The sequence below is a fragment of the Geodermatophilus sp. SYSU D00766 genome (assembly GCF_054049915.1).
On record NZ_JBJGYI010000016.1, the window covers coordinates 1 to 57,671 of the forward strand.

Genomic DNA, 57,671 nt, shown 5'->3' on the forward strand with positions numbered 1-57,671 from the left:
AGCGGCCCCGGTGAGGACCAGAGTGCGGCGATGCTGTCGGCGTCCGTCGCCGAGTACGACGTCGCGGACGTGCGCCCGCTGACCTGACCGCCGCCGCCCGCGTGCATCCCACGGAGGGCCCCACCACGTCCGCGGAGGCGCGTCGAGGCCCGTGAGGCTCGGGCGGGGCGTACCCGCGGGAACGCCTCCCGCCCCAGACGCCGCGTGCCCCGCCCGGGGATCCGGACGGGGCACGCGGCGAGGGAGCCGGTCGGGTCAGCGGGTGAAGACCCCCACGCCGACGAGGACGGCCCAGAAGAGACCGAGGACGAGCAGCACCTTGTCGCCGAGGACGATCTCCTCGGGGGCGCCGGCGGCACCCTTGTCGACGTCGACGGCGTACCGCAGGATCCCGAGGACGAACGGCGCGATCGAGACCGTGGACCAGGGGATGCCCTCCTGGGTCTCCCCCATCTCGAAGGCCCACAGGCTGTAGGCGGTGCAGGCCACGCCGGCCGAGAGGCTCCAGACGAAGCGCAAGTAGCTGGCGGAGTAGGCCTTGAGCGTGCGGCGGGTGGCCGCGGCGTCGCCCATGACCACCAGCTCCGAGTAGCGCTTGCCCGCGACCATGAACAGCGAGCCGAAGGCCGCCACCAGCAGGAACCACTGCGACAGCTCGATGCCCGCGGCCACACCGCCGGCCACGCCGCGCAGCAGGAAGCCCGAGGCGACGACGGCGAGGTCGATGACCGGCTGGTTCTTGAGGAAGAACGAGTAGCAGATCGAGATGACCACGTAGCTGCCCACGACGCCGGCCAGCTGCCAGCGGGTCAGCAGCACCGCGCCGCCGAGTGAGACGACGAGCAGCACCGCGGCCATGACGATCGCCAGCGGGATGGGCACGACGCCGGCGGGGATCGGCCGGAACCGCTTGCGCGGGTGGCGGCGGTCCTCCTCGATGTCGCGGAGGTCGTTGATGATGTAGATGCCCGACGAGGCCAGGCAGAACACCACGAAGGCGATGACCGTGGGGCCGAGGACCTCGGGCTCGAAGATGCGGCCGGCCGCCAGGGGCGAGGCGAGCACGAGCCCGTTCTTGACCCACTGGCGCGGGCGCAGCGCGCGCACCATGCCCCACGGGAGGCCGCCGCGGAAGCCGGGCAGCCGGGGCGCCAGCTCGACGGTCTCCTCCCGCCCGGCCGGCGGGTGCGCCGCGGGAGGCCCGGGGACCTTCTGCTCGGCGCGGGCCGAGTCGGTGCTGGAGGGTGTGCTCACGCCCGTGTCTCCTCTGTCAGGCGGCGTACCAGGGTCCGGGTGACCCGAGCCGCGAGGCTGCCCAGGAGGGCGCCCGCGGTGACGTCGCTCGGGTAGTGCACGCCCAGGAGGACGCGCGAGACGAGCATGCTGCCGAGCAGCGTGCCCATGACCGGACGACCCACCAACGGCGCGTACCCGACGGCCGCCGCGGCGGTCGAGCAGCTGTGCGCCGACGGGAACGACAGCGTGCTGGGCGTGCCGACCAGGGCGGGGATGTCGGCGAACGCCGGCCGCTCCCGCCGCACGACGCGCTTGACGACGACGCCGGCCGCGTGCGCGGCGAGGACGCCGGCGGCACCGGCGGCCCACTCGTCGCGGCGCCGGCCGGAGAGCCAGCCGAGGCCGCCGAGGGCCAGCCAGCCGAGGGCGTGCTCACCGAAGTGGGACAGGGTCTGGGCGACGGGCACGGCCGGGGTGTGGCCCAGCCGCCGCCGCGTCGCGCGCAGCAGCCAGGCGTCCAGCCGGGCGAGGCTGTCGATGGGGATCGCGGTCATCGGGATCCGACTGTAGGCGGCGGGCAGCACCCCGCCCCACGACGCGCGGGGCGGACTGTCTCGTCACAGTGCCACTCTCGTCCCGTGCCCACCACGCGACCCTCCACCCCGTCGGACCTCCTGGACCTCGCTCTACGGCGCGACGCCTCCGCTCCCCTGGTCACCTCCTACGACGACGCGACCGGCGAGCGGGTCGAGCTGTCGGCCACGACGCTGGCCAACTGGGTGGCCAAGACCGCCGACCTGCTGCAGGACGAGTTCGACGTCGGCCCGGGCAGCACCGTCGCGGTCGTGCTGCCGGTGCACTGGCAGACCGCCGCGGTGCTGCTCGGCGTCTGGAGCTGCGGCGCCGCGGTGCTCGACACCGCCGCCGAGGACGACGGCCGCCTCGACGCCGCCGACGTCGTCCTCGCCGCCCAGGACCGGCTCGCGCCGCTGGAGGAGCAGGACCTGCCCGAGCTGCTCGGCCTCTCGCTGCACCCGCTGGGCCTGGGCATGACCGGCTACGCCGGGCCGGCCCGCGACTTCGCCGTCGAGGTGCGGGCGCGCAGCGACGTCTTCACCCCGTACGTGCCGCCGGACCCGGCCTCCCCCGGCCTCACCGCCGGCGGGCTGGAGCTGACCCTCGGCGGGCTGGCCGACGCCGCCGGGCAGCTCGCCGGGCGGCTGGGCATCGCCGCCGGGGACCGGCTGCTGGTCGACGAGCCGACCGCCGCGGAGGCCGGCCCGGTCGTCTGGCTGCTGGCGCCGCTGGCCGCCGGCGCGTCGCTGGTGCTGTGCCGACACACCGACCCCGCGGCCCTGCGCGCGCGGGCGGAGGCCGAGCGGGTCACCGCTACGCTCGGCGTCCGGATCGAGGGCATCCGCGAGCTGGGCCGGCCCGCCTGAGGGAGCCGGCCGGCCGCGCCGGAGGAGACGGTGGTCAGCTGATGGGTGGGGTCGCCTGATGGACAAGGTCGTCGCGAGCACACGCGAGGCGGTGGCCGACGTCCCCGACGGCGCCGTCCTCGCCGTCGGGGGGTTCGGCCTGTGCGGCGTGCCGATCCGGCTGATCGACGCGCTGCTGGAGCAGGGCACCCACGACCTGACGACGATCTCGAACAACTGCGGCGTCGACGACCAGGCGCTGGGCGTGCTGCTCTACGCCGGCCGCATCCGCCGCACGATCAGCTCGTTCGTCGGCGGCAACAAGGAGCTGGCCCGGCTCTACCTCTCCGGTGAGCTGGAGGTCGAGCTGACCCCGCAGGGCACGCTGGCCGAGCGGCTGCGCGCCGGCGGCGCGGGCATCCCCGCCTTCTACACCCCCACCGGCGTGGGCACGATGGTCGCCGACGGCGGCATCCCGGTGCGCTACGACGCCGACGGGAACGTCGTCGAGACCAGCGCGCCGAAGGAGACGCGGGTCTTCGACGGCGTCGAGTACGTGCTCGAGACCGCGCTGACCGCCGACTTCGCCCTGGTGCGGGCCGCCGTCGGCGACCGGCACGGCAACCTCGTCTTCCACGAGTCGGCGATGAACTTCAACCCGCTGGCCGGCACGGCCGGGCGGATCACGATCGCCGAGGTCGAGGAGCTCGTCGAGCCCGGGGAGATCCGCCCCGAGCACGTCCACCTGCCCGGCGTCTTCGTCGACCGGGTCGTCCTGGTCGGCCCGGAGGGCAAGAGGATCGAGCGGCGCACCACCCGCCCGCGGCAGTCCGCCGCCCCGCTGGCCGCCGGTGGCGAAGAGGCGACGGAGGAGACCCGATGACCCTGACCCGCGACCAGCTCGCCGCCCGCGTCGCCCTGGAGCTCGAGGACGGCGCCTACGTCAACCTCGGCATCGGCATGCCCACGCTGGTGCCCAACTTCGTCCCGGACGGCGTGCACGTGGTGCTGCACTCGGAGAACGGCGTCCTCGGCGTCGGCCCCTACCCGGTGGAGGGCGAGGAGGACCCCGACCTCATCAACGCCGGCAAGGAGACGGTGACGATCCTGCCCGGCGCGAGCTTCTTCGACTCCGCCACCAGCTTCGCCATGATCCGCGGCAAGCACCTGGACCTGGCCATCCTCGGCGCCATGCAGGTCAACCCCCGCGGCGACCTCGCCAACTGGCTCATCCCCGGGAAGATGGTCAACGGCATGGGCGGCGCGATGGACCTCGTCCACGGCGCCAAGCGGGTCGTGATCATGATGGAGCACGTCGCCCGCGACGGGTCGCCGAAGCTGGTCGAGGAGTGCTCGCTGCCGCTGACCGGCAAGGCGTGCGTCGACCGGGTGGTCACCGAACTCGCCGTCGTCGACGTCACCGGCGACGGGTTCGTGCTGCGCGAGGTCGCCCCCGGCGTCACACCCGACGAGGTGGTCGCCAGGACCGGCGCCCCGCTGACCGTCCCCGGCGACGTCCCGACGATGACCCTGCCGGCGACCGTCTGAGCCCTGGCCCCCGGTGACGTTCTCGGTCGTCGCCCGCGACCCGGACACCGGGGAGATGGGCATCGCGGTCTCCTCCTGCATCCTCGCCGTCGGGCGGGCGGTGCCCACCGCCCGGCCCGGCGTCGGCGTCGTGGCGGTGCAGGCCCGCAGCCCGCGCGGGCTGGGGTCGGTGCTGCTCGGCGGGCTGGCCGAGGGCACGGCGCCGGAGGTCCTGGTGCGCCGGGCCGCGCACGCCGCCGAGGACGTCGACCGGCAGATCGCCGTCCTCGCGCCCGACGGCGCCGTCGCCGCCGACACCGGGCCCGGCTCCTTCCCGGTGAGCGGCCACCTGCTCGGCGAGGGGTGGAGCGTGCAGGGCAACATGCTCGTCTCGCCGGAGGTGCTGCCGGCGATGGCCGGGGCCTACCGGGCCGGCGGCGGCGTCCTGGCCGACCGGCTGCTCGCCGCGCTGAGCGCCGGCCAGGACGCCGGCGGGGACCTGCGCGGCCGGCAGTCGGCGGCGCTGCTGGTGGTGAGCGGCGAGCCGGCGTCGGAGGAGGACGACGGCGTGCGGATGGACCTGCGGGTCGACGACTCCGGCGACCCGGTGGCCCAGCTTCGGATGCTGCGCAACCTGCAGCGCGCCTACGACGAGCGCGACTACGAGACCCTCGCGCTGTTCGCCCCCGAGGGCGCGCGCGACCTCTACGCCGCGCTGGCCGCCTCCCGACGCGGTGACCGGGCCGCCGCCCGCGCCGCGCTGGCGGCGGTGCGCGAGCGGCCGGGCTGGTCGGCGTGGCTGGCGTCGATGGCCGGCGACTCCCGCCTCGCGGCGGTCACCCGCCTGCTGGACTGAGGCCCGCCCGCGCGGTCAGGGCGCCTGCCAGCCCCACACCACGGTGCGGCCGCGCTCGAGGTCGTAGGCGGCGTCGGCGTAGGGGTTGCGCACCTGGTAGGCGGTGAAGGTCCGCAGGTCCGGCTGGCCGGGGACGTCGGTGGCCAGCTGGGTGAGCGTCGAGGAGCGGACGGTGGGGTGCCACAGCCCGGCCCGCTCCCGGGTGAAGGCAGCGTCGCCGAGCCCGCCGAGCGGGCCCTCGCCCCAGGCGAACACCCAGTCGACGGGCTCGGTGATCCCGTGCACCGTGACCGGGAGCTCGGCGGCGGGGAACTGGAAGGCCAGCTGCCAGGCCACCGCGGTGACGTCGCCGTCGCCGACCACCTCGGTCAGCGGCCGCATCTGCGCCTCCACCGGCGCGGTGAGCGCCAGCCAGCCGCCCGGGCCGTCGGTGCGGTCGGCGGCGACCAGCCGGACGACCTCGGCGCCGGGGCTGGGCACGAGGGTCAGCTGCCGCCAGAACGGGGAGTCGGCGCCGTCGTCGAGGACCTGCGAGCCCAGCGCGGCGACGCCGCCGTCGCCGGTGAGCTCGCCGTACTCGGCGACGAGCGAGTTGCCCCCGCCCGGCCGGCCGGAGGCCTCGACCAGCAGCCGCAGGTCGGGCGCGGCGTCGGGCAGCGCGTACCAGCCGGTGGTCAGCTCCCCGGTGTTCGCCTCCGCCCCCGGCCCGGGGTAGCTCCCCCACACCGTCGGCTCGTCGTCGGCGGTGTCGGTGGGCGGCGCGGACGGCAGGTACCCGCCCTGCTCGCTGAACCCGGCGACGGTGGCCGCGGAACCCTCCTGCAGCGGCAGCACGGTCGCCGTGCGCGGGTCGGCGGCGCGGATGGCGTGCTGGGCGCCGCCCTCGCGGGCCAGCGGGTCCTGCAGCGCGTCGGCCTGCGGCGAGTAGGTGTCCCAGGTCCGCACGGTCGCCAGCGAGAAGCTGCCGACCAGGTAGGCCAGCGTGACGGCGAGGAAGACCAGCACCGCCGCGGGGAAGGCCAGCGCCGTCACCCGGCCCCAGCTGCGCCGCCGCCGCGGCAGCCGCCACCACACGAGGACGCCGACGGCGGCGACGACGACGAGCCAGACGGCCGGACGGTCGAAGGCCACCGGCCCGGCGAAGGGCGGCACCAGCCGGTGCGGCATGCCCAGCAGCCACGAGTACGCCCAGCTGTTGGGCCCGTGCATGGCCAGCGCGAACACCAGCACCAGCGAGAGCGCGGCGAGCACGGTGGCCGGGGCGAGGCTGCGCCGGCCCCGCTGCGCGGCCACGACCGTGCGCGCGCCCTGCAGGAGCGCGCAGGCCACGAACACGGTGGTCATTCCGGCCAGCGCGCCGAAGTGGTGGGTCCACTTGCTCGGGGTCAGCCACAGCAGCAGCAGCGAGAGGCCGAACGACCAGCCGGTCAGCGCCACCAGCGGCGGGAAGGCGCGCCGGGCGCGGCCGCCGGCGGCGAGCTGCAGGACCGCGAACCAGAGGAAGGCGACCATCGCGACGAGGACGGTGGCCCGCTTCGCGTAGGAGCCCATCGGCCCGTCGCCGAGGAGGAACGACCAGCGCAGCCACTCGCGGTACCAGCTCTCCTGGGGCCACAGCCGCGCGTAGATCTCCTGCGAGTAGGTGAAGTCGCGCAGCGAGCCGTCGAGGAAGCCCGGCACCGCGGCGAGGGCGGCCGGGGCCACCACGCCGGCGGCGACGGCGAGGGTCCGCCACGGGCCGGTGGAGCGCACCAGCGGCCACATCGCCGGGATGCTCAGCAGCCACGGGGCCAGCGCGACGATGCCGGTCGGGTGGCAGGTCACCCCGATGCCGGCGACGAGCAGCGCGGCGGCGTACCAGGCCAGGCTCCCCCGCCGCCGGGCCACCACGACCGCGCCGAGCGTCAGGACGGCGAACACCGCCGAGATCGACTCCGGCCGCACGCCCATGCTGTAGGGCAGCCAGGCGGTGAGGAAGACCAGGGCGACGACGCCGTGGCGGACCAGCCGGCCCGCCGTGGTCCGCGCCGGCGCGATGCCGACCGACTCCACGATCGCGCGGGCGGCGCCGTAGGTGACCAGCCCGGCCACCAGCGACGGGATCCGCAGCACCACCGGCGAGGAGCCGAGCAGGTCCCAGTAGCCGAGCAGCTGGTAGAACCAGCTGAAGGGCGGATACCCCTGGTTGAGCAGCTGGAAGTAGTTGCCGACGTACCCGTTCTCGACGGCGTTGCGCGCCATCGCGGAGTAGTAGCCGTCGTCGTCGGTGTGCGGGGCGATGAACAGCCACAGCAGCAGCACGGCGGCCACGGCGAGGTCGACCACCGACACCGCCCGCCACCAGCGGGACCGCGCGCGGGCGGTGCTCCCGGCGGTGGCCCGGGCACGGCGCTCCCGCAGCGCGAGCAGGGCCAGGCAGGCCAGCGACGCGAGCAGCAGGACGGCGGCGATCGCCCACTTGAGCGGGGTCGGGCTGGTGGAGAACTGGTCGTCGACGTCCACGGTGACCCCGAGGTCGTCGGCGGTGCCGCCGGGCAGCGCGGTGACGGAGGTGGCCAGCAGGTCGACGTCGGGCAGCGCGCCGCCGGTCTCGGCCAGCGGCCGCCCGTCGACCATCAGCCGGGTCGCGTCGGGGTCCATCTGCAGCCGGTAGGCGCAGTCCCCGCCCGCGAGGCCGCCGCGGTACACCTCGGTGCCGTTGCTGACGACCGAGACCGTGTCGTCGGCGGCGAGGCGGACCTGCAGGCCCTCGACCTCGGCGAGCCGGCCGGGGACGACGGTGCTGAGCAGCACGCCGTCGCCGGCGTCGCGCGCGGCGGTCAGCGCAGCGCAGCTGAACCGGACGTCGAGGGCGGCCGGCCGCTGGGCGGTGAGCTGCAGCTCCGTGGAGACCGGAGCGGCCGGGTCCTGCGGCCAGGAGACCGTCGGGGTGCTGACCGACACCGGCGCCAGCGGCACCAGGGCGGCGCAGACGAAGGCGATCAGGGCCGTGACCAGCAGCCCGAGCTCCAGCCGTGGGAGCCGTCCCCGGCCGGCCGACGGCCGGCCCCCGGGATGAGCTCCCCGCCCGGTCCGCTCGGCCACTGCGCTCGGTGCACCCACGGCTCCCAGTCAACACGCTGCGCGCCAGCGGAGGACCGTGGGCGGCGACACCGCGCACCGGACGTCACACCGGCCACGCGCCCGGCGTGTCGCGGCGGGCACGAGGTGCCGAGCGGGACCGGACCCCTCCGTCACACCTCGCCGGGAGGTGCGGGGCTCACCCGCGCAGCAGGCTGCGCGCGATCACCATCCGCTGGATCTGGTTGGTGCCCTCGTAGATCTGGGTGATCTTGGCGTCGCGCATCATGCGCTCGACCGGGAAGTCCTGCGTGTAGCCGGCGCCGCCGAACAGCTGCACGGCGTCGGTGGTGACCTTCATGGCGACGTCGGAGGCGAACGCCTTGGCCGCGGCGCACAGCCGGCCGAGGTCGGGGTCCACCTTGCCGCCGGAGTGGCCGGTCTCCCCGCGGGCGGCGGCGACGTAGACCAGGTGCCGGGCGGCCTCGATCTGCATGGCCATGTCGGCGAGCATGAACTGCACGCCCTGGAAGTCGCTGACCGCCCGCCCGAACTGCTGGCGCTCGCGGGTGTACTCGACGGCGGCGTCGAGGGCGCCCTGGGCGATGCCGACGGCCTGCGCGCCGATGGTCGGGCGGGTGAAGTCCAGCGTCCGCAGCGCGGTCTTGAAGCCGGTGCCGGGCTCGCCGATCACCCGGTCGGCCGGGATGGTGCAGTCGGTGAAGTAGAGCTCGCAGGTGGGCGAGCCCTTGATGCCCATCTTCCGCTCCTTCGGGCCCACGGCGAAGCCCGGGTCGTCGCGGTGGACGGCGAAGGCGGAGATGCCGTTGGCCCGCTTCTCCGGGTCGGTGACGGCCATGACCGTGTACCACTCGGAGACGCCGGCGTTGGTGATCCACGCCTTGGTGCCGTTGAGCACCCAGGTGTCACCGTCGCGGCGGGCGCGGGTCTTCATCGAGGCGGCGTCGGAGCCGGCCTCCCGCTCGGACAGCCCGTAGCTGATCATCGCCTCGCCGGCGGCGATCGGGGCGAGCACCTGCTGCTTGAGGTCCTCCGACGCCGAGAGGATCACCGGCATCGAGCCGAGCTTGTTGACCGCCGGGATGAGCGACGCCGAGACGTCGACCCGGGCGACCTCCTCGATGACGATGCAGGTGGCGATCGCGTCGGCGCCCTCGCCGCCGTAGGACTCCGGGATGTGGGTGGCGTGGAAGCCGGCCGCCGTCAGCGCCTTCTGCGCCTCGATGGGGTAGCGCGACTCGGCGTCCACCTCCGCCGCGTACGGCTTGATCTCCCGCTCGGCGATGTCCCGGACGGCGGCCCGGATCGCGTCGTGCTCCTCGGTCAGCTGGTACAGCCCGCTCGTGCTCACGGGTAGATGCTAGGACGTCCCAGCAGTCTCCCGGCCCGTCTCACCCGGCCCGGTGAGACGGGCCCGCAGCGCGGCGTCGCGGGCGACCACCGTGTCGGCGAGCTCGGCCTGGAACCGCTCGACCGCCGCCCGCAGCTGCGGGTCGGCGGCGGCGAGGACCCGGACGGCGAGCAGGCCGGCGTTGCGGCCCCCGCCGATCGACACCGTCGCCACCGGCACGCCGGCCGGCATCTGCACGATCGACAGCAGGCTGTCGAGGCCGTCGAGGCGGTCCAGCGGGCGCGGCACGCCGATGACCGGCAGCGGGGTGGCCGCGGCGAGCATGCCGGGCAGGTGCGCCGCTCCCCCGGCCCCGGCGACCAGGACGCGCAGGCCGCGGCCGACGGCGCTGGTGGCGTAGTCGAGCATCCGCTGCGGCGTGCGGTGCGCGGACAGCACGTGCACCTCGTAGGGGACGCCGAACTCGGCGAGCGCCTGCGCGGCGGGCTCCATGGTCGGCCAGTCGGAGTCGCTGCCCATGACGACGCCCACCCGGGGCGCGGGGGCGACGGGCTCGCCCACTCAGTGCTCCCCGGGGAAGGCGAAGGCGGGGTCGACGACGCCGTCGGCGAGGTAGCGGGCCGCGGCGAGCGCACGGGCGCGGACCTCCGCGAGGTCGTCGCCCAGCGCGGTGACGTGGCCGAGCTTGCGGCCGGGACGCTGGCCCTTGCCGTACCAGTGCAGCTTGACGTCGGGCCAGTGCGCCATGAGGTGGTGTACCCGCTCGTCGACGCCGGGGCCGTCCCAGCCCTCGGCCGACGCCGCCCCGCCGAGCACGTTGGCCGTGACCACGACCGGCGCGGTCATCGCCGTCGAGCCCAGGGGGTAGTCGAGGACGGCGCGCAGGTGCTGCTCGAACTGGCTGGTGCGCGCGCCCTCGATCGTCCAGTGCCCGGAGTTGTGCGGGCGCATCGCCAGCTCGTTGACCAGCACCCCGTCGGCGGTCCGGAACAGCTCGACGGCCATGACCCCGACGACGCCCACCCGGTCGGCGACGCGGACGGCGAGCTCCTGCGCGGCCAGCACGGTCTCCTCCTCGAGCCCGGGTGCGGGCGCCAGCACCTCGGTGTTGATGCCGTCGCGCTGCACGGTCTCGACCACCGGCCAGACGGCGACCTGGCCGAACGGGGACCGGGCCACCAGCACCGCCAGCTCCCCCACCAGCGGCACCTGCTCCTCGACCAGCAGGGTCCCGTGCCGCTCGAGCAGGTCGGCGACCTGGTCGGGGCCGTGGACGACGAAGACGCCGCGGCCGTCGTAGCCCCCGCGCGGGGTCTTGACGACGACCGGCCAGCCGACCTCCTCGGCGAACGCGGCCACCGCGTGCACCGTGGGCGCCTCGGCCCAGGCCGGCTGCGGCTCCCCCGCCCCGGCCAGCGCCCGGCGCAGGACCAGCTTGTCCTGGGCGTGCCGCAGCGCGTCGGGGCCGGGGGCGACCCGCACGCCGTCGGCGGCCAGGGCGCGCAGGTGCTCGTTGGGCACGTGCTCGTGGTCGAACGTGAGCACGGTGGCGCCCTCGGCCACCGCGCGCAGCGCGCCGAGGTCGCGGTGGTCGCCCAGCCGGACGTCGGCGGCGACCAGCGCCGCGGACTCGTCGGGGCCGGTGGCCAGCACCCGCAGCGACTGGCCGAGGGCGATGGCGGCCTGGTGGGTCATCCGGGCCAGCTGGCCCCCGCCGACCATCGCCACGACCGGCAGCCCGGTGCGGGGGTCGGTCGCGGCGGGTGCGGTCGGCTGCGGGGTCTCGGCCATGGCAGGGGGAGGCTAGCCCGGGAACCGGCCCGGGGTCAGTCCCCGGCCGGGTCCAGCAGCGCCGTGCGGACCCGCGTCCCGACGAGGTCGGCGACCGGCTGGGTCGGGTGCACGCCGTCCGCCGAGGCGCCGGCGGTGAAGGTGCCGCGGTCGGTGGCGACGTCGGTCCACGGGTCGACCGACGTCCACCCCCGCTCCCCGGCGAGCGCGGCCAGGTGGGCGTTGAGGTCCTCGCGGGCCCGCGGGGCGACGTCGATCGGCGGGACGGCCAGCAGGACCACCCGTGTCACCCCGGTGGCCGCCACCGCGGCCAGCAGGTCCTCCCGGGTCCGCTCCCAGGGCACCCCGCCCAGGACGTCGTTGGTGCCGGCGAGCACGACCAGCACGTCGGCCTCGACCGGCCGCACGCCCGCGCGCATGTCGGCGGTGCGGGCGCCGGGCACGGCCCAGCCGCCGCGGAACTCCAGCGGCGCCACGTCGGCGGCCGGCACCCACGACCCGGTCCCGCGCACCCGCGTGCCCTCGACCGGCGCGTCCAGGCCGGCGGTGATCGAGTCCCCGACGACGGCGAAGCCGACGGGTTCCGGAGGCCCGGCCGCCGCGGGCACGTCGAGGTCGCCGCACCCGACGACGCCGGCGAGGACCACCGCGGCCAGGCAGGCGGCCCACCACGCTCGGCGGCGCGGGACGGGCCTCGACCGCCGGCTGGTGCGCACGGCGACCGAGTATCCCGCCCCCCGCGCCGATCGCCGGGCAGCACGCCCGGGCCCGTACGATCGTCGCCGTGCCGGCGGCGGGGGCAGGACCTGGGCGGGGTGCGCTCGCCGACCGGGTGCGCGGCTCCTGGCGGGTCCTGGTGCGCGAGCTGTCGGCGTTCGGCGTCGTGGGCGCGGTCTCCTTCGTGGTCGACCTCGCGGTGTTCCAGGCGGTGTACGCCGGTGCCGGCGCCGACGCGGTGGTCGCCAAGCTGGTCTCGACCGTGGTGTCCACGTCGACGGCGTTCGCCGGTCACCGCTGGTGGTCGTTCTCCGCGCGGGCCCGGACGGGGCTGCGCCGCGAGTACCTGGCCTTCGCGGCGGTCAACGCGGTGACCCTCCTGATCGGCCTGGGGATCGTCGCGCTGGTGCACCACGGCCTCGGCCAGGACAGCTCGGTGGTGCTGCTGGCCACCAACGTCCTCTCGATCGTGGTCGGCACGGTGATCCGCTTCGTCGCCTACCGCGCGTGGGTGTTCCCGGCGGCGCCGTCGCCGGTGGCCGACGACGCGGGCGTCGGGGTGCTCACCCGCTGACCGGCGGCGGCACCCCGGCCCGGCAGACTGGCGGCGTGCGCGCACCGCTCCCCACACGTCCGCACCGGCGGCTCCCCCGGACGGCGGGAGCCGCGGCGTGACGGCGGTGCAGGCACCCCCGTGGGACGCCACCGTCGGCCGGCTGGTCGCGGCGGCGGCGACGGCGGAGCGGGCGGTCTCCCGGCTCGCCCTGGCACTGTCGGGCACCGACGGGGTCAGCGCGCCCTACCTGCTGCCGCTGGAGCTCGACGCGCTGGTGCGCCTCATCCGCAACCTCATGCCGCTGCGGGTGCGCGACCGGCGGCTCAACGACGACGTCCTGGAGTGGACCCACCAGGTGCGGAAGCTCTACGCGGTGCGCACCGCCGTGGTGCACACCGTGTGGGAGGACGCCCTCGACGGACCCGGCGGCATGCGGCCGGTCTGGTCGAACGCCGGGGTGGCCGAGCACCCGCTCGACGTCGCCGACCTGACGCGGACGATCGACCGGATCACCGCGCTGTGCGGCGAACCGCTCGACCGCCTGCTGCAGCGCATCGGCGAGCTGGCACCGGGCCTGCGCCCCGACGCCACGGGGAGCTGACTCCCCGGCGGGGCTCACCGCCCGGCGGCGTCGCCCGCGGAGGTCAGCAGCCGGTCGAACACCAGGTCGGTCATCTGGGCCACGCGCAGCGACAGCCGGCGCGACTCGTCCAGACCCGCCTCGGCCTCGCCCCGCCACCGCTGCAGGTCCTCGACCTGCTGGGAGCGCACCGCGAGCTGCTCGCGGAGCTCGGCGAGCGCGGCCTCGCTCTCACCGAGCCGCCGCTCGAGGACGGGCACCGCCTCGAGGGCGCGCACCGTGCGGGGAGCGACCCGGCGCAGCACCGCGCCGGCGAGCCTGCGGGCCGGCATCACACCGCTCCCAGGCGCAGCCGGGCGACCCACGGGTCCTCGTCGCCGTACACGGCCAGACCCCGGCCCTCGACCGCGTCGAGCACCTGCAGGTCGCGCTCCTTGGCCTCGATGACCACCTGCGCGGGGTCGAGATAGCGCCGGAAGTGCTCGCCGAACACGTGCTCGGCCTGCTCGTCGCGGTTCGTGCGGAACTCGAACCAGCACTCACCGCCGCGGCGGGCGACGGCCGAGGCGAGGAACCACAGGTTGGCGCGCGCCTCGTCGTCGATGGCGTGCACGAGGAAGCGGGCGTACAGGTGCCAGCCGGCGGAGGGGTCGAGGCCCGCGGCCAGGCCGCCGACCTGGTGCAGGTCGGCGAGGTTGACGACCTCGAAGCCGGCGTCCCAGCCCTCGGCGGCGGCCAGGGCCCGGCCCCGCTCGACCGCGGCCGCGGAGTAGTCGACCGCGTGCACGGTGCGCCCGGACCGGGCGAAGAAGCGGGCGTCGCGGGCGGTGCCGGTGCCCACGTCCAGCACGGCGGCGCCGGCGGGCAGCCGCTCGTCGACCCAGCGGGCGAAGTCCGACTCCGCGGCCGGGACCCGGCCGACGTCGGTGCTGGAGTAGAAGTCCTGCCAGTACTCGCGGCCCATGTTGAACTCCCCGATCCATGTCCGTAGTCGCGACCGCACGGCGTGCGGAGTGGTGAAGGTGAACGACGGGTCCGGCGTGCGCCAGCCCGGCCCGTAGGTCTCGGCCAGCAGCTGCTCGGCGGCCGCCGGAGCGGGCTGGCGCCGCCCGCGGAGGGTGACCTCGGACAGCGTCCGGAGGTCCAGGCCGTCCGCGCCGACCTGGAAGCAGAGGTAGGTCCGGTCCCCGACCTCGAACGCCGTGAAGACGTCGAGGTAGTGGTCCTGGCCGCCGTCCCCGTCGTCGAAGACCAGTTGCAGGTGGCCACCGCTGTGGCGGACCACGGGGTACCCGCGGTCGCGCAGCAGCCGCTCGAGCTCGAGGTTCTCCCGGACGACGTCGGCGGGGTGGTCGTGGCGGGACACGTAGGCGAGGTCGGCGTCGTCGTCGTGCGGGATGAGGTCCCCGTCGCGCACGGCGCCGAGCAGGGTCCCGTAGCAGACGAACGGCTGCAGCCCGGCCTCCTCGAGCACCCCGCGCACGGCGTCGAGGCGGTCGAGCAGGCGGTCCTGCAGGGCCCGGCGCGCCGCCGGGTCGATGCCGTCGAAGCCGGGGGCGAGGCGCCCCCACTTGTTGACCGACAGCCAGCGTCGCTGCCCGTCGCGCAGGTCCAGCCGGGCGGGGTCGGTGCCGAAGCGGGTCTCGCCGGAGGCGAGGACGTCCTTGCGGGCGGCGTCCCGGACCACGATCGCGGCCCGCCCCGAGAGGCGCTCGGCGAGCGCCGGGGGCCAGGCGAACCCGACGCTGCCGTCGTCGCGGCGGGTCCCGGCGTCGGTGCGGAAGGACACCGTCCGGTAGCCCTCGAGCAGGACCTCGACCACCGCGGGCAGGCACTCCGGCCCGTGCGGGGTCAGGGCCAGACCCGAGGCGTCCGCCCGGACGCCGGCCGGGCGCTCGGGCTCGACTCCGGGGAGGGACATGACAGTGACGCTAGGTGGCCGGTCAGGTACCACGGGTACCTGAGTCTCGACTCACCGGCCGGGTGGTCCCACGTCCCCCGCCCGTCCCCGTCGTCCCACGCGGCCCCTCTCGGCAGGGTGCCCCTCAGCGGTCAGGAAGCCAGGCGCGAGCCGGACCGCCCGGCCACCACCTCCAGCCGCGTGGGGATGCGGGTGCGCAGCTCCTCCAGGTGGCTGATCACGCCCACCGTGCGCCCGCCGCGGCGCAGCTCGTCGAGCACGGTCATCACCGCGTCGAGCGCCTGGGCGTCGAGGGTGCCGAAGCCCTCGTCGACGAAGAGCGTGTCCATCTGCACCCCGCCGGCCTCGGCCGTGACGACGTCGGCGAGACCCAGCGCCAGCGCGAGGGAGGCCATGAAGCTCTCCCCGCCGGAGAGGGTCTTGGTGGGCCGCCGGGTGCCGGTGTACTCGTCGAGCACGTCGAGGCCCAGGCCGCCGCGGGCGCCGTGCCGGCCCAGGGCGTCGCTGTGCAGGAAGGTGTAGCGCCCCCGCGACATCTCCTGCAGCCGGCGGCTGGCCACCTCGGCCACCTGCTCGAGCCGGGCGGCCAGCACGAACGACTGCAGCCGCATCCGCAGCGTGTTGGCGCCGCGGCCACCCACGAGGTCGGCCAGCCCGCCGACCTGGTCGGCGCGGGCCCGGCGCTCGGCGAGTTCCTCCTCCGCGCCCAGGACGTCGCCGGCCAGCGCGTCGAGCGCGGCGGCGCAGCGGCGGGCCTGGTCGAGGGCGGTCACCGCCTCCTCGCGGCGGGCGGTGACCGCGGCGCAGCGCTCCTCGAGGGCCGCGACGTCGGGCCGCTCGCCGAGGTCGGCCAGCTCGGGGTCGGCGAGCGTGGCGGCGAGCACCGAGCGGGCGGCGTCGTGCTCGTGCAGCCGCCGGTCGAGGGCGGCGAGCTCGCCGGCGGGCAGCAGCGCGGCGCGGGCGGCGGCCGCGTCGGCGAACCCGGCCGCCGCGGCGCGCTCCCCGGCCGCGGTGCGCGCGGCGGCGGCGGCGTCCCGGGCGCGTTCCTCCTCGGCTGCCGCGGCGACGACGGCCTCGCAGCGCTGCGCGGCCGCGGTCAGCCGGTCGATGCGGGTGGGCAGGTCGGCGTCCTCCCCCCGGGCGGCGTCGACCCGGGCGGCGGCCTCGGCGGCGGCACGGTCGGCGGCGGCCTGCTCGGCGGTGCGCCGCTGCAGCGCCTCCCGGTCGGCGGCCAGCGCCGCGACCGTCGCGTCCCGGCGCTGCTCGGCCGCGGCCAGCGCGCGGCGGGCGGCCTCGACGCCCCCGGCCAGCGCCGACACCTCCTGCAGCTCGGCCCGGGTGGCCGCGGCGCGCGCGGCCAGCTCCTCGGCCGGCCCGTCGCCGGCCCGGGCGCGCAGCACGGCGAGCTCGCGCTCCTGCCGCTCCACCACGGCGGCGGCCGCGGTGCGGCGCTCGTCGGCGGCGTCGACGGCGGCGCGGGCCCGCTCCTCGTCGTCGGCGGTGACCGCCGCACCGGCCGGGACGGCGGGGCGCGGGTGCTCGGCCGAACCGCACACCGGGCAGTCGGCGCCCTCGCGCAGCCCCGCGGCCAGCTCGGCGGCCATGCCGTCGAGCCGCGCGGTGCGCACCTCGACCAGCCGCTCCCGGCTCTGCAGCCAGGCCAGCCGGGCGGTGTCGGCGTCGGTGCGGGCGCGGTCGAGCCGGCCGGCCAGCGCGGCGGCGCGCGTGGCGGCGTCCAGCGCGGTGCGGGCGGCCTCCTCCGCGGCGGCCAGGCCGGGCAGTCGCGCGGCGGCGGCCTGCGCGGCGTCGAGGCGGGCCTGGGCCGCGGTCACCCGCGCCGGCTCCTCCTCGGCCGCGCGCGCCCCGTCGGCGCAGGCGACGGTCAGCCGCTGCACCTCCCGGGCCAGCGCGACGGCGTCGGCTGCGCGCTCGCGGGCGCGGCGGGCGTCGGGCAGCAGGGCGCGGGCCTGCGCGGCGGTGTCGCGCAGCTCCCGCGCCGTCTCCGCCGTGGCCTCGCGGCCGGCAGCGGCGCCGGCGGCGGCCCAGGCGGCCTCGGCGGTCGCGCGGGCCGCGGCCGCCCCTGCGGCGGCCCCGGCGGTGTGGCCGGCGGTCTCCAGCACGTCGCGGAGCACCTCCGCGCGGCGGCCGGCGTCGGCGCGGGCCCGCAGCGGCGCCAGCTCCGCCTCGCGCGCGGTGAGCTCCTCGAGGCCGGCGCGGGCGCGGTCGCGCCGGGTGTGCCGGTCGGCCAGCGCGCGGGCGGCGGCGAGCCCGGCGTCGGCCCGGGCGCTCTGCGCGGCGGCGTCGCCCGCGGCGGCCCGCGCGGCGGTCAGCCGCTCCCCCGCCCGGGTGCGGACCTGCTGCACCCAGGCGCCGACCGAGGCCCCCGGGCGCGCGCCGACCAGCTCGGGGGCGAGCTCCTCGGGCACCTCGGTGTCGGCGATCTGGGCCACCCGGTGCAGCAGCGTGCTGACCCGGTGCCGGTCGGCGCGCAGCGCCTCCTCGGCGGCCCGGCGCTCGCCGGCCAGCCACTCCTCCGCGCGGGCGAAGCGGTCGACGTCGAACAGCGTGCGCAGCAGCTTGGCCCGCTCCTCGGGCTCGGCCCGCAGGAACCGGGCGAAGTCGCCCTGCGGCAGCAGCACCACCTGGCAGAACTGCTCGGCCGACAGGCCCAGCCGCACCCGCAGGTACTCCGAGCCCTCGTCGATGCGGGTGCTGACCGGCGCCCACGCCTCGCCGGTCCAGCGCTGCACCAGCAGCCGGGCCTGCTCGGTGGTCTCGCCGGCGCCGCGCTTCTTCGGCCGGGTCTGCTCGGGGCGGCGCTGCACGAGCAGCCGCTCGCCGGCCAGGGTGAGCTCGCAGCTGACCTCGGTGCGGGTGGCGGGGTCGGCGTGGTCGCTGCGCAGCCGGCGGGCCTCCCCGCGGGCGCCGGGCACGACGCCGTAGAGGGCGAAGACGACCGCGTCGAGCAGCGTGGTCTTGCCCGCCCCGGTCGGACCCCACAGCAGGAAGAGCCCGTCGCGGGCGACGTCGTCGACGTCGACGGTCTCGGTGCCGGCGAAGGGCCCGAAGGCGGTGAGGGTGAGGGCGTGCAGCCTCACCGGGCGAGCTCCTCGCGGGCGGCGGCGCCCAGCGCGCGGGCCAGCAGGGCGCGCTCGGCGGCGGTGGCGCCCACCCCGCCGCGGACGTGCCCGACGAACTCCCCGGCGACGTCGAGGTCGCCGCGCCCGCGCAGTCGCTCCTGGTAGCTGCGCCCGTCGGTGGGCCCGCCGCCGGACCACTCCAGGTGCACGCAGTGGCCGAAGCGGGCGCGCAGCCGGCGCATCGGGTCGGCCGGGCGGACGGCGTCGGTGAGCCGCGCGGAGACGAAGTCCTCCTCGGCCGCGGCGAGCGCCGGGTCGGCCAGCAGCTCCTCGAGGGTGCCGGTGAGCACCGTCAGCGCCCGGGGCAGCGGCAGCGGGACCGCCCGGACGCCGGCCAGCCCGCCGGCGTCGAGGTCGACCAGCCAGGCCTGCTTGTCCTGCCCGGCCTCGCCGAAGGAGTAGGGCAGCGGCGAGCCGCTGTAGCGCATCCGCTCCGACAGCGACTGCGGCCGGTGCAGGTGGCCCAGCGCCACGTAGTCGACGCCGTCGAACACCGACGCCGGCACCAGGTCGACGCCGCCGACGCAGATGTCGCGCTCGCTGTCGCTGGCCACCCCGCCGCCGACGAAGGCGTGTGCCAGCACCACCGAGCGGGTGCCCGGGCGCAGGAACAGGTCGGCGCGCACGCGTTCCATCGCCGCCCGCAGGACGCCCTCGTGGCTGCGCGCGTCCCGCACCCCCATCTCGTGCCGGGCGATCTCCGGCTCCAGGTACGGCAGCCCGTAGACGGCGACGTCGCCGTGCGCGTCGGTGAGCAGCACCGGCTCGTCGAGGCCGGCCACGGTGGCGCGCACGTGCACGCCCGAGGCCGCGAGCAGGCCGGCGGCGAAGTTCAGCCGGCGCGCGGAGTCGTGGTTGCCCGGGGTGAGGACCACCGTGGCCCCGGCCGCCCGCAGCCGGGTGAGGACGCGGTCGAGCACCGCCGTCGCGTCGGCCGAGGGCACCGCGCGGTCGTAGACGTCACCGGCGACCACGACCGCGTCGACCCGCTCGGCGGCGACGACGCGGGCCAGGCCGGAGAGCACCGCCTCCTGCTCGGCGAGCAGGTCGGCGCCGTGCAGCGACCGCCCGATGTGCCAGTCGGAGGTGTGCAGCAGCCGCATGGCTGCGCAAGGTAGGTCGGGGGGCCGACAGAACCGGCCAGGCTCGCCGTGACCGTTCGGTCACACCCGGCCGCGGGGTCAGCCGCCCACGGCCGACCGGCGGTCGGCGAGCGGCGGGCGCAGGTCGCGGGCGGCGACCGCCGCGGCGCGGACGGCGGCCGGCCGCGGCGCCGTCGCGGGGCGCCGGTGCGGATGCGGCGGTGCCGCCACCGGCCGGGCCACGGGACGCTGCAGCGGGAGGGCCACGGTGCCGCCCCCGGCGCCCGTCACGGGGCTCCCCGTGGCGCCCGTCCCGGTGCCGGCTCCGGTGCCCGCCACGGCGGCCGGCCGGTCGCCCTCGGCCGGCCGGCGGGAGGAGGGCCCGACCCGGCGCATCCAGCGGCGGGCCGGCTCCTCGACGAAGCGGAAGAGCACCCAGGCGAGCAGCAGCGAGGCGAGCACCAGGCCGGGCTGCACCAGCGCCCACAGCGGCGTGCCGGGGTTGAGCGGCCGGACCCAGTGGGCGACGTCGTCGGCGATCTCGAAGACGCAGCCGTGCACCAGGTAGAGCGCGAAGGAGATGCGCCCGCCGAGCACCGCGGTGTCGCCGGACAGCAGGGTGGCCAGCCCGCGCGGAGCGAGGGCCAGCGCGCCGACGAGGACGGGGAACAGCAGCGTGGCGACGCCGGCGTAGTGGCCGGGCTGGTGCTGGGCGCGGGTGGCGGCCCACAGGCAGACGAAGACGACGTGGGCGACGGCGAGGGCGGCGACCAGCGGGCTCCAGCGCAGCGCGGCCGCCGAGCCCTCCAGCCGCCGCACGGCCAGGCACACCAGGCCGCCGCTGACGAAGGCACCGGCGATCCGCAGCGTCCACGGCAGCGCCTCGGGCTCGACGCCGGTGCGGTAGGCGAGGTACGCGAGCGGGAGCATGGCCGCGACCGAGCCGGCGGCCAGCAGCGTCACGGGCAGCCGCCGCAGCCGCCAGAGCACGAGCACCAGGAGCGGGAAGCAGACGTAGGCGAGCAGCTCCACCGACAGCGACCAGCCGGCGAGGACGAAGGTGGAGCCCCAGACCTCGTCGCGGTGCCACATCTGCACCATGAACAGCTGCTCGAGCAGCGCCAGCGGCTCGACCACCCGCTGGTGTCCGGGCGGGCCGGCCAGGCCGCGGTCGCTGATCAGCAGCCACCCGCTGAACAGCAGGGTCAGCAGCACCCACAGCGGCCACACCCGGGCCAGGCGCGCCCAGAGGAAGACCCCCGACCGCCGCCAGCCGAAGCGCGGTCCCATCGTGTCGAGGTACGTCAGCGCCATGACGAAACCGCTGAGCACGAAGAACAGGTCCACACCCAGCCAGCCGGCCCGCACGACCGGCATCAGCGGCTCGACGGCCGCACCCACCGAGGACTGCAGTCCCGTGCCCAGGTGGTAGGCGACGACCCAGAGGGCGGCCACGAGGCGCAGACCGGTGAGCGCGCGGATCTCCGCACGCCGGGTCGGTCGCTGCGTCGAGTGCATGGGAGCTCCCCCGTCCTGTCCCTGGGAGGGACGATGTCACGGCCCGATCACGGTAGGTGGAGGGAGCAGTCACGTTGAGTCGACGACACGACGAAGAACCGGCGCCGGTCCGGCAGGTGTCGACAAGCAGACGGGTCAGTACCGCGAGACGTCGGACCGGCCGGCCCGCCGCGAGGACCGGCGGGACCGGCGGCCCGTCCGGCTCCCGTCCGCGCCGTCGTCGTCGGACGGGTCGCCGTCCCACGGGTCGTCGTCCCACGGGTCCCCGTCCGCCACGGCGCCGTCGAACGGGTCCGCGTCGAACGGGTCCGCGTCGTCGACGAGCTGGGCGAGCAGCGCCTGCACCCCGTCGCTGTCGGGCAGCCGGCGCAGCACCAGCGCCGGCCCGTTCCCCGCGGACTCCACCGTGACGGTGCCCGAGCGCACGACCCGCTGCCACAGCGTCCTGCGGCAGGAGACGTCGGTGACCCGGGAGAGCGCGACGTCGCGGCCGCGCCGGGTCAGCACGCCCTCCCGGACCAGCACCCGGTGCGTGGTCAGCACGACGTGGGTGGTGCGCCAGCGCAGCACCGGCCGGACGACGGCGACGGCGAGCACGACCAGCGCGACGGCGAGCAGCACCATCCGCAGCACGCCCTGCTGCCGGCCGGCCGGGACCAGCGCGGCCAGGTAGGAGGCGGCGCCGACGACCAGCAGGAAGCGGACGACCGGCCAGAACAGCGTCGTCCAGTGCGGGTGCAGGTGGGCGACGACCTCCTCGTCGTCGGCGAGCAGCTTGTCGGGGTAGGGCACGCCGCCAGGATGACCGAGCGGAGGCGGGGCGTCAGGCTCCCCGCGGGCGTGTCCGCACGTGCTGCACGTCGCCGCTGGCCAGCTCCACGGTGCCGCCGGCGGTCTGCAGCACCAGGCGGCCGTCCCAGTCGACGGCGGTGACCGTGCCGGCGAGGTCCGCCCCGTCGGGCAGCGTGACGGTGACCTCGGCGCCGACCGTGGAGGACCAGGCGAGGTAGTCGCCGGCCAGGCCGCTGGCGACGGGGTCGCCGAGCGCGGCGGTCCAGGCGAGGTAGCGGCGTTCCAGCCCGCGCAGGTAGGCCAGCAGCAGCGGGCCGCGGTCGACCGGTGCGCCGAGGACCACCGCCAGCGACGTCCCGGTGGGCGGCAGCTCCTCGCGGCGGGTGGTGACGTTGAGCCCGGCGCCCACGACGACGGCGGCGCCGGTGGCCTCGGCGAGGATGCCGGCGAGCTTGGCGCCGTCGGCGGCGAGCAGGTCGTTGGGCCACTTCAGCGACGTGCGGACGCCGCAGACCTCGCCGACGGCCTCGGCCAGGGCGACCCCGGTGAGCAGCGGCAGCCAGGCGCGCCGGGCGGCCGGGACGTCGGGGCGCAGCAGCACCGAGACGGTCAGCCCGGCGCGGGGCGGGGACACCCAGGTGCGGTCGAGCCGGCCGCGCCCGGCGGCCTGGTGCTCGGCGACGAGGACGGCGCCCTCGGGGGCGTCGTCGGCCGCCCGCGCGGCGAGGACGGCGTTGGTCGAGCCGACCTCCTCGGCCACCTCCAGCGAGCGCCACAGCCGGCTGTCGCGGACGAGGGCGGCCTGCAGGGTCACCGGGTCCAGCGGCGGGCGGTCCAGCTCCGACCAGCGGGCAGAGGGCGCGTCGGGCACTCCCCTACGCTACGGCCCCGTGACTGCGGCTGAGCTCGAGAGCGCCGGGGAGTCCGTCCCGGGCGGCGTCGACGTCCACACGACCGCCGGCAAGCTGGCCGACTTCGGGCGGCGGGTCGAGGAGGCCACCCACGCGGGCTCCCAGCGCGCCGTCGAGAAGCAGCACGCGGCCGGGAAGATGACCGCCCGCGAGCGCATCGAGGCGCTGCTGGACCCGGGGTCGTTCACCGAGCTCGACGAGTTCGCCCGGCACCGCTCCACCGCCTTCGGCATGGACGCCAGGCGGCCCTTCGGCGACGGCGTCGTCACCGGGTTCGGCACGGTCGACGGCCGGCCGGTCTGCGTCTTCTCGCAGGACGTGACCGTCTTCGGCGGCAGCCTCGGCGAGGTCTACGGCGAGAAGATCGTCAAGGTCCTCGACCTGGCCGTCCGCAACGGCTGCCCGGTCATCGGGATCAACGAGGGCGGCGGCGCGCGCATCCAGGAGGGCGTGGTCTCCCTCGGCCTCTACGGCGAGATCTTCCGGCGCAACGTGCACGCCTCCGGCGTCGTCCCGCAGATCTCCCTGGTGATGGGCGCCGCGGCCGGCGGGCACGTCTACTCCCCCGCGCTCACCGACTTCGTCGTCATGGTCGACCAGACCAGCCAGATGTTCATCACCGGCCCCGACGTCGTGAAGACGGTGACCGGCGAGGACGTCACGCTCGAGGAGCTCGGCGGTGCCCGCACCCACAACACCAAGTCCGGGGTGGCGCACTACCTGGCCGAGGACGAGGCCGACGCGCTGGACTACGTCAAGGCGCTGCTGTCCTACCTGCCGAGCAACAACCTCGACCCGCTGCCGGCCGTCGACGTCGCCCCGGTCGACGTCACCCTCCCCGACGCGGTCACCGACGCCGACCTCGAGCTCGACACGTTCGTCCCGGACTCGCCGAACACGCCCTACGACATGCACACCGTCATCGAGCACGTCCTCGACGACGGCGAGTTCCTCGAGGTGCAGGCGCTGTTCGCGCCCAACATCCTGGTCGGCTTCGGCCGGGTCGAGGGGCGGCCGGTCGGCGTCGTGGCCAACCAGCCCACCCAGTTCGCCGGCACGCTGGACATCGACGCCAGCGAGAAGGCCGCGCGGTTCGTGCGCACCTGCGACGCGTTCAACGTCCCGGTGCTCACCTTCGTCGACGTCCCGGGCTTCCTCCCCGGGACGTCGCAGGAGTGGGAGGGGATCATCCGCCGCGGCGCCAAGCTCATCTACGCCTACGCCGAGGCCACCGTCCCCAAGGTCACCGTCATCACGCGCAAGGCCTACGGCGGCGCCTACGACGTCATGGGCTCCAAGCACCTCGGCGCCGACCTCAACCTGGCCTGGCCGACGGCGCAGGTGGCGGTCATGGGCGCGCAGGGGGCGGTGAACATCCTCTACCGGCGCGAGCTCGCCGACGCCGACGACCCCGACGCCCGCCGCGCCGAGCTGATCACCGAGTACGAGGACGCGCTGCTCTCGCCCTACATCGCGGCCGACCGCGGCTTCGTCGACCAGGTGATCCTGCCGTCGCACACCCGCGTGCAGGTGACCAAGGCGCTGCGGCTGCTGGCCAACAAGCGGGAGACGCTGCCGCCGAAGAAGCACGGGAACATCCCGTTGTGAGCGAGCAGCCGTTGCTGCGGGTCGTCCGGGGCGAGCCCACCGCCGAGGAGCTCGCCGCGCTGACCGTCGTCGTCGCCGCGCTCTCCGGGCGAGAGCGGCCGCGCCGCCGGCCCGTCCCGGTCGGGGCGTGGGCCTCGCCCGCCGGCCTGCACCGGCCGGTCCTGCGGCCCGGCCCCGGTGGCTGGCGCGCCGCGGGACGGCCGGGATGAGCCGCAGGCTGGTGCTGGCCTCCGCCTCGCCGGCCCGGCTGGGGCTGCTGCGCCAGGCGGGGCTCGCTCCCGAGGTGGTGGTCAGCGACCTGGACGAGTCCACGGTGACCGCCCCGCGCGTCGGCGAGCAGGTGGCGCTGCTGGCCGCGGCGAAGGCCGCCGTCGTCGCCGGCCGGGTCGACGACGCGCTGGTCATCGGCGCGGACTCCCTGCTGGAGTTCCGCGGCGAGGCCATGGGCAAGCCGGCCGACGCGCAGGAGGCCCGCGACCGGTGGCGGCGCATGGCCGGGCGCTCGGGCGTGCTGCACACCGGGCAGGCGCTGCTCGACGTGCGCGACGGGCGGGTCGAGGGCCGCGACGTCGTCGTCACCTCCACCGTCGTGCACTTCGCCTCCCCCAGCTCCGAGGAGCTGGACGCCTACCTCGACTCCGGCGAGCCGCTCGCCGTCGCCGGCGCCTTCACCCTCGACGGGCTGGGTGCGCCGTTCGTGCGCCGCGTGGAGGGCGACCCGGCGTCGGTCGTCGGGCTGTCGCTGGCCGCGCTGCGCGAGCAGCTCTCCCGCCGGGGGCTGACCATCACCGCCCTCTGGCGGCGCTGAGCCGCTCCTCCCGCCCGGGAGCGGCCCCGGGCGTCCTGACTACAGTCCCGACCGGTCCACCAACGAGGGAGAGCCCGGTGCAGAAGGTCCTGATCGCCAACCGCGGCGAGATCGCCGTCCGCGTGGCCCGCGCCTGCCGGGACGCCGGGCTGACCAGCGTCGCGGTCTACGCCGAGCCCGACCGGGACGCCCTGCACGTGCGCGCCGCCGACGAGGCCTTCGCCCTGGGCGGGACGACGCCCGGGGACTCCTACCTGGTCATCGACAAGGTCCTCGACGCGGCGAAGCGGTCGGGCGCGGACGCGGTGCACCCCGGCTACGGCTTCCTGTCGGAGAACGCCGGCTTCGCCCAGGCCGTCATCGACGCCGGGCTGACCTGGATCGGCCCCTCCCCGCAGGCCATCGTCTCCCTCGGCGACAAGGTGGCCGCCCGGCACATCGCGATGAAGGTCGGGGCGCCCCTCGTCCCGGGCACCGAGGACCCGGTCGGCGGGGCCGGCGAGGTGCTGGCCTTCGCCCGCGAGCACGGCCTGCCGGTGGCCATCAAGGCCGCGTTCGGCGGCGGCGGGCGCGGGCTGAAGGTGGCCCGCACCGAGGAGGAGATCCCGGAGCTGTTCGACTCCGCCGTCCGCGAGGCCGTGGCCGCCTTCGGCCGCGGCGAGTGCTTCGTCGAGCGGTTCCTGGACAAGCCGCGGCACGTCGAGGCGCAGGTGCTCGCCGACACCCACGGCAACGTCGTCGTGGTCGGCACCCGCGACTGCTCGCTGCAGCGCCGCAACCAGAAGCTGGTGGAGGAGGCCCCCGCGCCGTTCCTCACCGACGAGCAGCGCGCCCGCATCCACTCCTCCGCCAAGGCGATCTGCCGGGAGGCCGGCTACCACGGCGCCGGCACGGTGGAGTACCTCGTGGGCGCCGACGGCTCGATCTCCTTCCTCGAGGTCAACACCCGCCTGCAGGTCGAGCACCCGGTCAGCGAGGAGACCAGCGGCATCGACCTGGTCCGCCAGCAGTTCCGCATCGCCGACGGCCTGCCGCTGGAGGTCACCGAGGACCCCACCCCGCGCGGGCACAGCATCGAGTTCCGGATCAACGCCGAGGACGCCGGGCGCAACTTCATGCCCGCGCCCGGCCCGGTCACCCGGCTGGAGATCCCGCAGGGCCCCGGCGTGCGCTGGGACTCCGGCGTCGAGACCGGCGGCGAGGTGGCCGGCGCGTTCGACTCGATGCTGGCCAAGCTCGTCGTCACCGGCGCCAGCCGCACCGAGGCGCTGCAGCGCGCCCGCCGCGCCCTGGACGAGCTCGTCGTCGAGGGCATGCCGACGGTGGTCCCGTTCCACCGCGCCGTGGTCCGCGACGAGGCGTTCACCAGCGAGCCGTTCCGCGTGCACACCCGCTGGATCGAGACCGAGTGGGACAACCAGGTGCCGCCGTACTCCGCCGCCCCGGCCGAGGGTGGCGAGGACGAGCCGCGGCAGACCGTCGTCGTCGAGGTCGGCGGCCGGCGTCTGGAGGTGTCGCTGCCCGCGGGCCTGGCGGCCGGCGGCGGGCCGGCCCCGGCCGCCTCCGGTGGGGCCCGGCCGCGCAAGCGGGGCTCCGGTCACGGCGGTTCGGCGGCCTCCGGTGACAGCCTCACCTCGCCGATGCAGGGCACGATCGTCAAGGTCGCCGTCGCCGACGGGGACACCGTCGCCGAGGGCGACCTCGTCGTCGTCCTCGAGGCGATGAAGATGGAGCAGCCGATCAACGCCCACAGGGCCGGCACGGTCAGCGGGCTGTCGGCCGAGGTCGGCGCCACCGTCACCAGCGGCGCCGTCCTCTGCACCATCGCCGACGCGGAGTAGGGCCCGTCCTCAGCTCGTGCGGGTCACCGTGACCCGCCCGCCCGCGTCGGTGCGGATCGTGCCGTAGCGGAAGTCCGTGCGCCGGCCGCCGCCCGACACGGCCGTGGTGTCGCCCACCGGGTAGCCCAGCCACGAGGCGGTCAAGCCCTCGGCGCGGTAGGCGGTGTCGTGGGCGTCGAGCACGTGGCGGGCGCCCGTGGCCGGCGACCAGTAGACCGTCCCGCGCTGGAAGGCCACGAGGTAGCCCGCACCCCCGGGCGCGACGGCGTCGCTGGTGACGGGCAGGCCGAGCAGCCCGCCGGCGCCGCCCGTGGCGACGAAGCGCTGCAGGATCGCCCCGCGCACCACCTGGGCGCCGGTGCCGGCCGACCACACGATGTCGCCCTGCTGGAAGTTGGAGTACCAGACGCCCGGCACCCGGTCGGGGCTGTCGTCGCGCACCGGGAAGCCCATGTAGGACGGTCCGCCCGTGGCGCGGTACTTCTCGTTGATCGCGCCGCGCACGTCGTGGGCGCCGGTCGAGGGCGACCACCAGACCGACCCGCGCTGGAAGTGCACCACGTAGCCGCCGGGGATGGCGGCGTCGCTGCTGGTCGGCAGCCCCAGGCCCCCGCCCGAGGCACCCGTCGCGATCCAGCGCTGCAGGATCGCCCCGCGCACCACCTGGGCACCGGTGCCGGCCGACCACACGATGTCGCCCTGCTGGAAGTTGGAGTACCAGACGCCCGGCACCCGGTCGGGGCTGTCGTCGCGCACCGGGAAGCCCATGTAGGACGGTCCGCCCGTGGCGCGGTACTTCTCGTTGATGGCACCGCGCACGTCGTGGGCGCCGGTCGCGGGCGACCACCAGACCGACCCGCGCTGGAAGTGCACCACGTAGCCGCCGGGGATGGCGGTGTCGCCGCTCACCGGCAGGCCGAGGCCACCGCCGGAGGCGCCCGTGGCGATCCAGCGCTGCAGGATCGCCCCGCGGACGTCGTGGGCCCCCGTGGCCTGCGACCAGACGACGTCCCCCCGCTGGAACGTGGCGTACCAGACGCCGGCGACCCGGTCGGGGGTGTCGTCGCTGGTCGGGTAGCCCAGCGACGCCGGACCGCCCAGCGCCTCGTACCGGGACAGGATCGCGCCGCGCAGCCGGTGGACCCCCGTGCCCGCGGACCAGTAGAGCGTGCCCCCCGCGAAGCGCTGGGTGCAGCCGCCGCCGGGGAGGTCGCACCGCTCGTCGGAGGAGGGGGCGCCCAGGGGACCGTCCGCCCCGCCCGAGGCGACCCACGCCCGGCTGATCGGGCTGTCGCGGACGGGCACGACGCTGACGGTGGCCGCGCCCGCCGTCAGGCTCCCGACGGTGATGCGGAAGTGCCCTCCGGCGATGGTGACCGGCTGCCCGACGGGCAGCGCGGTCCGGGTGCCGTCCGACAGCGACCCGTCCTCCGGCGGCGTGCCGTCGAGCAGGTAGGAGGTGTCGACGTCCTCGGCGCCGCCGGCCAGCCGGAGCAGGACGCCGGTCTCGAGCCCGGGCCGGTTGGCCGCGGTCCCGAGCCAGCCGTCCCGGCCTGCCGCGGTCCGGTACTCCAGCCAGTACACGTCGCCGTCGTCGTCGGCGAGCGCGACCGCGCGCGTGCCGGTCCGCGCGCCCACGGGCGCGAGCGAGAACTCCGTGGCGGGCGCGCCGGAGGTCAGCACCGGGGCCACCGCCGGCGGCAGCACCCCGAGCAGGGCCGCGTGCGGGGCGCCGAGGGAGCCGACCTGCTCCCAGGAGACCCCCATCACGTCGTACAGGTCGTGGTAGGGGCGCACCGAGCAGGAGCCGGCGTCCACCGAGCCGGGGCACCGCAGGTGCGAGGCGTGACCGAGACCGAGGTTGTGGCCGAACTCGTGCGCCACGACCGAGGTGGCCGCGGCCTGGACGTAGGCCAGCCCGCCGAGCCCGTCACCGCCGACGGTCCCCAGCCCGTAGGCGCACCCGGGTGAGCCTGCGGGCACGTAGACGAGCAGGTGCTCGTCCGGCTGCCCGGCCCACCCGGCGCGGGTGGCCGCCTCCTCCCACAGGGCGAAGGGATCGGAGCAGTCGAGCGCCGACGGCTGCGCCGGCCAGTCGAACCCGGCGACCGTGCCGAACCGGACCGCCCCGTCGGTCTGCTCCGCCCAGAAGTCGGCGACGGGACCGTCCACCACCGCCCGGACCTGGGCCAGCGTGGTGGCGTCCCGGACCGCCCCCGCGGGCTGCAGCATCACGACGGTCACCCGGTGGTTGACGGTGCCCGTGGCGGGAGCCGTCACCGGCCCCGGGGGGGCGCTGACGACCTCGGCGGCCAGCACGTCGAGCGCCGGCTCGAGGCCGTCGGCCGCCGCCTCGTCCGCGACCGGCTCGCCGAGGGTCACCTCGAGCGTGGACCCGGCCGCGACGCCCTCGACGTCCTCGGCCGGCACGCGCACGGCCTCGCCGCTGTCGGACCGCACCCAGGTCAGCAGCGCGCCGTCGTCGTGGACGGCGGCCGCGACACCGGCGGGGGCCGGGTCCGCGTAGCCCCGGACGAGCTCGCCGACGACGGTGTCGCCCGCGGCCGGATCCTCGGCCGCGGCCGGGGCGGCCACCAGCAGCGGGACGGTGACGGCGGCGAGGACCGCCGCCGCGAGCGGACGGGGGGCGAGGGGCACGAGCTACTCCAGGTCAGGGGCGTCGGTGGGCGGCGCTCGCCTCTGCATCGGCGCGGACGCGCCGGAACTGGACCCCTCCCCGGAGGGACTCCTCAGCCCCGGGGCGACCGCGCCCGCAGCCGGCGGCCGGCGAGCACCGCGCCGCCCGCGCCGAGGACCCCGCCGGCGGCCAGCGCCGGGGTGGCCCAGGCGCTGCCGGCCGACCGGGCCGCCGCGGCCTCCACCGGCGCCGCGGCGGGCACGGTGGGAGCCGCCGCGGGGACGTCGACCGGAGCCGAGGGGACGGCGGACGGTGCGGCAGCGGCCTCGGGCGCGGTCGTCCCGGCCGGCGACGCACCGGTGGCCGCCGGGCGCGGCGCGGGGACCGGGGACGGCGTCCCGCCGGCGGGCAGCTCCGCCGGCGCCGGCGCGGCGGTCGCGGCGGGCGCCGGGGCGGGCGCCTCGGCCGCGCGGACCACGGTCACGGCGGCACCGGCCGGGGTGAGCGCGTCGACGGTGACGGTGAACCGGCCGCCGGCGACCACGACCGGCACGCCCGGGACGAGCGCGCTCTGCAGGTCGTCGTCCCAGCGCGCGGCGGCCGAGGGGCTGCCGTCGAGCAGCAGCGAGGTGTCGGGGAAACCGCCGGAGCGGTGCAGCAGGACGCCGCTGTCGAGCCGGTAGCGGTTGTCGGAGGCCAGCCACTCGTCGCGGCCGACGGCGGTGCGGTACTCCAGCCAGTAGTCGGTGCCGGCGCCGTCGGGGACCCGGAGCGCGCGGGTGCCGGTGCCGCCGCCGAGCGGGGCGAGGGTCGCCGTCGTCGTGCCGGGCCCGGCGGTCTGGGTGGCCGCGGCGGGCAGCACGCCGAGCCGGGCGGCCTGGGCGGCGGTGAGGGTGCCGATGCGGTCCCAGGAGACGCCCATGACGTCGTAGAAGTCGCGGTAGGCGGCGGTGCGGCAGCTGCCGGCGGCGGCCTCGACGGCGGTGTCGCACTGCAGGCCGCTGGAGTGGCCCAGGCCGAAGTTGTGGCCCAGCTCGTGGGCGATGACCGAGGCGAGGTCGTCGCGGACGTAGAGCCGCCCGCCCGACGCCGTCCCGGTGCCGACCTGGCCGAGGGCGTAGGAGCAGCCGGGCAGGTCCCTCGGCCGGCTGGTGACGTAGAGCAGCAGGTGCCGGCCCGGTCCGGGCTCGAAGCCGGCGGCGGCGGCGGCCTCGTCCCACAGGGCCGTGGGGTCGGTGCAGCCGGCCGCGGTGGTGATCCAGTCGTGCGCGGCGGTGACGCCGACGGTGACCGCGCCGCCGGTCTCCTCCGACCAGAAGTCGGCGACCTCGCCGTTGACGGTGTCGACGACGTCGGCCAGCTCGGTGCCGTCGGGGGTGCCGCCGGCCGGGGCGACCATCACCACGGTGACCTGGTTGGTGACCGAGCCGGCCGGCACGGTCGGGACCGGCCGCGCCGGTTCGAGCACCTGGGTGCCGAGGACCTCGTGGGCCGGCTCGTAGCCGTCCTCGCCGGCCTCGTCCTCGGTGGTGCCGCCGACGGTGACCTCGACGGTCGCGCCGTCGCCGATGCCCGTCACGGCACCGGCCGGGACGCGCACCGAGGACCCGTCGCTGCCCTCGACGAAGGTCAGCGGCTGCTCGTGGGCCTCCCCCGCGTGCCGGCCCTCGGCGGAGGTCTCCGGCCAGGCCCGCACCAGCTCGCCGACGACGGTGGTCGCGCCGCCGTCGTCGGCCTGCGCCACCGCACCGGGGCCGGCGCACAGGGCGAGGACAGCACCGGCCAGGGCCAGGGACCGCGACAGGACTCGGGAGGGGCGCATCCCTCCCGGCATCGGCGGGCCGGTGTCCCGTGCGCACCATCGCGGCCCCGCCCGCGCCAGCCGTCACACGCGTCCCGTCCCGGGCGCCCCACGCGCCCCGGGTGTCACGCCAGCGCGTCGGCCCCCATCAGCCTCCGGCCGGCCTCGGTGATCGAGCCCGACAGCGAGGGGTAGATGGCGAAGGTCTGCGCCAGGTCGCTGACGGTCAGGCCCTTGGTCACCGCGAGGGTGATCGGCAGGATCAGCTCGCTGGCGCCCGGCGCCACCACGACCCCGCCGACGACGACGCCGGTGGCCCTGCGGGCGAAGAGCTTGACGAAGCCGGCGTGCAGGTCGCTCATCTTCGCCCGCGCGTTGGTGGCCAGCGGCAGCGAGACGACGTCGAGGTCGTGCCCCTCGGGCAGGGTCTTCTCCTGCACGCCGACCGTGGCGATCTCGGGGTGGGTGAAGACGTTGGCCGACACGGTCTTGAGCCGGATCGGGTGCACGGCCTCGCCGAGGGCGTGCCACATGGCGATGCGGCCCTGCATCGCCGCGACGCTGGCCAGCTGGAAGACGCCGGTGACGTCGCCGGCGGCGTAGATCCCGGGCACGTTGGTGCGCGAGACCCGGTCGACGACGACGTGGCCGGACTCGCGCAGCTCCACGCCGCACGCGTCCAGGTTCAGCCCGGCGGTGTTGGGCACCGTGCCCACGGTCATCAGCGCGTGCGAGCCCTCGACGGTGCGCCCGTCGGTGAGCTCGACCAGCACGCCCTTCTCGGTGCGGGTGACGCTGGCGGCCCGGCCGCGCTCGGCGATCCGCCCGCCGCGGGCCTGGAAGACCTCGGCGATGACGTCGGCGGCGTCGGCGTCCTCGCCGGGCAGCACCTGGTCGCGGGAGGAGACCAGCGTGACCGGGACCCCGGCCTCGAGGTAGCTGGAGGCGAACTCCGCGCCGGTGACGCCGGAGCCGACGACCACCAGGTGCTCGGGCATCTCGGCGAGGTCGTAGAGCTGCCGCCAGTCGAGGATCCGCTCGCCGTCGGGCTCGCTGCCGGGCAGCACGCGGGGGTCGGCGCCGGTGGCGATGAGGACGACGTCGCACTCGAGGGTCTCGGCGACCGCGCCGTCGCGGCCGCAGACCTCCACCCGGTGCTCGACCAGGCCCCGGGCGGCGTCGGCGAGCCGGGCCTGCCCGGCGACCACGCGGACGCCCTCGGACACCAGCCGGTCACGGATGTCGGCCGACTGGGCGACGGCCAGCCCCTTGACCCGCGCGTTGACGGTGGCGAGGTCGAGACCGACGGTGGCGAGGTCGGCGCCGCGCAGGCCGAGGACCGTGGAGTCGCGGACCGAGGTCACCGTGCCGGCGGCGGCGATGAGGGTCTTCGACGGCACGCAGTCGGAGAGCACGCTGGCCCCGCCGAGGCCGTCGCGTTCGACGACGGTGACCTGCGCGCCGAGCGAGGCGGCCACCAGCGCGGCCTCGTAGCCGGCCGGGCCGCCGCCGATGATGACGATGCGGGTCATGGGGTCTCCTGCGTCGGGGACGGGTGCGCACCCATCGTCCCAGCCCGCGCGGCACTCGTCGGCAGGCTCACGGGTCGCGCGGGACACACCGCCCGTAGGCTCGGGCGGCGATGGGTCTCTACGCCGCGTACGGGTCCAACATGGACCCCGAGCAGATGCTGCGCCGCTGCCCGTCGTCCCCGCACGTGGGCACCGGCTGGATCCGCGGCTGGCGGCTGACCTTCGGCGCCGAGGAGTACGGCTGGGACGGCGCCCTGGCCACCCTGGTCCCGGCCGACGACCCCGACGCGCCCGGCGTCTTCGTCGCGCTGTACGACCTCACCCCGGCCGACGAGCGGGAGCTCGACGCGTGGGAGGGCGCCGACCGCGGCCTCTACCGCAAGCTGAACCTGCGGGTGCACACCCTCGGCGGCGACGTCGTCGCCTACGTCTACGCCCTCGACGCGTTCGAGGGCGGGCTGCCCTCGGCGCGGCACCTGGGCGCGATCGCCGACGCCGCCGAGGCCGCCGGCGCACCGGCCGACTACCTCGCCGAGCTGCGCGCCCGCGACTGCCGCTCCACCGGTCCCTGACGTCGGGTCAGGCTCATCTGTCCCTCCGTCTCCCGCGATCATGGAGTCGCGGAGGCGACGCACCGTCGTGGTCCGGCGTGTCGCCACTGCAACTTGATGATCACCATTGGGTGGGCAGCCGGAGGGCTCGCGCCGCCTCGGCGACCATGCGCCTGTGCCCGCGGTAGACGTCCGCAGCCGTGACGTGGAGCAGGGTCCAGCCGTGCTCGGTCACCCAGTTGTGCCGTCGACGGTCGTCGCCCAACTGCTCCGGTGTCATGTGCGCCGCGTGCCCGTCGAACTCGGCCGCGACCCGCTGGTCGCGCCAACCGGTGTCGAGGTACCAGCTCCGCCCTTCGCCGATGATGCGGACCTGCACGTCCGGCGCGGGCAGTCCGCCGTCGATGAAGCGCCAGCGCATCCGCGACTCCATCGGCGACCCGGCCAGCCCGTTGGCGTGCGGCACGAGACCTCGCAGCCGGACGACATCGCGGAGGCCGCGCTGCCGCTCCACCTCCGCGGCCAGCTCCGCCCGCGTGCACTCCCTCGTGCCGAGGGCGGCGTCCAGGGTGGCCAGCCCGTCGATCGGCGCGGTCGTCCGGACGACGTCGCAGGCCGTGCGCGCCGGCGGTGTGCACCAGACGCCGTGGACGAGCACCGCATCCTCGGTGCCCAGGACGGACGGGTGCACCTGGATACCGGGCCGCCGCCGGTTGGCCAACGAGGGCGGACCGAGGAAGTGCAGCGTGGCGTCGCCGAGGACGTCGAAGCCCCACAGAGCCGCAGCGGTGGAGTGACACGCGACCAGGTCCGGACCGACCACCAGCGCGGCCGCGCGCACCTGCACCGCCGGGCTGTCGAGCAGCTCGGCGTCGGCCAGCACGCCCCGCCAGCGGGTGCGCCGCCACCGTCCCGAGCGCACGAGCAGCCGGATCTCCCAGTCGGTGTGCGACTCACGCGCCTGCTCGGTGGTGAAGACGCCGCCCTGCCGCGCGATGGTCCGGTACAGCGAGAAGTCCACCGCCGGAGCCTGGGGACCGGTCAGGCGACCCGGCGGTGCAGCAGGCCGGCTGTGGAGACCCGCTCGGCTGTGGACGTCGCGGTGATCATGGACCTGCGGTGACGACCCGCCGGGACCGAGCGGCGCGTCGTCACCGCAGCTCCATGATCGCGGGCGAGGGATCGCGGGCCGGCGGCCGTGGGGTCAGGCCTCGGCGAGGAAGGTCTCCAGCAGCCGGCGGGCGGCCAGTGCCGGGGTGAGCTCGCCGGCCAGCACCGCCGCCTCCAGCTCCGGAGCCGACGACCGGACGGCGGGGTGCGACCGCAGCCGGTGCTCCAGGCCGTCGCGCACCAGCTGCCAGGTCCAGCGCACCTGCTGGGCGCGGCGCCGCTCGTCGAACGCGCCCGACGCCCGCGCCCGGTCCTGGTGCTCGACCAGCTTCCCCCACACCTGCGCCAGGCCCTCGCCGGTCAGCCCGGCGCAGGTGAGCACGGGGACGGTCCAGTCCTCGTCGTGCCCGCGCAGCATCCGGATCGCCCCGGCCAGCTCGCGGGCGGCCTTCCGGGCGTCGGCGGCGGCCGGCCCGTCGGCCTTGTTGACGGCGATGACGTCGGCGATCTCGAGGATGCCGCGCTTGATCCCCTGCAGCTGGTCGCCGGTGCGGGCGAGGGTGAGGAACAGGAAGGAGTCGACCATCTCGGCGACGGCGACCTCCGACTGCCCGACGCCGACGGTCTCCACCAGCACCACGTCGTGGCCGGCCGCCTCGACGACGACCATCGACTCCCGCGTCGCCTGCGCGACCCCGCCGAGGGTGCCCGCGGTCGGGGCCGGCCGGATGAACGCGCGCGGGTCGACGGCGAGCCGGCTCATGCGGGTCTTGTCGCCGAGGATCGACCCGCCCGAGCGCGCCGACGACGGGTCGACGGCGAGCACCGCGACCCGGTGGCCCTGGGCGGTCAGGTCGACGCCGAGTGAGTCGATGAACGTCGACTTCCCCACCCCCGGGACGCCGGAGATGCCGACGCGGCGCGCTCCCCCGGCGTGCGGCAGCAGCTCGACGAGCAGCTCCTGCGCGCGCTCGCGGTGGTCGGCGCGGCGGGACTCGACCAGCGTGATCGCGCGGGCCAGCGACCGCCGGTCCCCGCCGAGCACCCCCTCGACCAGCGCCGGGACGTCCGGTGCCGGCATCAGTGCCCGAGTCGCTGCGACAGCGTCCGCAGCAGCTCCTGCGCCGCCTCGGCGATGACCGTGCCCGGCGGGAACACCGCGGCCGCGCCCATCTCCCGCAGCCGCGGCACGTCGTCGGGCGGGATGACCCCGCCGACCACGACCAGCACGTCGTCGGCCCCGAGGTCGGCGAGCGCCGACTTCAGCGCCGGCACCAGCGTGAGGTGGCCGGCGGCCAGCGACGAGACGCCGACGACGTGCACGTCGGCCTCCACGGCCTGCCGGGCGACCTCCTCCGGCGTCTGGAACAGCGGGCCGACGTCGACGTCGAAGCCGAGGTCGGCGAACGCGGTGGCGATGACCTTCTGCCCGCGGTCGTGGCCGTCCTGGCCCATCTTGGCGACCAGGATCCGGGGCCGGCGCCCCTCCGCCTCCTCGAACGCCTGCGCCGCGCGGCGGGTCTCCTCCACCGGGCCCGACGCCCCTGCCTCGTCGCGGTACACGCCGGAGATGGTGCGCACCTGGCCGGCGTGCCGCCCGTAGACCCGCTCCAGCGCGTCGGAGATCTCCCCGACGGTGGCCTGCGCCCGCGCGGCGTCGACGGCGAGCTTGAGCAGGTTGGCGTCGAGCTCCCGCCCGCGGCGCCCCTCGGCGGCGGCGCGGGCGGCGTCGGTGAGCCGGTGCAGCGCCTCCTCGACCGCCCGTGGGTCGCGCTCGGCGCGCAGCCGCTCCAGCTTCGCCCGCTGCTCGGCCAGCACCTGCGCGTTGTCGACGCGCAGCACCTCGATGGCCTCGTCGGCCTCGACCCGGTACCTGTTCACGCCGATCACCGGCTGGCGGCCGGAGTCGATGCGCGCCTGGGTGCGGGCCGCGGCCTCCTCGATGCGCAGCTTCGGGATGCCGTCGTCGATGGCCTGCGCCATGCCGCCGTGCTCGGCGACCTCCTCGATGTGCGCCCAGGCGCGGCGGGCCAGGTCGTAGGTGAGCTTCTCGACGTACGCCGACCCGCCCCACGGGTCGACCACCCGCGTCGTCCCGGACTCCTGCTGCAGCAGCAGCTGGGTGTTGCGGGCGATCCGCGCGGAGAAGTCGCTGGGCAGCGCGAGCGCCTCGTCGAGGGCGTTGGTGTGCAGCGACTGGGTGTGCCCCTGGGTGGCGGCCATGGCCTCCAGGCAGGTGCGGACGACGTTGTTGTAGACGTCCTGCGCGGTCAGCGACCAGCCCGAGGTCTGCGAGTGGGTGCGCAGCGACAGCGACCTGTCCTGCTGGGCGCCGGCCTCGCGCATCAGCCGCGCCCACAGCAGCCGGGCGGCGCGCAGCTTCGCGACCTCCATGAAGAAGTTCATGCCGATCGCCCAGAAGAAGCTCAGCCGGGGCGCGAACGCGTCGACCTCGAGGCCGGCGTCCCTGCCCGCCCGCACGTACTCCACCCCGTCGGCCAGCGTGTACGCCAGCTCCAGGTCGGCCGTCGCCCCGGCCTCCTGCATGTGGTAGCCGGAGATGGAGATTGAGTTGAACCGCGGCATCTCCTGCGAGGTGAAGGCGAAGATGTCACTGACGATCTGCATCGAGGGCTTCGGCGGGTAGATGTAGGTGTTGCGGACCATGAACTCCTTGAGGATGTCGTTCTGGATGGTCCCGGCCAGCTGCTCCGGGGCGACGCCCTGCTCCTCGGCGGCGAGCACGTAGAGCGCCAGCACCGGCAGCACCGCGCCGTTCATGGTCATCGACACGGTCATCCGGTCCAGCGGGATGCCGTCGAAGAGCTGCCGCACGTCGAGGATCGAGTCCACCGCCACCCCGGCCATGCCGACGTCGCCGACCACGCGCGGGTGGTCGGAGTCGTAGCCGCGGTGGGTCGCCAGGTCGAAGGCGATCGACAGGCCCTTCTGGCCGGCGGCGAGGTTGCGCCGGTAGAACGCGTTGGACTCCGCGGCGGTGGAGAAGCCCGCGTACTGGCGGATCGTCCACGGCTGCGTGGTGTACATCGTCGGGTAGGGCCCGCGCAGGAAGGGCGGCAGCCCGGGGTAGGTCCGCAGGAAGTCCAGCCCGGCGAGGTCGGCCGGGGTGGCCAGCGGCGCGACGGCGATGCCCTCGGGGGTCTCCCAGGTCGCCTCGTCGACGCCGCGACCGGTGGCCGCCCGGAACGCCTCCGCCCAGTCGCCGGCGCCGGCGCCCGCCGCAGGGCGGCCCAGCTCGACGGAACCGAAGTCGGGGATCCCGCTCATGCCGTGACTCCCAGCTGCTCGTGGACCGTCCTGAGCACGTCGAGCGCGTCGCACCCGGCGTACACGTACCCGTCGACGCCGTCCACGCCGCGCGAGGGCTTGCCGGCCAGCCACACGTGCGCGGCGCCCGCGGCCCGCAGCTCGGCAGCCAGCGCGGCGGCCGACTCCGCGTAGTCGCCGTCGGTGCCGCAGATGCAGGCCACCGCCGTGCCGGCGTCGGCGAGACCCGACGCGCCGTCACCGGCCGGGGTCTCGACCCCGCCGGCCTGGAACAGGTTGCCGGCGAACCCGGCCCGCGCGGTGTGCCGGGCGACCGGGCCGAGGGTGGCCAGGTACACCCGTGGCCGGGTGGGTGCCGCGTCGGCGCGGTCGCGCAGCTCCTCGTACTCCTGCGCGGCGCGCACCCGGGGCAGCCCGCCGGTGGGGTGCAGGTCGGCCGCCGGCTGCCGCCGGGGCAGTTCCTCGGCCAGGTTCGGGAACTCGCTGACGCCGGTGATCGCGTCGCGGCGGGTGGCCAGCCGGCGGGCCCGCTCGTCCCAGGCGGTGGCCAGCCGGTCGCGGACCAGGCCCGACGACAGCGCCGCGACCAGCCCGCCGGCCCGCTCGATCTCGGTGAACCACGCCCACGCGGCCCGGGCGAGGTCCTCGGTGAGCGACTCGACGTACCAGGAGCCGCCGGCCGGGTCGAGCACGCGGGCGAGGTGGCCCTCCTCGACGAGCAGGCTCTGGGTGTTGCGGGCGATCCGGCGGGAGAAGGCGTCGGGCAGGCCGAGCGCGGCGTCGAAGGGCTGCACGGTGACCACGTCGGCGCCGCCGACGCCCGCGGCGAAGCAGGCGACCGTCGTGCGCAGCATGTTCACCCAGGGATCGCGCCGCGTCGTCATCACCGACGACGTCACCGCGTGCTGGCGCTGGGCGCGGGCGGCAGGCGAGGCGCCGCTGACCTCGCCGACCCGGTCCCACAGCCGGCGGGCGGCGCGCAGCGCGGCGATCGTCGTGAACTGGTCGGCGCTCGCGGAGCAGCGGAACTCCAGCCGGCCGAACGCCTCGTCCACCGGCAGGCCGCCGTCGGTCAGCGCCCGCAGGTAGGCCACCCCGGCGGCCAGCGCGCAGCCGAGCTCCTCGACGGCGGTGGCCCCGGCGTCGGAGAAGACCGTGCCGTCGACGACGACGGTGCGCCAGCCCGCGGGGGTCCGGCGGGCGAGGCCGGCGAGGACGGAGAGGTCCTGCTCCTCACCGGAGGCGGCGTGCACGCCGAGCGGGTCGAGCCCCAGCGAGCCGCCGGGCGCGAGGTCGGTGCGGTCGCCGACCAGCGCCAGCAGCGCCTCGGCGGCCGGGACACCACCGGAGACGGCGACCGGCGCCAGGTCGAGGTAGACGTCGGCGAGCACGTCCCCGAGGGACTCCACCGGCACGGCGCCCTCGCCGAGGTGCAGCCACAGCGAGGTGACCCCGTTCTCCAGGTCGGCCGCGATCGCCTCCCTGGTGACGGCGACGTCGGGGTGGGCGTGCCGCTGCCGCACGTCCCAGCCGGCCGGGGTGCCGCGGTCGGGCGCGGCGCCGGCACGGGCGCCGCGGACGAAGGGCGGCAGCCCCGGGACGCCGACGGCGGACGGCAGGTCACCGGCGTCGTCGGCGTCGTAGAGCGGCGCGACGGTGACCCCGGTGGCCACGGTGCGCCGCAGGGCGTCCTCGACCGGGTCGGGCAGGTCCTCGCGGCCGCCCTTGCGCAGCACGCCGGCGACGAGCTCGCGCCACCGGTCGCGGTCGGCGGCCGGGAAGCCGCCGGCCAGGGACAGCTCGTCGGGGACGGCGTGCTCGGCGGGGACGGCCTCGGCGACGTCGTCCTCGCCGGGTGTCGCGGTCTGCTGGCTGTTCATCGTCGAACCCCCGGCGTCGGCTCCTCGTCGGGGACCGTTCTACCGGCGCTCGCCACGCCGCGGGCGCGCGGGGTGGGCGGCGGTCGGGGCACCGGCGGCGTGCCCGGACGTGCCGGCGGCGGCGGTCAGGGCGTGCAGCGCGGTACGCACCAGCAGCCGCACGCCCACGCCGATGGCCCGCTCGTCGACGTCGAAGGTGCCGCGGTGCAGGTCGAGCGGGTCGCCGCCGCCGTTCGTCCCCAGCCGCGCCAGGGCGATCGGCAGGACGTCGGCGAACCAGCCGAAGTCCTCCCCGCCCATGCTCTGCGGCGACAGGTGGACGTTGTCCGCGCCGACGGTCTGCAGCGCCGCGGCGCGCAGCAGCGCGACGGTCCGCGGGTCGTTGACCACCGGCGGCACCCCGGGCACGTACTCGACGTCGACCCGCGCGCCGGTGGGGGCGACGACCTGCTCGACGAGCCGGCGCAGCAGCGGCTCGGCGCTCTTCCACTGCTCGCGGTCGAGCACGCGGACGGTGCCGCGCAGGGTGCCCCGCTGCGGGATGGCGTTCGGCGCGACGCCGGCGTTGACCGCACCCCAGACCAGCGAGAAGCCGGCGCGCGGGTCGACCTGGCGCGACAGCAGCCCGGGCAGGTCGGTGATCAGCCGGCCGAGGGCGTCGACGAGGTCGACGGTCAGCTGCGGCCGCGCGGTGTGCCCGCCGGGTCCGGTGAGCGTGACGTCGACCCGGTCGCAGGCGGCGGTGATCGAGCCGGTGCGCAGGCCCACGGTGCCGACCGGGATCGCCGGGTCGCAGTGCAGCGCGAAGGCCCGCGAGGCGCCGTCGAGGACACCGGCGGCCACCACGTGGGTGGCGCCGCCGGGCACGGTCTCCTCGGCGGGCTGGAACACGCAGCGCACCGTGCCGGGCAGCTCGTCGAGCGCGTTGAGCGCCAGCGCCGCGCCGAGCAGCACGGTGGTGTGCACGTCGTGGCCGCAGGCGTGGCACGTGCCCTCGCGGGTGGAGGCGTACGGGACGTCCTTGAGGTCGGCCAGCGGCAGCGCGTCGATGTCGGCGCGCAGCACCACCGCCGGGTCGCCCGAGCCGACCTCGACCACCAGCCCGGTGCCGCTGGGCAGCCGGCGCGGCAGCAGCCCCGCCTCGACCAGCCGCTGCTCCAGGTAGGCCGTCGTCTCGACCTCGGCGAAGGCCAGCTCGGGGTGGGCGTGCAGGTGCCGGCGCACGCCGACGAAGGAGTCCAGGCGCTCGGCCACCCAGGCGTCGAGTCCTGCGGCCAGCTCCTCGGGGTCGCGGGTCATGCGGCGTGCCCGCCGGCGCACGCCGACGGGCCGGGCACGGGACCCTCCGGGCCGGACGCGGGGCCGGCGGCGGGCAGGCCGTCGCGGAGCTCGGTGAGCAGCCCGTCGACGACGGCGCGCAGGTCGCCGTCGGACGCCAGCGCCGCCGCCCGCTGCCGCTGGTAGGAGGCGCCGACGGCGAGCACCCGCTCGACGCCGGCCAGCTCGTCCTCGCAGCCCAGCCGCCGCGCGGTGGGCGCGAGGTCCTCGGCGAGGTCGAGCAGCGCCTGGCGCACCGGCCGCACCGTGCCCTTCTCGTCGACGATGACGTCGGCGTCGAGGCCGTAGCGGGCCGCGCGCCACTTGTTCTCCCGCAGCACCCACTCCGGCGGGGTGGGGAGGGTGTACCCGCGGTCGAGCTGGGCGTCGAACTGCTCGACCAGGCACTGCGACAGCGCCGCGACCACGCCGACCTCGTCGAGGGTCGGCAGCCCGTCGCAGATGCGCAGCTCCACCGTGCCGAAGCCCGGGTGCGGGCGGATGTCCCACCAGACCTCGCGCACGCTCTCGATGGCGCCGGTGGTGATCAGCGTCTCCATGTAGTGCTCGAAGCCCGGCCAGTCGGGCAGCTGCATGGGCAGCCCCGCCGTCGGCATGCCCTCGAAGACCTTGCTGCGCGCCGAGGCCAGGCCGGTGTCGCAGCCGACCCAGAACGGCGAGGACGCCGACAGCGCCAGGAAGTGCGGCACGTACTGGGTGAGGGCGTTGACGATCGGCATCGCCTTGTCCGGGGAGCGGACGCCGACGTGCACGTGGACGCCGAAGATCTGCAGCCGCCGGGCCAGCCACTGCATCCGCTCGACCAGCTGCAGGTAGCGCTCCTTGGGCGAGATCAGCTGGGTCTGCCAGTCGGTGAACGGGTGGGTGCCGGCGCACATCAGGCCCAGGCCGCGCCGGTCGGCCGCGGCGGCGACCTCGGCGACGGTGGCGGCGAGGTCGGCCTTCGCCTCCCCGACCGTGGTGCAGACCCCGGTGATGACCTCGACGGTCGACTGCAGCAGCTCGTGCTTGGCCTTGGGGTGCTCGTCCGCGCCGTCGGGCCGGATCTCCTCGAGGACCTCGACGGCGCCCGCGCTGAGCTCCCGGCTCTGCCGGTCGACGAGCTGCAGCTCCCACTCCACACCGAGGCTGGAGCGCTCCGAGGAGGCGAACGGGATCCGCACGCCGGTGAGTGTAGGGAGGATCACGCCGGTCGGCCGGTCCACCGCAACCGGACCGCAACCGGTCGCGGCCGGTCCCACAACCGCTCCCCGCTGCCCTGGTGGCGTCGCCGGGACCCGCCCGGCGCCGCACCGGAGGTAGCCGTCGTGAACACCCGCCGCCCGACCCGCACCCGCGTCCGCACCGCCGTGGTCACCACCACCGTCACCACCGCCGTCGCCGCCCTCACCGTCCTGACCGCCTCGGCGGCGGGAGCCGACCCGGCCGCGCTCGACGACCGCACCCCGACCTGCTCCGCCCTGCTCGGGCAGGTCGACGACTGGCCCGGCACCGACGGCGACGGCCGGCAGCTGTTCTCCGACGCCTACGAGCGGTACCTGCTCTCCCAGCCGGCCTGCGCCACCCCGTCGGCCTGAGCACGTCGCGCCGGTCCCAGGCCGCCCGGCCCGACCCCGGCTCCGACGTCCCCGTGACGGCGGGGCCGGACCCCGTCCCCGAGCTGCCGCCCCACCGTCCCCGGGCGGCGGAGGGTGGGGCGGCCCGGCGCTCAGTCGAGGTCGGTGCAGGTCGGCTGCCACGCGCGGGCGGGGAGGAAGCGCTCCCACTCGGCCCGGGTCAGGTCCCGTCCGGCCAGGTCGCAGGCGGCCGTGAGCCACGCGTCGGGGTCGAGCGGGTAGCGCCGGCCGGGCACCGCGCCGCTGAAGGCGACCAGCTCCTCGTCGGGACCGGGGAGCAGGTGCGTGTACGGGGCGGTCCCGCTCGGGGAGGCCCGGATCGGGCCGGTCCGCGGCAGCCCCCGCTCGACGTCGAAGAGCGTCACGGTGCCGTCCATCGCCGCCGTCGCCACCGTCCGGCCGTCAGGGAGCCACTCCGCCTGCAGCAGGCTGAGCGGGGAGATGCCGACCGGTTCCCGCGCGCGGGCGGTCGCGACGTCCACGACGTGCAGCAGCCCGGCGTCCCCGACCACGGCCAGCAGCTGCCCGTCCGGTGACCAGGCGACGTCGAAGGGCCGGTCGCCGTCGAGCAGCTCGACGGTGTCGGTCACCTCCAGGGTGCCGGCGTCGAGCAGCACGACCCGCTCGTCGATGGCGCTGGCGACGGCCAGCAGCTCCCCGTCGGGGCTGGGCGAGATCGCCTGCGGGCTCACGCCGACGTCCCGCTGGTCCTCGACCTCCCCGGTCGCCGGGTCGACGACCAGCAGCCGCGCGCCCTCGCCGGTGTCGGGGTCGCCCTCGGAGCCGAGCAGCAGCCGCGAGCCGTCGCGCGTCCACCCCGCCGACCAGAGGACCAGGGCCGGCATCGACACCCCCTCCCACTCCCACTCCTCGGCCGGGGGGAGGACGACGTCGGGCCCGATCCGGCGGCCCTCCGCGTCGAGCACGGAGGCACCCAGCCCCCAGGTGACCGCGACCGCACCGCCGTCGGGACGCACCGCCACCGAGGAGCCGAACAGCACCCCCGGCGCGGTCTCGCCGAGGGGCACCTCGTGCACCACCGCGCCGCTGTCGGGGTCGAGGAACGTGGCGTCGACCGCCCGCGTGTCGTCGGGTGGGCCGAAGGGGTCGGCGCCCACGACCCCGGTGACCGGTCGGGTCGGGACCACGACCAGCCCGGTGGACCCGAGCACGCGCGGCCGGTTGGACACCCAGCGCCCGGCCATCGCGGGGTAGTCGGCTCCGAACGCGCCGTCGGGGCGCATGTCCCAGACGATCGCGGCGTCGTCCACACCGGCGGTCACCAGCAGCTGTCCCGTCGGGTCGGCCGCCGCGGCCATCACGTCCCCGCGGTGGCCGGTCAGCACCTCGGGCCGCGACCACTCGCCGGTGACGGGGTCGACCTCCCACCGCACGACCTCACCGTCGTCCCCCGCGGTGGCCGCCCAGCCCCTCGGCGACACCGCCGCACTGCGGACCGGTGCGGTGTGCGCCTCGAGCTGCTGCAGCACGCGACCGTCCCGGCCGTGGCGGGTCACGGTCCCGTCGTCCCAGAACTGGACGACACCGTCGCCCACCACCTGGAAGCCGACGCTCCCCGCGTCCCGCGCGTCGACAGGGAGCGGGACCTGCGCTCCCGAGGCGACGTCGACCAGGACGGCCGGGCCGCCGCCCCGGGTCCAGAGGACGGCCAGGCCGGACCGCGCGTCCAGGTCGACCTCCAGCGAGTCCATCGCCGCCGGAGCGGTCCCGGAGACGCCGGTGTCCGCTGCGGCCCCACCGAGGGCGCCGACCGTCCGCAGCCGCCACTCGGCCGGACCCTCGGGCTCGCCGGGCGGCGGGGTGGCCACGAGCAGCTCGAGGGTCTCGCCCCCGGGGGTGTACGACACGTCCAGCGGGGATCCGCCGACCCCCCTGCCCTCGAGCACCCGGGTCACCTCGCCGTCCCTGCCGACCAGCCGCACCCAGGGCTCCTCGCCGGCCACCCCGGAGGTGGCGAGGGTGTCGGAGAGGGGTGAGGGATCCGCGCCCATCCAGGCGCCCCACGTCCCGTCGAGACGGACGGCCACGTGCGGCATCGCCCGGTCCGTCGTGGACCAGGCCACGATGCGGTCGCCGACGCCGAGCCAGAGGGTGCCGGTGCCGTCGACCCGGCCACCCTGGACCCGGCCGGGGAAGGGCACCGCCCGGGCCACCCGCTGGTGCTCGGCCAGCAGGGCCAGCAGTCCGTCCCGGGTCTCCGGGGTGTTGGCGAGCCGCGCGGCGGTCGCGGCCAGCAGGACGGCGGTGTCCAGGGAGGACGCCACCCCGGTCCGGGAGGTGAGCCAGTTGGCGTCGGCCACCCGCGAGGTCCGCTCGGCCTCGGTCGCCCGGTCCTCGGCGTCCCGCTGGAAGGAGACGGCCAGCCCCGCGGCCACGAGCGCCAGGACCAGCACCACGGCCAGGACCCCCGCGAGGCGGCGGGTGCGGTGCCGGGCGGCGGCCTCCCGCGCGGCCCGCTCCCGCGCGTCGGCCAGGTCGCGCTCGGCGTGCGCGCGGGAGGCGTCGAGGAAGTCCCGCTCGACCGGCGTGAGCTCGTCGCCGGCGCCGGCCGCCCAGTCCAGCGCGGCGGTCAGGCGGGCGCCGCGGTACAGCTCGTCGTCGGGCCGCCCGATCGCGTCCCACTCCGCGGCCGCGGGGGTCAGGTGTCGGCGCACCGCGCGGCCGGCGGCGTCGTCCTCCAGCCAGCGGGCCAGCCGCGGCCAGGCGGTGAGCAGCGCCTCGTGGGTGACCTCGAGCCGGTCGGCGTCCACGGACAGCAGCCGCCGGGCCAGGAACTCCTCCACGACGGCGCGCCGCGGCCCGTCGGTCCCGAGCTCGGCGGCCGGCACCGGCCGCCGGACCAGGGCTCCCGCGTCGTCGACGTCGGCCAGCCGGACGAACAGCCGGCGGGCGAGCTCCCGGCCGGGCTCGTCCAGCGCGGCGTACGCGGCCTCCGCGGAGCGGGTCAGCGCCCCGGCGACGCCGCCGGCCGCCACGTAGCCGGCCAGGGTCAGCAGGTCGCCGCGGCGCCGCTCCCAGGTGCCCACCAGCGCGGTCGACAGCGGGGGCAGCGCCCCGGGCCGGCCCAGGCCGTCGGCCACCACGGCGCCCACCAGGTCGTCCTCCACCCGCAGCCCCACCGCCGCCGCCGGGTCCCGGACGACGGCCCGCAGCTCGGGGTCGGTCATCGGCGGCACGAGGACGACGGCCGGTCCCAGCCGGTCGACCCAGCCGGGGTGCTCGGCCAGCCGGCCGACGGCGTCGCCGCGGACGACGACCACGCAGCGGGCCACGACCGCGTCGTCCAGCAGCGCGAGCACGGTGTCGAGGAACGCCGCCCGCTCCGCCGCGTCGACCCCGGGGGCCCACAGCTCCTCGAACTGGTCGCAGACGAGCAGGACGGGGCGCGCGGGCGGGTCCTCCCCGGTCAGCTCCGCGAGCGCGTCCACCGGGTGGCGGCCCGGCAGCAGCACCCGGGGCTGCCACCCGGCACTGCCGGGCAGGGCACCGGCGGCGAGGGCGGGCACCAGCCCGGCGCGGACCACCGACGACTTCCCGGCACCGCTGGGCCCCGACACGGCCAGCAGCGGCGCGTCCACCAGGCGGGCGACCAGGGTGGCGACCAGGCGGTCGCGCCCGGCGAACAGCGCCGCGTCCTCTCCCCGGTAGGCCCGCAGGCCCATGTACGGGCAGGCCCCGGACAGCGGGGCGGGTGCCCGGGGCGGGGGCGCGACCGGGTCGAGATCGGGGTCCTGGGCGAGGACGGCGGCCTCCGCCGCGCGCAGCGCCGGCCCCGGGTCGGCCCCGAGCTCCTCGGCGAGCACCGCCCGTGCGCGGCGGGCGGCGCCCAGGGCGTCGGCCTGCCGGCCGGCGCGGTACAGCGCGAGCACCAGCAGCCGCCACCACTCCTCCCGCAGCGGCTGCTCAGCGACCATCCGCTCCAGGTCCGGGACGAGCGCGGCGTCCTCCCCCAGCGCCAGCCGGGCCTCGGTGCACGCGGTCAGGGCGCCGTCGCGGAGCTCGCCCAGCCGGCGGCGCTCGGCCCGGGCGAAGGGCGCCTCCGGCCAGTCGGCGTACGGGTCGCCGCGCCACAGGTCCAGGGCCCCGTCGAGGAGCTCCCTCGCCCCGGCCGGGTCCCCGGCGGCGAGGGCGGCCCGGCCGCGGGCGGCGAGGTCGCCCAGGGCCAGCGCGTCGAGGTCGGCCCGCTCGACGGTCAGCGCGTAGCCGGGCCCCCGGCGGACGACGTAGCGGCCCGTGGAGCCGCGCGGACGGTCCGGCTCCAGGGCGCTGCGCAGCCGCACGAGGTGGGCCTGCAGCGACTTGCGGGCCGACGCGGGCGGGTCGCCGTCCCACAGCTCCTCGGCGATGCGGTCGGCCGGGACGACGGCGGGCGCCCCGGCGGCGAGGACGGCCAGCAGCAGCCGCTCCTTGGCGCCCGGCACCGGCACGGGGGCGCCGTCGTCCCCCCGGACCTCCAACGGTCCGAGAACCGCGATCCGCACCGCGCCACGGTAGGAACCGGCCCGGTCCGGTGGCGGGTCCCCGGCGCGGCCGGCCGGTTCCCCGCGCGCCGCCACCCTGCCGTGTCGGGGCCGCGCCGCTCGGTGAGGGCGGTCCTCAGCGCAGGTCGCTGCAGGTCGGCGCCCACGGCCGGCCGGGCAGGTAGCGGCTCCACTCCGCGCGGGTCAGGTCACGGCCCGCGAGGTCGCAGGCGGCCCGCAGCCAGACCGCCGGGTCCAGCGGGTAGCGCGTCCCGGGACGGTCGTCGGCGACGAGCACCAGCTCCCCGGCGTTCCCGGGCAGCAGCGCGGTGTAGCCGGGGGCACCGTCGGGCGACGCCGGCAGCGGGCCGCCCCGTACGACGCCGCGCCGCACGTCGAAGAGCACGGCCGTCCCGTCGTGGCCGGTGGCGACGACGGTCCGGTCGTCGGCGAGCCAGCCGAGCTGGAGGGTGGCCCCGAACGCGCGGAGGGTCGCCGGCTCGCGCGCCCGCCACGTCCGGGTGTCGACCACGTGCAGCCTCCCCGACTCCCCCGCGGCGGCCAGCCACCGGCCGTTCCCGGAGAACGCCAGCGCCCAGGGGCTGTCGTCGACGCGCAGCGGGGCCCGGTGGAGCACGGCCAGGGTCGCCGCGTCCAGCACCAGGACCTCGGTGCCGTTGGTCAGCCCCACCGCGAGCAGGCGACCGGTGCCGTCGGGCCGCAGGACCGACGGCGGGAGCTCGAGCGGCACGGAGTCGACCACCCGCCAGGTCCCGGCGTCGACGACCGCGATCTCCCCCGGCGGCTGCTCGGGTCCGGTCGGGACGAGCACCCCCGGGAGGTGGCCCCCGGCGCCCAGCAGCAGCCGGGAGCCGTCGGGTGTCCAGGCGGCGCAGCAGACGGTGCCGGCGGGGTAGGGCCGGTCGTCCAGGCCCACCTCCTCGGAGGGCGGCAGCTCGACCCGCGCCACCACCGCCCGCGTGCGCGCGTCGAGCACCGTGGCGGCCAGGCCGGAGGTGACGGCGACCCACCGGCCGTCGGGGCTGACCGCCGCGGAGGCGCCGTGGAACGCGTCCGCGACGGTGTCGCCGACGGGGACCTGCCCGACCACCTCCCCGGTGCGCGGGTCCAGGAACGTCGCCGCCACCTCGACGGTCTCCTCCCCCAGGTAGGGCGGCTCCCCGTGCACCGGCGGCATCCGGCGCGTGGGGAGGACCGCGAGCCGGCCGGGCTCGACGACGGCCGGGGCGCCGGCGGGCCAGCGACCGGGGGTGCCCGGCTGCGGGGTCCCGAAGCCGCCGTCGGGCCGGACGTCCCAGACGACGATCGTGTTGTCGACCGCGGTGGTCACCAGCCGCTCGCCGGAGGCGTCGACGTCGGCGGCGAGCACGTCGCCCGCGTGCCCGGTCAGCACCTCCCGCAGCGACCACCGCCCCGTCGCCGGGTCGACGTCCCAGAGCACCACCCCGCCCTGGCCGACGGTGACCGCCCAGCTCCCGTCCGGCGCGAGGGCCACGTCGGCGACCTCCGTCCCGGGGACGGCGAGGTCCTGGACGACGGCACCCGTCCGGTCGACGAGGGTGACCGCGCCGTCGTCCCACAGCACGGCGGCGCCGGAGGACAGCGCCCGGTGCTCCGCCACCGCCGCGTCGCGGGCGGGGAGCGAGACCGGCACGCTCCTGCCCGCGGCGCGGTCGACCAGCACCACCCGGGCCGGGTCCTCGCGCGACCACAGCACGTCCACCGACCGGTCGTCCGAGGTGTCCCCGCCCAGCGGGCCGGTCGCCCCGGGCAGCGTGCCGTCCAGGACCACCCCGCGGGGCTCACCGGACGGGTCGACCCGCACCAGCCGCCAGGGGATCCCGCCCGCCTCCCCGGCCGGGCCGGCGACGAAGACCTCCAGCAGGCGGCCGTCGGCCGCGTAGGACACCTGGACGGGATCCCCGCCCAGCTGTGCAGCACCCGGCAGCAGGTCGACGTGGCCCGCCCCGTCGACGAGCCTGATCCACGGCTCCCCCGTGGCGGTGGCGCCCCAGGTGACCACCCGGTCGTCGGTGGGCGAGGCCCCGTTCCCGAGCCAGGTGTCCCAGTCCTCCCCCGCCTCCACCCGCGCCTGCACGTCCACCAGGACCTCGGGCGGCCCCGGCGAGTCGAGGTCCCACCGCAGGACTCTGCGGCCGGCGTAGACGACCAGCACCCGGCCGCCGGCCAGCCGGGTCCCGAACAGGTTGCCGGTGAACGAGGTCGCCCGCACCGCGCGCCGGCGCGCCACCAGGCCGCCGAACAGCGCGTCCTCCGCCTCCGGGGTGCCGGCGAGGCGGTACCCCTCGGCCGCGAGCAGGGCGGACACGTCCAGCGGCCCGACCGTGGCCGACAGCGCGGCCAGCCGGTTGGCGTCGGCCACCAGCGACGCCCGAGCGGCGGCCCGCGACGCCCGCTCGGCCGCCGACCGTCCGGTCACCGCCAGCCCGGCGGCGACGAGGGCGACGGCCAGCACCGCGGCCAGTCCCGCCGCCAGCCGGCGGGTGCGCCGGCGGGCGGCGACCTCCCGGTCCAGCCGCGCCCGCGCGTCGGTCAGCTCCGCGTCGGCGCGCTGCCTCGACACGTCGAGGAAGCGGCGCTCCGCGGGCGCGACGTCGGCGTCGGCCGCCCACTCCAGCGCCGCCGCCAGGCGGGCCCCCCGGTAGAGCTCCTCGTCCGGCTCCCCGCGCTCGGACCACTCCCGGGCGGCGGGCGCGAGGTGCCGGCGGACCGCCCGCCCCGCCGCGTCCTCCTCCAGCCACCGGGACAGCCGCGGCCAGGCGGTCAGCAGCGCCTCGTGGACGACGTCGAGCACCTCGCCGTCGACCGCGAGCAGTCGCCGGGCGACGAACGCGTCGACGACGGCCCGCCGGCCGGGGTCCTCCAGGCCCAGCTCCCCGACCGGCCGGGGGCGGCGCACCGGAGCGCCGCCGTCGTCGGTGTCGGCCAGCCGCAGGAGCAGGCGGCGGGCCGTCTCCCGGCCCGCGTCGTCGAGGGCCGACCAGGCGGCCTCCGCGGCCTGGGCGACCGCGCCCGCGACGCCGCCGGCCGCCAGGTAACCGGCCAGCGTCAGCCGGTCGCCGCGCCGCCGCTCCCACGTGCCGACCAGCGCGGTGGACAGCAGCGGCAGGGCGGTGGGGCGGCCGGCGACGTCGGCCACGACGGCGTCGACGAGGTCGGGCTCGCTGGTGAGACCGACGGCGGCCGCGGGGCCGTCGACGACCTCGCGCAGCTCCTCCGCCGTCATGGGCGGGACGAGCACGAGGGCGGCGCCGAGCCGCTCGGCGAGAGCGGCGTGCTCGGCCAGCCGGCCGACGGCGTCGCCGCGCAGCACCACCACGCACCGGACGACCCGTCCGTCGTCGAGCAGCGCGAGGAGCGCGTCGAGGAAGGCCGCTCGCTCGTCCGCGTCCACGCGCGGCGCCCACAGCTCCTCGAGCTGGTCGCAGACCAGCACGACCGGGCGGTCGGCGGGCGCGTCGGCCAGGCGCGCCCGCAGCACCGCGCCGGGCCGGGGTCCCGGGGTCAGGACGACCGCGGACCAGATCCCGCTGCCGGGCAGGGCGCCCACCGCCAGCGCGGGCAGCAGCCCGGCGCGGACCAGCGAGGACTTGCCGGTGCCGCTGGCGCCCGACACGACGACCAGGGGGGCGTCGACCAGCCGGGCGACGAGGCGGGCGACCACCCGGTCGCGGCCGCGGAAGAGACCGGCGTCGGTGGCCTGGTAGGCGGCCAGCCCCTTGTACGGGCAGGTGCGCGCCGGGGGCCGCCCCTGCGGGACCGCCGCGTCGCCGGGCGCGTCGAGGACCGGGTCCTGGGCCAGGACGGCCGTCTCGAGGGCCCGCAGCTGGGGCCCCGGGTCGGCGCCGAGCTCCTCGGCGAGCGCCCGGCGGGCACGCTGGAGGGTGGCCAGGGCGTCGCCCTGCCGGCCCGAGCGGTAGAGGGCGAGCACGAGCAGGCGCCACCAGTCCTCGCGCAGCGGGTCCTCCGTGACGAGGGGCTGCAGGTCACCGACGACCTCGGCCGGCCGCCCGAGGGCCAGCCTCGCCTCGGACAGCGCGGTCCGGGCGGCGGCCCGCAGCTCGGCCAGCCGCCGGCGTTCGGTCGCGGCGAACGCCGCGTCCGGCCAGTCCTCGTACGGCTCACCCCGCCACAGGGCGAGGGCGGCGGTCAGTGCCCGCTCGGCACCGGCGGCGTCGCCGGCGGCCAGCTGCGCGCGGCCACGGGCCAGCAGCTCGCCGACGCCGAGGGCGTCGAGCTCCTCGGCGGTCACGTCCAGCGCGTAGCCGGCACCGCGGCGGACGACGTGGCCCGCGGGCGAGCCACGCGGTCGCTGCGGGTCCAGGGCGGCCCGCAGGCGCACGAGGTGGATCTGCAGCGACTTGCGGGCGCTCGGCGGCGGGTCGCCGTCCCACAGCGACTCCGCGAGCCGGTCGACGCCCACCGCACCGGGTGCCCCCGCGGTGAGCAGCGCCAGCAGCAGCCGCTCCTTGGCGCCGGGCACCGCCACCGGGGAGCCGGTGTCGCTCCGGACCTCCAGCGGTCCGAGGACCGCGATGCGCACGGCGCCGAAGCTAGCGCCGCGGGTCCCGCGTGCCCAGCGGCCCGCGCGCGGGTCGACGCAGGCCGACCGCAGGCGGGCCGGAGCCGGATCGCAGCCGGGCGGCGCTGCGCTGTCCGCGTCGCCGGGACCGGCCCGGCGCCGGAGAACCGGAGGAACCGGTCATGACCAGCCGCCGCCCGATCCGCAGCCGCGCCGCCCGTCGCCGGCGCGTCGCCGCCCTCGCCGTCCTGACCCCGCTCGTGACCGCCGGCGTGCTCGCCGCCGCCGGGCCCGCGGGCGCCGTCCCGTTCGAGGGGGACCCCGGCACCACGCACTGCGTGCGCGTGGTGCCCCGCGCCGGACTGACCGGGGAGCCGGTCGCCGACCGGTCGTGGCCGGACGTGCCCGTCGTCGCCGTCCTGGTGCCCCTGCCCGAGTGCTGATCCGTCCTCCGGCCCCGTCGCCTCCGCGCGGCGGGGCCGGCGCTCGTCCGGAGCCCCGCCCCACCGTTGCCGGGCGGCGGGCGGTGGGGCGGCCGGTCAGACGGCGGCGTACTCCGACGCCTCGCTCGCGGGCCGGCCGAGCAGGGCGCCGGTCGGAGCCCGCTCCAGCACGGCGGTGACCGCCCGCGGGCCGTAGCGGTCGGGGTGCACGTGCACGCAGCACAGGTCGCGGCTGACCACGGTGACGCCCCGGCCGTCGTCGGTGGGCACCAGCGCCTCGACCCGCGACCACGGGACGCCGTGCACGTCGCCGTCGGCGTCGCGGTGGGCGAGGCCGTCGCCGGAGACGACCAGCGCCACCCGGGCGGCGGGGTCCAGCAGCCGCCGGTGCAGCGGCGGGCGGAACAGCGCGCCCCCGGGCAGCTCCGGCAGCGTGCCGCACAGTGGCCGGCGCACGACGCCGGCCGGGCCGTCCCAGGGCGCGGTGTCGGGCACGGCGAGGACGGCGGTCGGCTCCGCGCGGCGCAGCGCGGCCGTGACGTCGGCGGGGGTCACCGCCCGCCAGGCGGCCAGGGTCGCGGCGGCGGGGCGGAACGGCAGCCCGGTCGCCGCGCAGTAGGCGGCGTCGGCGAGCTCGGCGCCGGCGGCGTCCTCCTCGTCGAGCTCGGCCTCCAGCCCGGCGACGGCGTGGCCGACCTCCTCCGGCGTCGGGCCGTCGGCGCACAGCTCGGCGAAGGTGCGCCACACCAGGTCGGCCACCTCGGCGTCGTGACCCTCGCGGGCGTCGGCGACGAGCGCCACCTCGCGCCGGTCGGCGGCCAGGTCGAGGGTCAGCGAGTCCACGCGGTAGGACAGCCCGCGGCCGTGGCGGGCGCGGTCGCGCAGCCGCTCCGCCGCCACCTGCACGCCCACGGCGAGCGCGGCGTCGGCGGGGGTGTCGGTGGCCAGCAGCAGGCCGACGCCGGGGGCGTCGGTGCGGGTCCACACCGGCCCGTCCTGCGGGCGCGGCACCGGCAGCCGGCGCGGCGGTCGCGGCCCGGCCGGCAGCGGCAGTCGCAGGTCCGCCGGCAGCGGCCCGTGGCACCACAGCGCGGCGTTGCCGCGGACGAACCAGCGGGCGGCGTGGGCGCGGACGGTGTCCTCGGTCAGGTGGTGCGGCCCCGGCCCGGCCGAGACCGTCAGCCCCGGGCCGGTGAGGCCGTAGCGGGCGGCCCACAGCGCGCTGACGGTGGACGACGTCGACCCGCAGCCCTCCGCCTGCAGGACGCCGGCCTCCGCGGCCAGCCGGTCGGTGGGCAGGTCGGCCAGCGCCCGGCAGACGCCCTCGAGGAAGGCGCCGACCGCCTCGGGCCGGCCGGTGGCGAAGAAGGCGGTGCTGTCGACGTCGGTGACGGCGTTGCAGCGCAGGTGCGTGCGGGGCAGCGCGGCCATCGCCAGGTGCTCGACGAGGTGGGTGACCTCGATGGTCGCGAACGTCTCGTCGCGCAGGCCCACGCCGAAGACCAGCGCCGCGGTCGTCCGCTCCCGCCCGCCCGCGGTGAACACCGGGACGCCGTCGATGACCGTTCGCTGCACCGGCACATGGTCGGGGGCCGCCGCCCCGCCGTCCCGGGCCGACACGCGGCCGGGGACGGCTGGGACGGGTGGGTCGGCGGGTCCGGGCGGACACCGCCGCCGCGGGCGCGGGGCGGGCCGGGGTCCTGGGTTAGCGTCGCCGGGTGAACGATCGCGCTCCCGGTCCCGACCCCTCGTTCCTCGCCCGCATCGCGGCCGACGACCTGCAGTCCGCGCTCGGTGGCCTGCACGACGTCGCCGTCGTCATGGGATCGGGGTGGGCGCCGGCGGCGGAGGCCTTCGGCACCCCGGTCGGGTCCGTCGAGATGGCTCAGCTGCCCGGGTTCGCCGCCCCCACCGCGGTCGGCCACGGCGGCGAGGTGCGCTCGGTGCGCGTCGGCTCCCGGCGGGTGCTGCTCTTCCTGGGCCGCACGCACCTCTACGAGGGCCGCGGCGTGGACCCGGTCGTGCACGGGGTGCGCACCGCGGCCGCGGCCGGCGTGCGCACCGTCGTCCTCACCAACGCCGCCGGCGGCCTGTCCCCCGACCACCGCGTCGGCCAGGCGGTGCTGATCAGCGACCACCTCAACCTCACCGCCCGCTCGCCGCTGGTGGGGGCGACCTTCGTCGACCTCACCGACCTGTACTCCGCGCGCCTGCGCGAGCTGGCCCGCTCCCTGGACCCGCAGCTGACCGAGGGCGTGTACGCGGCCCTGCCCGGCCCGCACTACGAGACGCCGGCGGAGATCCGGATGCTGCGCACCCTGGGCGCCGACCTCGTCGGCATGTCCACCGCCCTCGAGGCCATCGCCGCCCGTGCCGCGGGGATGGAGGTGGTCGGCCTGTCGCTGGTCACCAACGCGGCGGCCGGCGTCACCGGGGAGGAGCTCGACCACCAGGAGGTGCTCGCAGCGGGCAAGGCCGCGGCGAGCCGGCTGGGCGAGTACCTGGTGGAGCTGACCGGGCGGCTGCCGTGACCGGTCCGGTCCTGCTGACCGGCGCCGCGGGGCAGATCGGGACGGTGCTGCGCGCGGGGCTGCCCGAGCGGGGCTGGGCGGTGCGCAGCCTCGACGCGGCCGAGGTGGCCGCGCCGCGGGCCGGGGAGCAGATCGTCGTCGCCGACGTGACCGACCTCGACGCGGTCACCGCCGCCGCGCGGGGGGCCGCCGCCGTCGTGCACCTGGCCGGCGTCTCCACCGAGTCCACCTGGGCCGCGGTCTCGCACGCCAACGTCGAGGGCACCTACTGCGTGCTGGAGGCCGCGCGCCGCGCGGGCGTGGGCCGGGTGGTGCTGGCCAGCAGCAACCACGCCACCGGGTTCACCGAGCGGCCGGCGTCGGGCCCGCTGCGCGAGGACGCCGCCCCGCCCCGGCCGGACACCTACTACGGCGTGACCAAGGTGGCCGGGGAGGCGCTGGGTGCGCTCTACGCCGACCGGTACGGCCTCGACGTCGTCTGCCTGCGGATCGGCACCCACGCCCCCGAGCCCCCGAGCCTGCGGGCGCTGGCCACCTGGCTCTCCCCGCGCGACGCGGTCTCCCTCGTGCACGCCGCGCTCACCGCGCCCTCCCCCGGCTTCCGCGTCGTGTGGGGCGTGTCGGCCAACACCCGCGGCTGGTGGGACCTGACCGCCGCCCGCGAGCTGGGCTACGAGCCGGCCGACGACGCCGAGGCGTTCGCCGCGGCGCTGGTGGCCGCGCACGGCGAGCCCGACCCGGCCGATCCCGTGCACCGGCGGGTGGGCGGCGAGTTCACCCTCCCGCGCTTCGACGCCGAGATCGCCGGGGCGCGGTCGTGAGCGCCGCCGAGCCGCTCCTCGACCGGGCCCGCGCCTGGGCCGCCGCCGACCCCCACCCCGGCGACCGCGGCGAGATCGAGGCGCTCGTCGCGGCCGGCGACACCGCCGAGCTCGAGCGCCGCTTCGCCGGGCCGCTGACCTTCGGCACCGCCGGGCTGCGCGGTCCGCTGCGCGCCGGGCCGGCCGGCATGAACGCCGCCGTCGTCACGCGGGCCGCCGCCGGGCTCGGCGCCTGGCTCACCGACGCCGGCTTCGGCCGCGGCGGCGTCGTCGTCGGCTTCGACGCCCGGCGCCGCTCCGACGAGTTCGCGCGGGTCACCGCCGCGGTGCTGGCCGCCGCCGGTTTCGCCGTCCAGGTGCTGCCCCGGCCGCTGCCCACCCCGGTGCTGTCCTCGGCGGTCCGGTCGCTGGGCTGCGTGGCCGGCGTCATGGTCACCGCCAGCCACAACCCGCCGCAGGACAACGGCTACAAGGTCTACCTCGCCGACGGCGCCCAGCTGGTGCCGCCGGCCGACCGCGAGATCGAGGCCGCCATCGCCGCCGTCGGCCCGGCGTGCGACGTGCCGCTGTCCGACGAGTGGACCACCCTCGGCGACGACGTCGAGACCGGCTACGTGGCCGCCGTCGTCGCGGCGCTGCAGCCCGACCGGGTGCCGGCCGCCGACCGCGCCGCGGTCACCGTGGCCTACACCGCGATGCACGGCGTGGGCGCGGCGACGACCCGGGCGGTGTTCACCGCCGCCGGGTTCACCGCGCCGGCCAGCGTGCCCGAGCAGGACGCGCCCGACCCGGCGTTCCCGACGGTCACCTTCCCCAACCCGGAGGAGCCCGGCGCGGTCGACCTGCTGCTCGCGCTGGCCGAGCGCACCGGCGCCGACGTCGCCATCGCCGAGGACCCCGACGCCGACCGCTGCTCGGTGGTCTGCGACGGCCGGCAGCTCACCGGCGACGAGGTCGGCGCGCTGCTCGGCGACTGGCTGCTGCGCCGCGGCGTGCGCGGTACCTACGCGGCCTCGCTGGTCAGCGGCTCGCTGCTGCACGCGCTGGCCCAGGCCCACGGCGTGCGGTTCGCCGAGACCCCGACCGGGTTCAAGTGGATCATCCGCGCCGGCACCGACTCGGCGCCGCTGGTGTTCGGCTACGAGGAGGCGCTGGGCTACGCGGTGACCCCCGGCGTCGCCCGCGACAAGGACGGCATCTCCGCCGCCCTCGCCGTCGCGCTGCTCACCGCCGAGCTCAAGGCCACCGGGCGCACGCTCGTCGACCGGCTCGACGAGCTCGCGATTGAGCACGGGCTGTTCGCCACCGGTCAGCTGTCGGCGCGGGTCGAGGACCTCTCGCTGATCAGCGACGCCATGGCCCGGCTGCGGGCCGACCCGCCGCGGCGGCTGCTGGGCCGCGAGGTCACCGCCGCCGACCTGCTGCACGAGGACCCGCCGGTCGACGCCGTCCGGCTGCTCGGCGACGGCATCCGGGTGGTGGTGCGGCCCAGCGGCACCGAGCCGAAGCTCAAGGCGTACCTGGAGACCGTCGTCCCGGTGCACGACGACGCCGGTGTGATCGCCGCGCGGGGCCGGGGCGAGGACGAGCTCGACCAGCTGCGCGGCGAGATGGCGCACGCGCTGGGGCTGTAGCGGTGGACGCCGGCGCGCTGGTCTTCGACGTCTTCGGCACCGTCGTCGACTGGCGCGCCGGCGTGGCCCGCGAGGCGGCCCGGCTGCTGGGGCCCGGCGTCGACGCCGCGGCCTTCGCCGACGCCTGGCGGGCGCGCTACCAGCCGTCGATGCAGCGGGTGCGCGGCGGCGAGCGGCCGTTCGTCCCGCTCGACGCGCTGCACCGCGAGTCGCTGCCCGCGGCGCTGGCGGCGGTCGGCGTCGGCGGGGTGCCCGACGACGTCGCCGACGAGCTGGTGCTCGCCTGGCACCGGCTCGACCCGTGGCCCGACGCGGTGCCCGGGCTGACCCGGCTGCGGCGGCGGTTCCTCCTCGCGCCGCTGTCCAACGGCGGGGTGCGGCTGCTGGTCGACCTGGCGCGGCGGGGCGGGCTGCCGTGGGACCTGGTGCTCGGCGCCGAGGTCGCCGGCCACTACAAGCCCGACCCGGAGGTCTACGACTCCGCGCCGCGGCTGCTCGCCCTGCCGCCGTCGCGGGTGTGCCTGGTCGCCGCGCACACCGACGACCTCGCCGCCGCGCGGGCCCGGGGGCTGGCGACGGCCTACGTGCACCGGCCCGCCGAGTTCGGCGGGGACCCCGTGCCGCCGGCCTCCGACCCGGACGCCGACCTGTCGGTCGCCTCGTTCGAGGAGCTCGCCGCGGCGCTCGGCTGCTGACCGCCGACCGT

43 protein-coding genes are annotated in these 57,671 nt (G+C 77.2%); 17 read left to right on the forward strand and 26 right to left on the reverse strand.

Annotated elements, in window-relative coordinates:
- Positions 1 to 255: 255 nt before the first annotated feature.
- Both ACI8AD_RS13335 and ACI8AD_RS13340 read right to left on the reverse strand, forming a co-directional pair.
- Positions 256 to 1,254, reverse strand: coding sequence for a decaprenyl-phosphate phosphoribosyltransferase (locus ACI8AD_RS13335; RefSeq protein WP_456871013.1), 999 nt, complete (start codon positions 1,252 to 1,254; stop codon positions 256 to 258).
- Positions 1,251 to 1,790 (reverse strand): phosphatase PAP2 family protein, encoded by a 540-nt coding sequence (locus ACI8AD_RS13340; protein ID WP_456871014.1) that lies wholly within the window; start codon positions 1,788 to 1,790, stop codon positions 1,251 to 1,253. The genes ACI8AD_RS13335 and ACI8AD_RS13340 overlap by 4 nt, the downstream gene beginning before the upstream one ends.
- An 84-nt stretch (positions 1,791 to 1,874) precedes the next feature.
- On the opposite strand from ACI8AD_RS13340, the gene ACI8AD_RS13345 reads away from it, so the two are divergent.
- Genes ACI8AD_RS13345 through ACI8AD_RS13360 form a run of 4 tightly spaced genes read left to right on the forward strand, consistent with a single transcriptional unit; the run spans position 1,875 to position 5,040 of the window.
- Positions 1,875 to 2,678: a TIGR03089 family protein gene (locus ACI8AD_RS13345; RefSeq protein WP_456871015.1), complete on the forward strand. Its 804-nt coding sequence runs from the start codon at positions 1,875 to 1,877 to the stop codon at positions 2,676 to 2,678.
- 58 nt (positions 2,679 to 2,736) lie between these two features.
- The gene (locus tag ACI8AD_RS13350; protein WP_456871016.1) at positions 2,737 to 3,540 is read left to right on the forward strand and encodes a CoA transferase subunit A; all 804 of its coding nucleotides are present in this window, start codon (positions 2,737 to 2,739) and stop codon (positions 3,538 to 3,540) included.
- Positions 3,537 to 4,205 (forward strand): CoA transferase subunit B, encoded by a 669-nt coding sequence (locus tag ACI8AD_RS13355; RefSeq protein WP_456871017.1) that lies wholly within the window; start codon positions 3,537 to 3,539, stop codon positions 4,203 to 4,205. Before ACI8AD_RS13350 ends, ACI8AD_RS13355 begins: the two co-directional genes overlap by 4 nt.
- 13 nt (positions 4,206 to 4,218) lie before the next feature.
- A complete protein-coding gene (locus tag ACI8AD_RS13360) occupies positions 4,219 to 5,040 on the forward strand; it encodes a DUF1028 domain-containing protein (protein ID WP_456871018.1) in 822 nt (273 codons plus the stop codon).
- A gap of 15 nt (positions 5,041 to 5,055) precedes the next feature.
- Here ACI8AD_RS13360 and ACI8AD_RS13365 read toward each other — a convergent pair whose 3' ends face one another.
- The 5 genes from ACI8AD_RS13365 to ACI8AD_RS13385 all read right to left on the reverse strand — a co-directional run bounded on the left by ACI8AD_RS13365 (position 5,056) and on the right by ACI8AD_RS13385 (position 11,979).
- On the reverse strand, positions 5,056 to 8,142 hold the full coding sequence (locus tag ACI8AD_RS13365) for an arabinosyltransferase domain-containing protein (protein WP_456871019.1): 3,087 nt from the start codon (positions 8,140 to 8,142) through the stop codon (positions 5,056 to 5,058).
- A gap of 157 nt (positions 8,143 to 8,299) precedes the next feature.
- Positions 8,300 to 9,472, reverse strand: coding sequence for an acyl-CoA dehydrogenase family protein (locus ACI8AD_RS13370; protein WP_456871020.1), 1,173 nt, complete (start codon positions 9,470 to 9,472; stop codon positions 8,300 to 8,302).
- Positions 9,473 to 9,481: 9 nt separating this feature from the next.
- Positions 9,482 to 10,033 (reverse strand): 5-(carboxyamino)imidazole ribonucleotide mutase, encoded by a 552-nt coding sequence (gene purE, locus ACI8AD_RS13375; protein ID WP_456871021.1) that lies wholly within the window; start codon positions 10,031 to 10,033, stop codon positions 9,482 to 9,484.
- Positions 10,034 to 11,263 carry a 5-(carboxyamino)imidazole ribonucleotide synthase gene (locus ACI8AD_RS13380; RefSeq protein WP_456871022.1) on the reverse strand — a complete coding sequence of 410 codons (1,230 nt, stop codon included), beginning with the start codon at positions 11,261 to 11,263 and terminating at the stop codon, positions 10,034 to 10,036. It lies immediately after the preceding gene.
- Positions 11,264 to 11,298: 35 nt separating this feature from the next.
- Positions 11,299 to 11,979 carry an SGNH/GDSL hydrolase family protein gene (locus ACI8AD_RS13385; protein WP_456871023.1) on the reverse strand — a complete coding sequence of 227 codons (681 nt, stop codon included), beginning with the start codon at positions 11,977 to 11,979 and terminating at the stop codon, positions 11,299 to 11,301.
- A gap of 68 nt (positions 11,980 to 12,047) precedes the next feature.
- Here ACI8AD_RS13385 and ACI8AD_RS13390 point away from each other — a divergent pair, with 68 nt between their 5' ends.
- Both ACI8AD_RS13390 and ACI8AD_RS13395 read left to right on the forward strand, forming a co-directional pair.
- Complete coding sequence (locus tag ACI8AD_RS13390) at positions 12,048 to 12,554, forward strand: GtrA family protein (RefSeq protein ID WP_456871024.1); 507 nt, start codon at positions 12,048 to 12,050, stop codon at positions 12,552 to 12,554.
- A 97-nt stretch (positions 12,555 to 12,651) separates the two neighbouring features.
- On the forward strand, positions 12,652 to 13,137 hold the full coding sequence (locus ACI8AD_RS13395; RefSeq protein ID WP_456871025.1) for a hypothetical protein: 486 nt from the start codon (positions 12,652 to 12,654) through the stop codon (positions 13,135 to 13,137).
- A 14-nt stretch (positions 13,138 to 13,151) separates the two neighbouring features.
- On the opposite strand, the gene ACI8AD_RS13400 is transcribed toward ACI8AD_RS13395, so the two are convergent.
- The 7 genes from ACI8AD_RS13400 to ACI8AD_RS13430 all read right to left on the reverse strand — a co-directional run bounded on the left by ACI8AD_RS13400 (position 13,152) and on the right by ACI8AD_RS13430 (position 22,440).
- The gene (locus ACI8AD_RS13400) at positions 13,152 to 13,448 is read right to left on the reverse strand and encodes a hypothetical protein (RefSeq protein WP_456871026.1); all 297 of its coding nucleotides are present in this window, start codon (positions 13,446 to 13,448) and stop codon (positions 13,152 to 13,154) included.
- A complete protein-coding gene (locus ACI8AD_RS13405) occupies positions 13,448 to 15,037 on the reverse strand; it encodes a methyltransferase domain-containing protein (protein ID WP_456871027.1) in 1,590 nt (529 codons plus the stop codon). Before ACI8AD_RS13405 ends, ACI8AD_RS13400 begins: the two co-directional genes overlap by 1 nt.
- A 131-nt stretch (positions 15,038 to 15,168) precedes the next feature.
- Positions 15,169 to 18,135 (reverse strand): AAA family ATPase, encoded by a 2,967-nt coding sequence (locus ACI8AD_RS13410; RefSeq protein WP_456871028.1) that lies wholly within the window; start codon positions 18,133 to 18,135, stop codon positions 15,169 to 15,171.
- Entirely contained in the window at positions 18,132 to 19,280 is a 1,149-nt protein-coding gene (locus ACI8AD_RS13415) for an exonuclease SbcCD subunit D (protein ID WP_456871029.1), read from the reverse strand. Before ACI8AD_RS13415 ends, ACI8AD_RS13410 begins: the two co-directional genes overlap by 4 nt.
- A gap of 78 nt (positions 19,281 to 19,358) precedes the next feature.
- A complete protein-coding gene (locus ACI8AD_RS13420; protein WP_456871030.1) occupies positions 19,359 to 20,777 on the reverse strand; it encodes an acyltransferase family protein in 1,419 nt (472 codons plus the stop codon).
- A 135-nt stretch (positions 20,778 to 20,912) separates the two neighbouring features.
- On the reverse strand, positions 20,913 to 21,569 hold the full coding sequence (locus ACI8AD_RS13425; protein WP_456871031.1) for a PH domain-containing protein: 657 nt from the start codon (positions 21,567 to 21,569) through the stop codon (positions 20,913 to 20,915).
- Positions 21,570 to 21,600: 31 nt separating this feature from the next.
- On the reverse strand, positions 21,601 to 22,440 hold the full coding sequence (locus tag ACI8AD_RS13430; RefSeq protein WP_456871032.1) for a biotin--[acetyl-CoA-carboxylase] ligase: 840 nt from the start codon (positions 22,438 to 22,440) through the stop codon (positions 21,601 to 21,603).
- 19 nt (positions 22,441 to 22,459) lie between these two features.
- On the opposite strand from ACI8AD_RS13430, the gene ACI8AD_RS13435 reads away from it, so the two are divergent.
- From ACI8AD_RS13435 to ACI8AD_RS13450, 4 genes are all read left to right on the forward strand, one after another.
- A complete protein-coding gene (locus tag ACI8AD_RS13435) occupies positions 22,460 to 24,088 on the forward strand; it encodes an acyl-CoA carboxylase subunit beta (protein ID WP_456871033.1) in 1,629 nt (542 codons plus the stop codon).
- A complete protein-coding gene (locus ACI8AD_RS13440; protein WP_456871034.1) occupies positions 24,085 to 24,297 on the forward strand; it encodes an acyl-CoA carboxylase subunit epsilon in 213 nt (70 codons plus the stop codon). Before ACI8AD_RS13435 ends, ACI8AD_RS13440 begins: the two co-directional genes overlap by 4 nt.
- A complete protein-coding gene (locus ACI8AD_RS13445; RefSeq protein ID WP_456871035.1) occupies positions 24,294 to 24,896 on the forward strand; it encodes a Maf family protein in 603 nt (200 codons plus the stop codon). Before ACI8AD_RS13440 ends, ACI8AD_RS13445 begins: the two co-directional genes overlap by 4 nt.
- Before the next feature lie 77 nt (positions 24,897 to 24,973).
- A complete protein-coding gene (locus ACI8AD_RS13450) occupies positions 24,974 to 26,737 on the forward strand; it encodes an acetyl/propionyl/methylcrotonyl-CoA carboxylase subunit alpha (protein WP_456871036.1) in 1,764 nt (587 codons plus the stop codon).
- A 9-nt stretch (positions 26,738 to 26,746) separates the two neighbouring features.
- Here ACI8AD_RS13450 and ACI8AD_RS13455 read toward each other — a convergent pair whose 3' ends face one another.
- The 3 genes from ACI8AD_RS13455 to ACI8AD_RS13465 form a co-directional block, all read right to left on the reverse strand.
- Positions 26,747 to 29,395: a hypothetical protein gene (locus ACI8AD_RS13455; protein ID WP_456871037.1), complete on the reverse strand. Its 2,649-nt coding sequence runs from the start codon at positions 29,393 to 29,395 to the stop codon at positions 26,747 to 26,749.
- A gap of 92 nt (positions 29,396 to 29,487) precedes the next feature.
- Positions 29,488 to 31,197 (reverse strand): reprolysin-like metallopeptidase, encoded by a 1,710-nt coding sequence (locus ACI8AD_RS13460; protein WP_456871038.1) that lies wholly within the window; start codon positions 31,195 to 31,197, stop codon positions 29,488 to 29,490.
- 104 nt (positions 31,198 to 31,301) lie between these two features.
- Positions 31,302 to 32,708 (reverse strand): NAD(P)H-quinone dehydrogenase, encoded by a 1,407-nt coding sequence (locus ACI8AD_RS13465; RefSeq protein ID WP_456871039.1) that lies wholly within the window; start codon positions 32,706 to 32,708, stop codon positions 31,302 to 31,304.
- A 110-nt stretch (positions 32,709 to 32,818) separates the two neighbouring features.
- Between ACI8AD_RS13465 and ACI8AD_RS13470 the strand changes: the two genes are divergently transcribed.
- Positions 32,819 to 33,280, forward strand: a complete 462-nt coding sequence (locus ACI8AD_RS13470; protein WP_456871040.1) for a gamma-glutamylcyclotransferase family protein — start codon at positions 32,819 to 32,821, stop codon at positions 33,278 to 33,280.
- A gap of 100 nt (positions 33,281 to 33,380) precedes the next feature.
- Here ACI8AD_RS13470 and ACI8AD_RS13475 read toward each other — a convergent pair whose 3' ends face one another.
- The 6 genes from ACI8AD_RS13475 to ACI8AD_RS13500 form a co-directional block, all read right to left on the reverse strand.
- Positions 33,381 to 34,280 carry a hypothetical protein gene (locus ACI8AD_RS13475; protein WP_456871041.1) on the reverse strand — a complete coding sequence of 300 codons (900 nt, stop codon included), beginning with the start codon at positions 34,278 to 34,280 and terminating at the stop codon, positions 33,381 to 33,383.
- 183 nt (positions 34,281 to 34,463) lie between these two features.
- Positions 34,464 to 35,450, reverse strand: coding sequence for a methylmalonyl Co-A mutase-associated GTPase MeaB (gene meaB, locus ACI8AD_RS13480; RefSeq protein WP_456871042.1), 987 nt, complete (start codon positions 35,448 to 35,450; stop codon positions 34,464 to 34,466).
- Positions 35,450 to 37,657: a methylmalonyl-CoA mutase gene (gene scpA / locus ACI8AD_RS13485; RefSeq protein ID WP_456871043.1), complete on the reverse strand. Its 2,208-nt coding sequence runs from the start codon at positions 37,655 to 37,657 to the stop codon at positions 35,450 to 35,452. Before scpA ends, meaB begins: the two co-directional genes overlap by 1 nt.
- Positions 37,654 to 39,537: a methylmalonyl-CoA mutase subunit beta gene (locus ACI8AD_RS13490; RefSeq protein WP_456871044.1), complete on the reverse strand. Its 1,884-nt coding sequence runs from the start codon at positions 39,535 to 39,537 to the stop codon at positions 37,654 to 37,656. The genes scpA and ACI8AD_RS13490 overlap by 4 nt, the downstream gene beginning before the upstream one ends.
- A 39-nt stretch (positions 39,538 to 39,576) precedes the next feature.
- Positions 39,577 to 40,836, reverse strand: coding sequence for an amidohydrolase (locus ACI8AD_RS13495; RefSeq protein ID WP_456871045.1), 1,260 nt, complete (start codon positions 40,834 to 40,836; stop codon positions 39,577 to 39,579).
- A complete protein-coding gene (locus ACI8AD_RS13500; protein WP_456871046.1) occupies positions 40,833 to 42,038 on the reverse strand; it encodes a glutamate--cysteine ligase in 1,206 nt (401 codons plus the stop codon). Before ACI8AD_RS13500 ends, ACI8AD_RS13495 begins: the two co-directional genes overlap by 4 nt.
- A 144-nt stretch (positions 42,039 to 42,182) precedes the next feature.
- Here ACI8AD_RS13500 and ACI8AD_RS13505 point away from each other — a divergent pair, with 144 nt between their 5' ends.
- Positions 42,183 to 42,452, forward strand: a complete 270-nt coding sequence (locus ACI8AD_RS13505) for a hypothetical protein (protein ID WP_456871047.1) — start codon at positions 42,183 to 42,185, stop codon at positions 42,450 to 42,452.
- Positions 42,453 to 42,583: 131 nt separating this feature from the next.
- Here the strand turns inward: ACI8AD_RS13505 and ACI8AD_RS13510 are convergent, their stop codons facing one another.
- A complete protein-coding gene (locus tag ACI8AD_RS13510; RefSeq protein ID WP_456871048.1) occupies positions 42,584 to 46,993 on the reverse strand; it encodes an nSTAND1 domain-containing NTPase in 4,410 nt (1,469 codons plus the stop codon).
- Positions 46,994 to 47,108: 115 nt separating this feature from the next.
- Complete coding sequence (locus tag ACI8AD_RS13515) at positions 47,109 to 51,557, reverse strand: nSTAND1 domain-containing NTPase (RefSeq protein WP_456871049.1); 4,449 nt, start codon at positions 51,555 to 51,557, stop codon at positions 47,109 to 47,111.
- 161 nt (positions 51,558 to 51,718) lie between these two features.
- Here ACI8AD_RS13515 and ACI8AD_RS13520 point away from each other — a divergent pair, with 161 nt between their 5' ends.
- On the forward strand, positions 51,719 to 51,979 hold the full coding sequence (locus ACI8AD_RS13520; RefSeq protein WP_456871050.1) for a hypothetical protein: 261 nt from the start codon (positions 51,719 to 51,721) through the stop codon (positions 51,977 to 51,979).
- Positions 51,980 to 52,075: 96 nt separating this feature from the next.
- On the opposite strand, the gene ACI8AD_RS13525 is transcribed toward ACI8AD_RS13520, so the two are convergent.
- Complete coding sequence (locus ACI8AD_RS13525) at positions 52,076 to 53,554, reverse strand: hypothetical protein (RefSeq protein WP_456871051.1); 1,479 nt, start codon at positions 53,552 to 53,554, stop codon at positions 52,076 to 52,078.
- Between the two features lie 143 nt (positions 53,555 to 53,697).
- Here ACI8AD_RS13525 and ACI8AD_RS13530 point away from each other — a divergent pair, with 143 nt between their 5' ends.
- The 4 genes from ACI8AD_RS13530 to ACI8AD_RS13545 are packed head-to-tail and all read left to right on the forward strand — an operon-like array spanning position 53,698 to position 57,660.
- On the forward strand, positions 53,698 to 54,510 hold the full coding sequence (locus ACI8AD_RS13530; protein ID WP_456871052.1) for a purine-nucleoside phosphorylase: 813 nt from the start codon (positions 53,698 to 53,700) through the stop codon (positions 54,508 to 54,510).
- Positions 54,507 to 55,331 carry an NAD-dependent epimerase/dehydratase family protein gene (locus tag ACI8AD_RS13535; protein ID WP_456871053.1) on the forward strand — a complete coding sequence of 275 codons (825 nt, stop codon included), beginning with the start codon at positions 54,507 to 54,509 and terminating at the stop codon, positions 55,329 to 55,331. Before ACI8AD_RS13530 ends, ACI8AD_RS13535 begins: the two co-directional genes overlap by 4 nt.
- Positions 55,328 to 56,965, forward strand: a complete 1,638-nt coding sequence (locus tag ACI8AD_RS13540; protein WP_456871054.1) for a phospho-sugar mutase — start codon at positions 55,328 to 55,330, stop codon at positions 56,963 to 56,965. Before ACI8AD_RS13535 ends, ACI8AD_RS13540 begins: the two co-directional genes overlap by 4 nt.
- A gap of 2 nt (positions 56,966 to 56,967) precedes the next feature.
- On the forward strand, positions 56,968 to 57,660 hold the full coding sequence (locus ACI8AD_RS13545; protein WP_456871055.1) for a haloacid dehalogenase type II: 693 nt from the start codon (positions 56,968 to 56,970) through the stop codon (positions 57,658 to 57,660).
- Positions 57,661 to 57,671: the final 11 nt, after the last annotated feature.

What these genes read in the sequence shown, in the direction of transcription:
- ACI8AD_RS13495 (WP_456871045.1), bottom strand. Translation starts at nt 40,836, where the DNA reads ATGACCCGCGACCCCGAGGAGCTGGCCGCAGGACTCGACGCCTGGGTG.
- ACI8AD_RS13350 (WP_456871016.1), top strand. Translation starts at nt 2,737, where the DNA reads ATGGACAAGGTCGTCGCGAGCACACGCGAGGCGGTGGCCGACGTCCCC.
- ACI8AD_RS13340 (WP_456871014.1), bottom strand. Translation starts at nt 1,790, where the DNA reads ATGACCGCGATCCCCATCGACAGCCTCGCCCGGCTGGACGCCTGGCTG.
- ACI8AD_RS13355 (WP_456871017.1), top strand. Translation starts at nt 3,537, where the DNA reads ATGACCCTGACCCGCGACCAGCTCGCCGCCCGCGTCGCCCTGGAGCTC.
- ACI8AD_RS13465 (WP_456871039.1), bottom strand. Translation starts at nt 32,708, where the DNA reads ATGACCCGCATCGTCATCATCGGCGGCGGCCCGGCCGGCTACGAGGCC.
- ACI8AD_RS13470 (WP_456871040.1), top strand. Translation starts at nt 32,819, where the DNA reads ATGGGTCTCTACGCCGCGTACGGGTCCAACATGGACCCCGAGCAGATG.
- ACI8AD_RS13490 (WP_456871044.1), bottom strand. Translation starts at nt 39,537, where the DNA reads ATGAACAGCCAGCAGACCGCGACACCCGGCGAGGACGACGTCGCCGAG.
- ACI8AD_RS13400 (WP_456871026.1), bottom strand. Translation starts at nt 13,448, where the DNA reads ATGCCGGCCCGCAGGCTCGCCGGCGCGGTGCTGCGCCGGGTCGCTCCC.
- ACI8AD_RS13380 (WP_456871022.1), bottom strand. Translation starts at nt 11,263, where the DNA reads ATGGCCGAGACCCCGCAGCCGACCGCACCCGCCGCGACCGACCCCCGC.
- meaB (WP_456871042.1), bottom strand. Translation starts at nt 35,450, where the DNA reads ATGCCGGCACCGGACGTCCCGGCGCTGGTCGAGGGGGTGCTCGGCGGG.
- ACI8AD_RS13420 (WP_456871030.1), bottom strand. Translation starts at nt 20,777, where the DNA reads ATGCACTCGACGCAGCGACCGACCCGGCGTGCGGAGATCCGCGCGCTC.
- ACI8AD_RS13405 (WP_456871027.1), bottom strand. Translation starts at nt 15,037, where the DNA reads ATGTCCCTCCCCGGAGTCGAGCCCGAGCGCCCGGCCGGCGTCCGGGCG.
- ACI8AD_RS13415 (WP_456871029.1), bottom strand. Translation starts at nt 19,280, where the DNA reads ATGCGGCTGCTGCACACCTCCGACTGGCACATCGGGCGGTCGCTGCAC.
- ACI8AD_RS13520 (WP_456871050.1), top strand. Translation starts at nt 51,719, where the DNA reads ATGACCAGCCGCCGCCCGATCCGCAGCCGCGCCGCCCGTCGCCGGCGC.
- ACI8AD_RS13445 (WP_456871035.1), top strand. Translation starts at nt 24,294, where the DNA reads ATGAGCCGCAGGCTGGTGCTGGCCTCCGCCTCGCCGGCCCGGCTGGGG.
- scpA (WP_456871043.1), bottom strand. Translation starts at nt 37,657, where the DNA reads ATGAGCGGGATCCCCGACTTCGGTTCCGTCGAGCTGGGCCGCCCTGCG.
- ACI8AD_RS13460 (WP_456871038.1), bottom strand. Translation starts at nt 31,197, where the DNA reads ATGCGCCCCTCCCGAGTCCTGTCGCGGTCCCTGGCCCTGGCCGGTGCT.